Here is a 55034-nt window from a genome sequence, read left to right on the forward strand (position 1 = left end):
CCCGCCGCACGCCTTTGTATGCCGCTATTCAGGACTTTCAGTTCATTCCCCTTTTTTCCGGACCAGGGGCTCGCGTTGCGGCTCGTCGACCGCCTAATCTCCATCCGCTGGCCGACCGCCGAGGCGGCGCACGGAGAGGCACCCTGAGTTGACGTACGTCGATACCCGGACGAATGTCTGGGAGGCGCTGGCCGGACGGGCTCCCGGCGAGCCCACCGGCCCTACCGACCCTGGTCTCTGGGGTGCGGTCGTCGACCGCCTCAACCCGGCCCGGGCCCGTCCGGTGCTGCGGGCCGGCATCGAGGCCATGCAGATGACCGCCGTACGCGGTGGCGACTACATCATGCTGCGCTCGCCCGACGACGGCACCCGCGCCGGCTACCTGCGGCTCACCCCCGAGGAGTGGCAGCTCGCGCTCCTGATGGACGGCGCGAGCACGGTCACCCGGCTGGTCGCCGAGTTCGCCCGCATCGCCGGCCGGCTCGCCCCCGACGAGGTCCGCCGGGTGGTCGCCGACCTGGCCGGCCACCGCATGCTCGACGAACTGCCGATGGACGCCTTCCGGCCGCTCGACGAGATGCAGCATCCGGGCCCCGAGCGTTCCGCCCGCGGCCGCCGCACGCTGGTCTTCGACGCCGACGGCGTGGCCACCTCGCTCTACCGGGCCGGCGGCCGGTTCTTCTTCGGCCGGGTCGCCGCCGCCGTGCAGGGCCTGCTGGTCGTGGCCGGTCTGGCCCTGTTCGCGCTGACCTGGATCCGGGGCGGCCAGTCGCTCTTCCTGACCGGCGGTTCCTACGTTCTCGGCGCGGTCGTCCTCATCCTGCTCAACGTGCTGGTCGTGGCCGGGCACCAGCTCAGCCACGCGCTCGCCACCAAGCACGTCGGACGCGACGTGCCGGCCGGTGGCTTCGTCCTCTACTTCGGCATCCCGTCGTTCTTCCTGGACACCGCCGACGCCTGGATGGCCGGCCGCCGCGCCCGCATGCTGGTCTCGGCCGCCGGCCCGCTCAGCTCGCTGATGCTGGCCGGGCTGGCCCAGACGGCCGGGTTCGCGCTGCCGGTGCTCGGTGGGCTCGCGTTCAAGCTCGCCTTCCTGTGGTACCTGAACGCGTTCCTGCACCTCAGCCCGCTCCTTCCGCTCGACGGGCACTACCTGCTGAGCGACTGGCTCGAGATCCCGCAGCTGCGCGGCCGGGCGCTGTCCTGGATCGGCGGCCGACTGCGGGGCCGCCCGCCGCGCTGGTCGGTGCTCGACCGGGAGGGCCGGCTGATCGGCCTGTACGGCATGCTCGCCGTCCTCTGGCTGGCCGTCGCCGCGGTCCTGGTCGTCCGGGTCTGGTCGGACCGCGTCGCCGGGCTGGTCACCGGCCTCTGGCACGACGGTTTCGGCGGCGTCCTGCTTCTGCTGCTGATCGTGCTCGGCCTGTTCGCCCGGCCGATCTATTTCCTGCTCGGCCGCGTCACCCGGGGCTGGCGTGGCTCCCGGCAGCGCTCGGCCGAGAACGACCGCGAGGCCGACACCCCGCGCCGGCTGGGCGCGCTGCTCGCCTCCGACCTGGGTGGTCTGCCCGAGCCGGCGCTGCACGGCCTGGCCTCCCGGGCCCGCTGGGTGCACGCCCCGGCCGGTCGTCAGCTGGTGCTGGCCGGCGGTGCCCAGCCGGCGGTCTTCGTCGTCGTCGACGGCACGCTGCACGCCCGCAAGCCCGGCGACCCGGCCGGCACGATCCGCCACCAGGTCGGTCCGGGCGGCGTGGTCGGCCTGGTCAACGCGCTGGCCGGCCGCGCGACCCAGCTCGACTGGTATGCGGCCGGCACGACGCTGCTCTCGATCCCGGCCGCGACCGTCGCGAGCGTGGTCGGCCCGCTGCCCGGCCCGCCGCCCAACGACCTGCTCGAGGCCGAGGCCCTGTTCGCCGACACCCCGGCGCTGGCCGCGCTCGCCGTCGACCAGCGGCTGGCCCTGATCGCCTCGGCCCACCCGGTCGATCTGGAGGCGGGCGCGCCGGTCATCCTGCCCGGCCCGACCCACGCCCTGGTCGTCGAGTCGGGCGTGATCGCCATGGCCGACGACATCGAACTGCGGCGGGGCACCCTGATCGGCCCGGTCGGCGACGGCAGTCCGGGCATGGTCGCCCAGGCCCGCACCCCGGTGCGCCTGTGGATCGTCCCCGACGCCTCCGACCTGCCCCCGCTGGTCGGCGCCACCCACCGGCCCGGCTCGACGTTGCCGGTGGTGAGTGTCCGGGGCGCGCTGACGCCGAGCGTGGTCACCCCCGATACGTACCCTCCGCTGGCCGTACCGCCCGGGCCGCCGCCGGAGGACGGCGACGCCGAGGTCGACCGCCGTTTCGAGCGTCAGCTGTGGTGGCTGGTCGTCGGCGTCCTGGTGGTCGCGCTGGTGCTGGCCGGCCTGAGCTTCCGTCCCGGCCCGGCGTGGGCCGAGATGCCGGAGGACAAGGGTCTGCTGACCGTCGACAGCGGCGAGATGACGGCCGTGATCGCCGGCAACCCGGTCGACCTCGCGTCCGGCGACCGGCGGTACGTCGGTGTCGGCACCCAGATCAGCGTGCCGCCCGGTGCGCGTGGCCGGCTCACCTTCCCGGGTGGCGCGGCGACGCTGTTCTGTGGCGGCGTCCAGGCCCAGATCGGCAAGCTCGACGTCGTCGGCGGGCGGCAACGCACCGTGCACGCGGTGCTGGTCCTCCAGACCGGGCGCGTGCTGGCCGACACGGCGGGCACCAGCGGGGCCTTCGGGCCGCTCGGGCTGACCGTCGCCCGCGCGCACAACGACGTGAGCACCACCGCGGCGTCCTGGTTCTGGGTCGAGCCGGCCGCGGCCTCGGTCTCGACCGGCCGGGTGACCGTCGGCCCGGCCCCGGCCAAGGCCACGCACAAGACGCTGAGCTGCGGCGACGGCGTGGCGGTGACCCCGCCGGCGTCCGATCCGACGACCGAGGCGCCGCTGCCGTCCGACTCGGCCCCGGTCGTCCCGAGCCAGTCGGTGGCGCCGAGCGTGACGATGACGGTGCCGACGCCGACCGGCGAGCCGACCGAGGGCGCGACCACCACCCCGGCGACCGCGCCGCCGACCGAGGCCACGCGGACGACGAAGCCGTCTGTGACCCACACGGTCCGGCCGCCGTCGACCAGGCCGACGACGAAGCCGACCACGGCCCCGACGACCGCCCCGACGACCGCCCCGACGACTACGCCGCCGACCACCGCGCCGACGACGACCGCCCCCAGCAACCCGGAATAGAAAGGACCCGCGTGCTCTGCTGGTTCTGCTCCGAACAGGCCCGCGCGACCTGCCGTTTCTGCGGTCGCGGGATCTGCGCCGACCACGCCCGTTTCGGCCCCTACCTTCTGCAGGTCACCCGGTCGCTGGAGCGTGACCGGGCCGAGGCGCTGGTGGTCGAGGACGCCGTGCAATGCGGGACATGTCGCCCCCGCCCCCAGCCGGTCGCGATGCCGGAACTCGACTGATTCCCGTTCATCTATTTACAACTTCAGTTAACAGTCCTAATAATTGGCCATGCGCCGATCGATGATCTTCGCCGCGGCCTCCGTCCTCGCGGCGGCCGGCACCATCGTGTCCCTCGGGTCGTCCGCCAGCGCCGCCACCGCGTGCGCGCCGGCGTGGAGCGCGACCGCCACCTATGTGGGAGGCAACATCGCCTCCCAGAACGCGCACAACTACGCCGCCAAATGGTGGACCCAGAACGAGTCCCCGGCCACCCACTCCGGCCAGTGGGATGTGTGGGCCGACAACGGAGCGTGCGGCGGCGGCACCACACCGCCTCCGACTACCGCACCCCCGACCACGGCCCCTCCGACGACGGCGCCCCCGACCACCCCGCCGCCGACGACCAACCCGCCTCCCCCTAACACGGGCATCCCCAAGCACGCCCTGATCGGCTACCTGCACGAGACGTTCGCCAACGGCTCCGGCTACCTGAAGCTCGCCGACGTGCCGAGCAACTGGGACATCATCGACCTGGCGTTCGGTGAGCCGTCGAGCGTCACCTCGGGCGACATCCACTTCACCCGCTGCTCGGCGAGCGAGTGCCCGGGCGTGGAGTCCGACGCCGACTTCCAGGCCGCGATCAAGGCCAAGCAGGCGGCCGGCAAGAAGGTCCTGCTGTCGATCGGCGGCGCCAACGGCGAGGTCCAGCTGACCACCACCGCGGCCCGCGACAAGTTCGTCAGCTCGGTCGGCGCGATCATCGACAAGTGGGGCCTGAACGGCCTCGACGTCGACTTCGAAGGCCACTCGCTGTCGCTGAACACCGGCGACACCGACTTCAAGAACCCGACCACCCCGGTCATCGTCAACCTGATCAGCGCCCTGAAGTCGCTCAAGGCCCGCTACGGCGCCGGCTTCGTGCTGACCATGGCCCCGGAGACGTTCTTCGTCCAGCTGGGCTACCAGTTCTACGGCTCGGGCCCGTTCGGCGGCCAGGACCCGCGGGCCGGCTCGTTCCTGCCGGTCATCTACGCCATGCGCAACGACCTGACGATCCTGCACGTCCAGGACTACAACTCGGGCCCGATCATGGGTCTCGACAACCAGTACCACAACATGGGCGGCGCGGACTTCCACATCGCCATGACCGACATGCTCCTGGCCGGCTTCCCGGTCGCCGGCAACACGGCCAACATGTTCCCGGCCCTGCGCCCCGACCAGGTCGCCATCGGCGCCCCGGCGACGGTCAACGCCGGCAACGGCTACGTCGCCCCGGCGCTGCTCCAGCAGGCGTTCGGCTGCCTGGCCAAGGGCACGAACTGCGGCGGCTACGCCCTCCACGGCGGCGCCCACAGCGACCTCCGCGGCCTGATGACCTGGTCCATCAACTGGGACCACTTCAACGGCTACGAGTTCCAGAACCAGAACGGCGCCTACATCAAGAGCATCGGCTGACTCCGACCCGCTACGACCGGCACTTCAAAATCAAGGGCCGGTCGTAGCGGGGTGGGTGGTGACAGACCGTCGCTCACGCCGAGGGCCCGGCCGGGCCGAGCAGGGCGCTGGCGCGCCCAAACCGCTCACCCCACCCGGGCGACCTGCGTAATCGGTTGCGCCCCGATTCAATAAGACTGTGCCGCGGATGCAGGCCGTCCTGCAGGTTCCGGCCCTCAGGACCGACCACCCTGGCGGTCACATCCGGCGCCCCCTGGTCCTGCGCCCCTGGTCCTGGCGCCCGAGCCGACGACGACACGGCCCTGTTCGTAGCGTCGCCGGCCGATTCGCTGTCCCGAAGCGCGGGCGACGACGAGGCCGGCCCGTTCGTGGCGTCGCGGAACCGGAGCCCGGGTGGAAGCCCTCGCCGGCCGCGCCCGGATCTGCCCAACGGCCACGCCGGCGCCGTCGTCGACGTGCCATGGGCTGCTCGGCCAGGTGCATCGCGACCTGGCCGCCTTCGCGGGACGGCTCGCGGAGTCGGCCGGCCGATGGGTGACCGGGGCGCGGCGCTGGTCGCGAAGATCGATCACGACTTTGCGATGACAGCGCCGCGCCCCGCGCCTCAGAGGTACGGGCGGGTGATCAGCTCGATGGCGTGGCCGGCCGGGTCCTTGAAGTAGACGCCGCGGCCGCCGTGCTCGTGGTTGATCTCGCCCGGCCGCTTCATCTGGGGGTCGGCCCAGTGGGTGACGCCCTGGTCGCGCAGGCGGGCGTAGGCCCGGTCGAACAGGTCGTCGTCGATCAGGAAGGCGTAGTGCTGCATCTGGATCTCGACCGGCGGCGCCGCGAACTGAAGCAGTACGCCGTCGCTGAGCTGTACGTTGGTGAACAGGCCCCAGGACGGCGCCTCGGGGAGTTCCAGCAGGTCGCGGTAGAAGCGGGCCGACTCGTTGCGGTCCCGGGACGCGATGATGGTGTGGTTGAACGTGACTGTCATGGTGGCTGACCTCGCAGGTTGCTCGACACGGAAGGATTGGTCGGGCACCTGGTGGCGGTCCACGGGCGGTCAGCTGTCCACCGGATCGCCCGTCTGTGCGTGGCTCGACGCCGGTCCGGTGTTCACGGCCTCAACCCTAGTGCTCACCGCGTACCGGCGAAAGCCGCCGGCGAGGCGATGAGCCGAGCCCCGCCGGGGTTGCCGTGACACGATGTGTCGCATGGTCAACAGTCCGGTCGCGTTCGTGCTCGGTGGCGGCGGAGTGCTCGGCGCGGTTGAGGTCGGGATGCTGCGGGCGCTGTTCCGGGCCGGTTTCCGGCCCGATGTGGTGGTCGGCACGTCGATCGGCGCGGTGAACGGGGCGCTGCTGGCGCTCGATCCGAGCGAGGCCGTCACCGACCGGCTGGTGCGGCTCTGGACGTCGCCGGAGGCGGCGGACGTCTACGGCGACTCGATCGGGCGGCAGCTCAGGCGGTTCGCGGCCCGCACGCATCTGCATTCACCGATGCCGTTGCGGAGGCTCCTCGAAAGCGAGTTGGGGGAGCACTCGACGTTCGCCGATCTGAAGGTTCCGTTCCGCTGCTGCGCCGCCAGCATCGAGCGGGCGGCCGAGCACTGGTTCGACAGCGGGCCGCTGGTCGACGCCGTGCTCGCCTCGTCGGCCGTGCCGGGCCTGCTACCCCCGATGGAGATCGAAGGGGAGCACTATGTGGACGGTGGGATCGTCAACTCGATCCCGATCGGGGAGGCGGTACGCGTCGGCGCCAAGCTGATCTTCGTGCTGCAGGTGGGCCGGGTCGAGCGCCCGCTGACCGTGCCCCGCCGGCCGTGGGAGGTGGCCCAGGTGGCGTTCGAGATCGCCCGGCGGCATCGGTTCGCGCGCGAGATGTCGGCCCTGCCGGCCGACGTCCGCGTCCACGTGCTGCCGAGTGGGGGCGGTGAGACCCGCGACGACAGCCCGTGGGCCTACCGCGACATGGCGCGGGTGGGCCGTCGAATAAGCCGGGCCTACACCGCCTCCCGCCGCTACCTGCAGGCCAATGTGCACGGCGCGCGCTGATGCCACCTCCCCCCTCCTGGGTCCGCCGCCTGCTCCTCGCCCCCTTCATCGTCGCGCTCGCCGTGGTGCTGCTCGTCTCCCTGCCGGTCTGGCTGCTGCTGGCGTTGATCGCGTCGCCGCTGGTGCCCGGCCATCTGCGGGTGCCCCGGCTGATGTTCCTGGCGATCGCCTACCTGGTCTGGGACGCCTCGGCACTGGTCGTGCTGGCCGCCCTCTGGATCGCCTCCGGTTTCGGCTGGAAGATCCGGACGCCGGCCTTTCAGCGCGCCCACTACGTGGTGACCGGTAAGTTCCTCGGCGTCCTGTTCTGGATCGCCCGTTGGTCGCTGCACCTGGCCGTCGACGTGGTCGGCACCGACCCGGACACCGCGCGGCCGGGCCGCCCGGAGGTCGTGGTGAGCCGGCACGCCGGGCCGGGCGACTCGTTCATCCTGATCCACGCGCTGGTCAACTGGTTCGCCCGGGAGCCGCGCATCGTGCTCAAGGCCACCCTGCAGTGGGATCCGGCGGTCGATGTGCTGCTCAACCGGCTGCCCAACCGGTTCATCACGCCGGGCCGCACCGGCTCCCGCCCGTTGGAGGACGAGGTCGGCGAGCTGGCGGTCGGGCTGGACGACAACGACGCGTTCGTGATCTTCCCGGAGGGCGGCAACTTCACGCCGCGGCGGCGGATCAAGGCGATCCGGTGGCTGCGCTCGCACGGCATGTTCGTGCTGGCCCGGAAGGCGGAAGATCTGCGGAACGTGCTGCCACCGAAACCGGCCGGACTATTCGCGGCGATCGACGCCGCGCCCGACGCGGGAGTGATTTTCGTCGCGCACACCGGGCTCGACCGGATGATGACGGTCGCCGACGTCTGGCGCGAGCTGCCGATGGACAAACGCCTGGTCATGCGGTTCTGGAGCGTCGACCCGGAGGATGTGCCGACCGGCGAGGAGGAGCGGGTCGCCTGGCTCTACGACTGGTGGGCCCGCATCGACCGCTGGATCGAGGAGAACCGGCCGGCGGCCCGCCCGCTGACCACGGACTGGGCCGCCCGCCGGGCCGCATAGCGCCTGTCCTGCCGGTCACGCGGGGCTGCGGCGTGGCCCAGTCGGCGTCAGCCACCACCTGGACCTCGCCTCGCACTCGCGTGATCGGCAGGACACGCCCTAATTCGACCCGAGGGTCTTGTAGATGCTGTCCGGCGCCTCGGTCACGGCGGAGGCCGCCGGCCGCTGCACGGTCACCGGCGCGCCGTAGTCGCTGTAGAGCGCGTCGATCGGCTCGGTCTTCTGCCCGTTGACCCGCGGCAGGTCGATGGTCAGCTCCTGCAGCTGCCCCTGCGCGTCGAGGCCGGCCGTGAACGGCACCTGCGACGCGGCCTGGCCGTACCCGTCGATCGTGACCTTGCTGACGCCGGCGAGACCGGCCGCCTTGGTCAGGTCGAGCGTGCCGGCGTAGCTGTTCGAGCCGGTCGAGTGCACGTCGGTGGTCGAACTGAGCAGCTTGGCGGTGTTGACCGGGTCGATCTGGTCCGGTCGCAGCCCGATGCTCGCGTCGGCCGGCAGCCGCGACCCGTCGACGTGCGTCCAGGTGTTGTTCTTGGTGATTCCGGGGATCTGCACGTACAGGTCCTTGTCGATCAGCAGCGTCTTGATGCTGACCGAGGCGTTCGGGCCGGTCGCCGTCACGTCGGCGGTGCCGGCGCCGTGCGGGGCGTCGATCGCGCCGGTCAGCTTGAAGCCGCTCCCCGACGTTACGGTGATCTTGAAGCTGGTCTGGTCGAGCTTGGCCGTCGCCGCCGCGAGCTGAGCGGCCGCGGCCGGGTCGGCGGCCGACGCGGAGCTGGTCGCGGGCGCGGGGGCGCTGGAAGAAGCACCAGGGGTGGTGGAGGCGTTGTCGCAACCGGCTACCGCGAGAGCGACCGCGGCCGTCGTCGCGAGGCCCAGTCCGGCGAGCCGTGGTGTGCGCATGTCGGTCCCTTCTTCACGCCGTTCGTCCGGATTGACGAGCGTGCGTGGCAATGTGCCCGAACCCGCCGCACAGCAAACGGTAAGTGGACCGCACTAAGCTCAGGAGCATGGCTGAGCTGCTCGACGCCGATTCCCTGCGAGATGCCGTCGCTGTTCTCGACGGCTGGGAGGGCGGTCCCGAATCGATCGTCCGCACTGTTGGTCTTCGCAGTTTCCCGGCGGCGATCCAGGTCGTCGACCGGGTCGCCCAGGTCGCCGAGGAAATGGATCATCATCCGGACATCGACATTCGCTGGCGTACGCTGACTTTCCGCTGCGTGACCCACTCGGCCGGCGGCGTCACCACCCGTGACATCGCGCTGGCCAACCGCATCGACCGCATTCTCGCCGACGCCTCGGCCTGACCTGGAGGAAGCAACCTTGAGATTCGAGGTCAGCAAGGTCCTCGACGCCATCGAGGGCCGGCTCTCCACCGACCCGGCTCTCGCCCGAGCGGTGGTCGACCTGTCGGAGATCGTGCGCTACGCCGATCTGGACGGCGGCCGCCCGGCCAGCTCGGTGCGGCTCGGCCTGGTCGTCGACGCCCTCAGCCGGCACGTGGCCGAGGAGAACGCGCCGGTCTACGTGGTCGCCCCGCGCGGCCTGCTCTCCGACACCGACCTCACCTCCAACGAGCGGATGGTGATCCGCCGCTGGGCCGACGACGGCAAGGTCGAGGTGGTGCCCAAGCTCGACGACCGCGTCTACGAGGTGGCCGAACTGCTCGGCGTGCCGGTGCTGACCCGCGGCCGCGGCGACCAGTTCCGCGACCGGCGGCCCTGGGTCGACGAGCCGGGCCGCCTGCTGGCCGCGGTGGCCGGTGAGGGCGGCGGAGCGGTGCTGATGGCCCGGGTCGGCCGCGGTGAGTCGCCCCGCCCGGCCGAGCGTTCCCAGCTCGGCGAGCGCCTGCTGGCGCGGGTCTGGAGCTGCCCCGAGTCCAACTGCAACAGCTTCGGCTCGGGCGGCGACCCGGACAGCCCGTTCTCCGACATGCGCACCTTCACCAGCCCGGTGGCTCAGCCGCCGCCCGCTCTGCGAGCGGGCGTGCCGACCTGCCCACGGCACGGGGCCAAGCTGCGCGACGCCGGCCCTCGACCGGAGGTCGAGGTTCTTTCCGTACGCATCGACGGCGTGATCCGCCAGCGCTTCGTCGTCTCGGCCGACGCGCCGGTCGTGGTCGGCCGCGCGCCCGAGGGCGGTGGGGGCGTCATGCTCGGGCAGTGGCTGACCGAGGACGCCCGCAAATGGATCAGCCGCGGGCACGTGCAGTTCGCACTGCGCGGCAAGGGCGAGCTGACCGTGCAGGACGTCAGCACCAACGGCTCCGGCATTCGGCCGAGCGGCTCGATGGACGACGACGAGCGGATCCCGCTGAAGCGCGGCGAGACCCGCTCGCTCGGTGCGGCCGACGTCGTCGAGCTCTATGCCGGCGTCAACGTCGGCCGGTCGAAGATGTGGGCCACCGGCGGGCTCGTCCAGCCCCAGTCGGTGATGGCCGAGGCCCCGACGATGGCCCTGCGGAAATTTACGGGCTAACCAGGATCGCCGACAGCTGGGCCACCGCGTGGTCCAGCTCGTCGCCGGTCACGACCAGCGGCGGGGCCAGCCGGATCGTCGAGCCGTGGGTGTCCTTGACCAGCACGCCGCGCTCGGCGAGCCGCTCGCACGCCGTACGCCCGGTCATCAGCGCCGGGTCGATGTCGACGCCGGCCCACAGCCCGCGCCCGCGCACCGCCACCACGCCCCGGCCGATCAGCCTGGCCAGAGCGGCGTGCAGCCGCTCGCCCAGCTCGGCCGAGCGGCGCTGGAACTCGCCGGTCTCCAGCAGCTTGACCACCTCGATGCCGACCGCGCAGGCCAGCGGGTTGCCGCCGAAGGTCGAGCCGTGCTCGCCCGGCTTGAGCACGCCGAGCACCTCCCGGTCGGCCGCGACCGCCGAGACCGGCACGATGCCGCCGCCGAGCGCCTTACCGAGCACGTACATGTCGGGGGCCACGCCCTCGTGCTCGATCGCGAAGGTCTTGCCGGTGCGGCCCAGCCCGGACTGGATCTCGTCGGCGATGAACAGCACGTTGCCGGCCGTGCACAGCTCGCGGACCCCGGCGAAGAACCCGGTCGGCGGCACGAGCACGCCCGCCTCGCCCTGGATCGGTTCCAGGAGCACGGCGACGGTGTTCGGCGTGATCGCGGCGGCCAGCGCCTCGAGGTCGCCGTACGGCACGATCTTGAACCCGGGCGTGTACGGCCCGAAGTCGGCCCGCGCGTCGGGGTCGGTCGAGAAGCTGACGATCGTCGTCGTACGCCCGTGGAAGTTGTCCGCCGCCACGATGATCTCGGCCTGCTCGTCGGCGACCCCCTTGACCCGGTAGCCCCACTTGCGGGCCACCTTGATCGCGGTCTCGACGGCCTCGGCGCCGGTGTTCATCGGCAGCACGAGGTCTTTGCCGCACAGCGCGGCCAGCCCGCGGCAGAAGTCGGCGAACTGGTCGTGCACGAACGCCCGGCTGGTCAGCGTGACCCGGTCGAGCTGGGCGTGCGCGGCGGCGATCAGAGCGGGGTGCCGGTGGCCGAAGTTGAGGGCCGAATAGCCGGCCAGGAAGTCGAGGTAGCGCCGCCCGTCGACGTCGGTCACCCAGGCGCCGTCACCTTCGGAGATGACGACGGGCAGCGGGTGGTAGTTGTGGGCCGTGTAGCGCTCGGCCTCGTCGAGAGCCTCCGGCGTCCGCATGAAGACACTGGTCACGATGAGCGCACCTCCAACGTGCAGCACTTGGGTCCGCCGCCGGCCTTGCGCAGCTCGGAGACGTCGACCGGGACGGTCTCGTAGCCGGCCCGGCGCAGTTCGGCGTCGAGATGGGTGGCCTGGACCGGCAGCACCACGGTACGGCCGTCGCTGACCGCGTTGAGGCCCAACACGGCGGCGTCCTCCGCATCGGCGATCACCGCGTGCGGGAACAGCTGCTGGAGCACGGCCTGCGAGCCGGCGGAGAAGGCCGACGGAAGGTACGCCACGTTGGTCTCGTCGAGCACGCAGAGCGCCGTGTCGAGGTGGTAGTAGTTGGGGTCGACCAGCTGCAGCGAGATCACCGGCCGCCGGAGGACCTCCTGGGTCTCGGCGTGCGAGGCGTGCGAGGTGCGAAAGCCGGTGCCGGCCAGCAGCACGTCGCCGGCGAGCAGGATGTCGCCCTCACCCTCGTTGGTGTGCTTGGGCATCGTCACGGCGAAGCCCCGCTCGCGGAACCAGGACGCGTACGCCGGGGCCTCGTCGGCCCGCTCGGCGTCGCGGAACTGCACCCCCAGCACCCGGTCGTCGACCGTGGTCGCGCCGTTGGCCGCGAACACCATGTCGGGCAGGCCGGGCAGCGGGTCGATCTCGTCGACGGTGTGGCCGAGGTCGAGGTAGGTCTGCCGCAGGGACTCCCACTGGCGGACGGCGAGCGCGTTGTCGTACGGCGCCGTGGGATCCATCCACGGGTTGATCCGGTATGTGACCGCGAAATAGGTGGGCCGGCACATCAGGTAGCGGCGCGGCGAGGCGGTGACCTTCATGCCCAGAACGGTATGCGGGACCGGCCGACGAATGCCCTGGTCAAACGCTGCGCACCGCGTTCGATCATTGCGTGATCGGCGGTCGCGGCGAAGATTCGTTAAACACACGTGGAGGGCGGCTCCTCATTGAGCCACCCTCCACGACGGCGCACCGCCGGAAATGTTTCGGGGCGGGAAACCGTCAGCCGGTCCCGGTTCCGAGATCGCGGTTGGCGCATCGCCGCCCGCGAATATGTGCTACCCGTCAGAAGCGGTTGACAAACTGTGCATCAAGCCACTGGCGGAAGGTGTTTACCGGCTGCATGTCGGTGCCGAGCCAGCTCAGCGAGCCGGTCAGGGCGAGCACGCCGACCACGATCGCGGCCAGCGACAGGACCATGCCGATCAGGGCGTCGGTCTTGCCGGCCACGTGCCGCTTTCCGGTGGCGTGGATGCCGCTGAGCGACAGGATGAGGGCCACCACGGCGACCCCGATGCCGTAGCCGAGCAGCGGCCCGGAGAGCACGAGCAGGGCCGAGGCGACCGCGAGGATCAGCCCGAGGGTGGCCAGCATGCTGGACCGGGGCCGCGGGCCGGCCGGAACGACCGGCTCGGTGACCGGCGGCCGCAGATCGGCCGAGTCGCTGAGGTCCGTGGATTCACGGCGGTCGGAGAGGTCACGGCGGTCGGAGAGGTCACGGCGGTCGGCGGGGTCACGGCGGTCGGCCGACACACCGCGCGCCGGCGGCCGCAGATCCGCGGACTCGTCGACCGCGGCGGCACGTTGGGTCTCGCTGCGCCGCGGAACAACCGTCGGCGGGTTGGCCGGCGGCGGTGCCACGGTCGAGGGGAGATTGGTTTCGGTGGTCGCGTCGCTGTCGCGCCGCGGGCGTACGGGCGTGGACGCCGATCCGCTCGAGGCCGTGCGGTCGGTCTCCGGGCTATCGGCGGTATCGGTCTGGCGGGAGAACGTCGGGATCCTCACGTCCAGCACCTCCTTGACGAATTCGGGGGATGTCAAGCCCTTACCCCGAACGCCGCCAAACGACACAACGGGCACGCGGGTTTACCCGTGTGCCCGTTGTTTGTGCTGGTGGAAGGGTCAGACCTGCGACGCGTGCCGGCCGACCTGGGTCGCCTTGCTGATCACGTGGTCGACGAGGCCGTACTCCTTGGCCTCGTTGGCGGTGAACCAGCGGTCGCGGTCGGCGTCCCGCTCGATCTCCTCCGGCGTGTGGCCGGAGTGGAAGGCGATCCGCTCGTTCATGACGTTCTTGATGTGCAGCATGCTCTCGGCCTGGATGGCGATGTCGGCCGCGGTGCCGCCGATGCCGCCCGAGAGCTGGTGCATCATGATCCGCGCGTGGGGCAGGGCGTACCGCTTGCCCGCCGTGCCCGCGCAGAGCAGGAACTGGCCCATCGACGCCGCCATGCCCATCGCGAACGTGGCCACGTCGTTCTTGATGTACTGCATCGTGTCGTACACCGCCATGCCGGCGCTGATCGAGCCGCCGGGCGAGTTGATGTAGAGCGCGATGTCCCGCTCGCTGTCGGCCGACGCGAGCAGCAGCATCTGGGCGCAGATCCGGTTGGTGACCTCGTCGTTCACCTCACTGCCGAGGAAGATGATCCGCTCGCGCAGTAGGCGCTCGAAGACTTGATCGTCGAAGGACGCGCCGCCGCCCCGCATCGTCAACTCGTCAACACTCATGGGCTCACCCTCTCGCATCCGCCGCGGAAAGACACATCCGACCGGCCGTTCGATCTCCAAGCTTTCCCGACTCGTTGCGTTCCGCCCAGCGATTCCCCTGTGGGCGAATCCGCTCACGGCATAACCGGATGCCGAAAAAGACGGATACCGTTGCTCCCCGTGCCAGAGGGACACACCATCCATCGACTCGCCTCGCGGCATCGCGAGCTCTTCGCCGGGCGGCGGCTCGCGGTCGCGAGCCCTCAGGGCCGCTTCGCGGCCGGGGCATCGGCCGTCACCGGGCGCTTTCTGCGCGACACCGAGGCGTACGGGAAGCACCTGTTCCACCACTTCGAGGGCGACCGCAGTGTGCACGTGCACCTGGGGCTCTACGGCAAGTTCGCGGACGGTGAGCTGCCGCTGCCCGAGCCGGTGGGCCAGGTGCGGATGCGGATGGCCGGCGACACCCACTGGCTCGAACTGCGCGGCCCGACCGCGTGCGAGGTCCTCGACCCGGAGCAGATCGACCGGCTGCGTTCGCGGCTCGGTGCCGATCCGCTGCGGGACGACGCCGATCCGGGGCCGTCCGGTGCCAAGATCCGGTCGAGCACGAAGCCGGTTTTCGCGCTGCTGCTCGACCAGTCGGTCGTGGCCGGCTGCGGCCTCATCTTCGCCAACGAGGTGTTGTTCCGGGCCGGGCTCGCGCCGACCACACCGGGCCGGCTGATCGGCCCCGAGCAGTGGGACGAGCTCTGGGCCGACCTGCGCGCGCTGATGAAGGAGGGTGTGGCCCGCGGCCGGATCGACACCGTGCACACCGAGCACACCCCCGAGGCGATGCAGCGGGCGCCGCGCGTCGACCGGCACGGCGGCGAGGTCTACGTCTATCGCCGCCCCGGCCAGCCGTGCCTGGTCTGCGGCACGGCGGTCGCGGCCGGGTCGCTGGCCGCCCGCAACCTCTTCTGGTGCCCGGTCTGCCAGTCTTAGGAGTTCTTGGCGGCGTCGGCCGCCGCGGCCGCATCCGGGGGCGCGCCGGCGCCGGCCGGCGGCGCGGCGGGCGGGCTGGTGCTCGGCGTGGCGGTGCCCGGGGCGGACGGCGTCCGGCCGGCCGGCTGCCCGGGGATCGTGGTGGTGAAGTTCGACGTCAGCCAGGGCAGCAGCTTCGAGTACGCCTCGATGGTGTCGGGCTGGTTGAAGTCGTGGGACAGGATGATCGATCCCGGCTTCACCGACCCGAGGATCTCGGTCATCACGCGGTTGACGTGGACCGGGTCGGTCTCGCCCTTGGGGTGGTCCCAGTCGCGCGGGTCGACCTGCCAGTAGAGCGATGTCATGCCCTGCGCCTTGGCCACACCGACCAGCCGGTCGGTGAAGTTGCCGCCGGGCGCCCGGAAGAACGGGATCTGCGCGCCGGGCACCGCGGCCCGGATCGCCGCGCTGGTGCGCGCGAGGTCGGCCTGGATCTGGGCCGGCTTGTCCTTGCCGATGGTCAGGCTGTGGTTCCAGGTGTGGTTGCACAGCGTGTGGCCGTCCGCGACGATCTCACGGACGATCTCGGGGTGCTTCCGCACGTTCGAGCCGATCAGGCAGAACGTCGCCTTGACCTGGTATTTCGCGAGCAAGGCCAGGATCTTCGGGGTCTGCACCGGGTCGGGGCCGTCGTCGAAGGTCAGCGAGATCGACTTGCTTCCGGTCGTCCGCAGCGAGTGCCCCGGCCCGAGATCGCCGACCGGCCGCTTCACCTCGACGGCGGGTGCCTTGGGCGAGGCGCTGGTGCTGGGCTTGGGGGCGGGCGACGTCGTACGAGGGGCGGCCGCACCGGTGTCGTGCGCCGGCTTGCTCGCCTTGTCTTTGGTCTTGCTCTTGCCGATGTGCACCCCGACCGTGCGGGCCGCGGCCGCGTCCACCGCGTCGATGCCCTGCTGGCGCATCGGGATGCCGATCACCAGCAGCGCGGCCGCGACCAGCGAGGCGAGCAGGACCTGCTGGCGTTTCTTGCCGACCCGCAGCCACGACTCGATCGGCAGGGTGCCGGGCGCGCGGTGGCATCCGACGGCCGGCGGCCGGCGCGACCCGGACCGGGTGTCGGGCTGCCGCGAGTGCCGCGGTCCGGTGGAGTTTTCCGGCCGGCGGCGGGCGGTCGACCGCGCGCTCGCCCTCGACCGGGGCGTCAGCGTCGGGAACGGGGACGAGGGCGTGGGCTCGGAGAGGGTGCGGTAGAGCGCCGAAGGCTCGGTGAGCGCCGCCTTGGTCAGCGCGAACTCGTCGGGAGCGGCCGCGGGCACGGCGTTCGCCACGCGCGGCCGGACCACCTCGGCGAGCGTCTCGGGGCGGCGGTGCCGGCCCGAGGGAGCGGCGTCGTCGCCGGACGCCGGACTCGGATAACGGGGAGATCTCGGCGACATTGGACATGAGTACCGCGTCGCAAGATCTAGCGCGAGACCGGAAACGTGATGTCATCCTGACGGTGGGTAGTAAACCCTCATAGATGGCCATCGCGGCAGTCGGACAATTACGGGCATCACAGTGCTGCATGGACAGCGTCGGTGGCCTTCCGGGCCGCGATCAGCACCGGGTCCCACACCGGGGCGAACGGCGGGGCATAGCTGAGATCGAGACCGGTCATCTCCTCGACCGTCATCCGGTTCCACACCGCGACGGCCAGCGCGTCGATCCGCTTGGCCGCCTCGACCCGTCCGAGGATCTGCGCGCCGAGCAGGACGCCGGTGCGCCGTTCGGCGATCAGCTTGACCGTCATCGCGGCCGCGCCGGGGTAGTAGCCGGCCCGGCTGGTCGATTCCACCGAGGCCGTCACGTAGGCGTAACCCGCGTGGTCGGCCTCGCGTTCGGTCAGCCCGGTGCGCGCCACCTCGAGGTCGCACACCTTGGTCGCCGCGGTGCCGATCACGCCCGGAAAGGTCGCGTAGCCGCCGCCGATGTTGATGCCGGCCACCCGGCCCTGCTTGTTGGCGTGGGTGCCGAGCGGCACATGGACCGGCTGGCCGGTGATCAGGTGCCGGGACTCGACACAGTCGCCGGCCGCCCATACGCCGTGCCGCCCGGGGACCCGCATCCGCAGGTCGGTGACCACCCCACCGGTCTTGCCCAGGGGCAGCCCGGCCTTTTCGGCGAGCGCGGTGTTCGCGCGTACGCCCAAACCCAGGACCACGATGTCGGCCGGCAGCGAGCCGCCGGCGGTGACCACCGCCCGGACCCTGCCGTTCTCCGTTTCCAGGCCCTCGACGTGGGTCTCGGTGCGGATCTCGATGCCCTGCTCGCGGATCGCCTTGCCGACCAGCTCACCGATGTCGGGGTCGATGGTCTTGCCCATCGGGTAGCTCGACTTCTCGAGCAGCGTGACCCGCAGGCCGCGCTGGACCATCGCCTCGGCCATCTCCACGCCGACGTAACCGCTGCCGATCACGACCGCGCGCCGGGGCTGCGGCTCGCGGTCGAGCCAGGCGTGGATGGCGGCGCCGTCGTCGAGCGTCTGCACGCCGAAGACGCCCTCGCCGCGCACCCGCGCCCACTCCGGCGTGACCGGGACCGCACCGGTCGCGTAGACCAGGTGATCGAAGCTCTCACGCACCTCGCCCCCGTCGGCCAGGTCGTGTGCGACCACCTCCCGCCGGTCGAGGTCGATCCCGACGACCTCGTGGCGCATGCGCACGTCGATCGCGTTCTTGCGATGCGCCTCCGGCGATCGCGCGATCAACTCATCCTTGGCGGAGACGCTCCCGCCGATCCAGTACGGGATGCCGCAGGCCGAGTACGAGGTGAAGTTGCCGCGCTCGAACACCACGATGCCCAGGTCGTCTTCGCCCATGCGCTTGCGGGCCTGGGAGGCGGCGGACATCCCGGCCGCGTCCCCACCGATCACGACCAGTTTCACGCTCGGCCTCTCAGTCTTCGTCGCCCCGGGTCACCCGCGCCAGCCAGTCCACCACGTCGGCCACCGAGCCCCGCTGGGCCAGTATCGCTCGCTGCCGGGCGGCGCCGGTGCCCCTCGCCCGCAGGCGGTCCATCAGGACGGTCGCGCGGTCGAGGTCGCCGTGGCGTTGCAGCTCCGGGCGTACGTAGTCGAAGAGTTGCCGCAGCAGGCGCCAGGCCGGCCGCGGCTCGCGGGTGGCCATGTCGATGTTGACGCCCTCGAGGCCGTCGTGGGCGGCCCGCCAGTGGGCGGCCATCAGCAGCGGATGCGGCACGTTGGGTGCCGGCACGCCGTCTCGGACCTCGTTCAGCAGGGTCGAGACCAGGCCCCGGGCGAGCGCGGCGAGCAGGAGCACATCGTCGACGGCCGGGGTGACGTCGCCCATCCGGATCTCGATCGTGGGATAGCGCGCGGAAAGGCGGGCGTACCAGTAGAGCATCCCCTCGTCGAGCATCGCGCCGCTCGCCTGAAGGTCGCTGATCAGCGTCTCGTACTGCTCGAACGACTCCAGGTAGGGCGCCGGGCCGACGGTCGGCCAGCGCTCCCACATGACCGAGCGCCAGCTGGCGTAGCCGGTGTCGTGGCCGCCGTGCAGCGGCGAGTTCGCGGTCGCGGCCTGGAAGATCGGCAGCCACGGACGCAGGTGGTTGAGGATCTGCACGCCGGTCTCGCCGTCCGGGATGCTGACGTGCACGTGGGTGCCGCACATGCCCTGGCCGGGGGAGAGGTCGCCGAACCGCTCGCGCATCTGGTGGTAGCGCGGGTTGTCGACGACCCGGGCGTTGGGGCCGGCGGCCGGGCCCACCCCGGCCGCGACCAGGCGGGCACCGGCCCGGTGGGCGGCGTCGCTCAGCTCGCGGCGCAGCCGGCGCAGCGCGGCCGCCATCTCGGGCAGCTCCAGCTGGGGCGGGCTGGCCACCTCGATCTGGGTGCGGGCGAACTCGTGCTGTACGACGTCGCGCAGGTCGTCGGGTACTTCGGCGAAAACGTCCTCGACCGCCTCGACGCCCCGCGGCTCGACGGCGTCGACCAGGAGGTACTCCTCCTCGACGCCCAGCGTGAGCAGATCGTGCGACTCGGCCTTCTCGGCCATCTCGTCGGAGATCGTGGTCCCAGCCGAATCCATGGTCGGCGTGTTACCCGCCCGGCGGTTTCCGGAAACGGTTCCGGGTTGGCGGTCGGCGTTATCTTGGCTTCATGCTGCTGTGGGGTTTCTGGGTGCTGGCCACCTCGATCAACCCGGCCCATCCCACCTCGCTCGTTCTCGGCCTGGCCGTCGTCGCGGCGGCCCTGCTGATCGTCGCGCTTTTCGTGCCGGCCTCGGCTCCCGCGACCGCCACGAGCGCGGTCGCCTTCGCGCGCCGAGCGCGCACTTTCGCCCCGCCCCGCCTGGTCGACCCGGACGCCGCCGGCCGTCCGCGTCCTCGAGCACCCTCGGTGTGCCCCGCGGCTTGAGAGACAGCCGCTCCGCGTCCACTTCCTCTTTTCGGATCGCAGGGGTACCCCCATGTCCATTTTCCAGGTCTTCGGTGCCGTCGTCGGCGCCGCGCACTCCGCCATCGAGGGTCTCGCGTCCCTCCTGACCCCGTTCGCCGGCGGCCTCTCGGTCGCGCTGGCGATCGTCCTGTTCACGCTGCTCGTCCGCCTGGCGATCAGCCCGCTGGCCTATCTGCAGATCCGGTCCGGCCGCCGGCGGGAGGCGCTCGCCCCGGAGCTGGCCTCGCTGCGCGAGAAGCACGCCAAGGACCCGTCGGCGCTGGCCACCGAGACGCTCGCGCTGCACCGGGCGAACGGGATCAGTCCGTTCGGCGGCCTGCTGCCCGGGCTGATCCAGTGGCCGTTCTTCATGGTCATGTACCGGGTGGCCTATCACGCGCCGGCCGGGGCCCTGTTCGGCGTGCCGCTCTCCGCTCACCTCGCGGCGGGACTGCCCGTCTTCGCCGTTCTTCTTCTGATCGCCGGTGTGGTGGCGTGGGTGTCCGCGCGACGGCTCACCTCGTTCCTGCGCGTCCTGCCCTTCCTGACCGTGCTGACCGTGGCCTGGCTGCCGCTCGCGGGCGCGCTCTACCTGGTCACGTCGACCACCTGGACCGCGTTCGAGCAGGCTTTCTGGCGGCGGCCGGTATTAACGGGCAATAGCTGATCGTCGATATTGACACCGAAGTTGTAACAAGCGTGAACTGCCGTGAGAGCGCTCTCACCCCCTTCAGAAAGGGCGTTTCCCATGGCACGAACCCGCGGGCTTCTCGCGGTGGCGACCGCGGCGATCGCGGTCGCCGCCACGGCGGTCTTCGCGATGCAGGCCGACGCCGCCGTTCCCGGCGCGCCGTCCGGCATGACGACCGTCTTCAGCGACGACTTCACCGGTGCGGCGGGCTCCGGTCTCAACACCGCGAACTGGCTCTACGACATCGGAACCTCGTACCCCGGCGGCGCGGGCAACTGGGGCACCGGCGAGGTCGAGACGATGACCAACTCGACCGCCAACGTCTACCAGGACGGCGGCGGCAACCTGGTGATCAAGCCGATCCGGGACGCGTCCGGGCACTGGACGTCGGGCCGGGTCGAGACCCAGCGGACCGACTTCGCCGCCCCGGCCGGCGGGAAGCTGCGCATGGAGGCGCGCATCCAGCAGCCGAACGTCAGCGGCGCCGCGGCGGCCGGCTACTGGCCGGCGTTCTGGGCCCTCGGCGCGGCGGCCCGCCCGGCCGCGGCGACCAACTGGCCGAGCATCGGCGAGTGGGACATCATGGAAGACATCAACGGCCGCTCGTCGGTCTTCTCCACGCTGCACTGCGGCACCGCCTCCGGCGGTCCCTGCAACGAGACGACGGGGCTGGGCTCCGGGGAGCACGCCTGCTCCGGGTGCCAGACCGCCTTCCACACGTACGCGGTGGAGTACGACCGCAGCGTGTCGCCCGAGCAACTGCGGTTCTACCTCGACGGCGCCAACTACTTCACGCTCAACTCGTCCCAGCTCGACGCCACGACCTGGAACAACGCCACGCACCACGGCATGTTCATGATCCTCAACGTGGCGATGGGCGGCGGTTTCCCGGCCGCGTTCGGTGGCGGCCCGACCTCGTCGACCGCGTCCGGCGTGCCGATGCTGGTCGACTACGTGGCCGTCTACCAGTCCTCCGGGGGCTCTACGACGACGCCTCCGACCACCACCCCGCCCACCGGTGGTTCGTCGCGGGACGCCTACTCGCAGATCCAGGCCGAATCGTTCGACGCCTCGGCCGGGGTGCAGGCCGAGACCTGCTCCGAGGGCGGGCAGGACGTCGGTTTCATCGCCAACGGTGACTGGATGCAGTACAACAACGTCGACTTCGGCACCGGCGGCGTGAAGGATTTCGTGGCGCGGGTCGCCTCGGGGGCCGGATCGGGCGTCAGTGGCCTGGTCGAGGTTCGTCTCGACAGCCGGAGCAACACGCCGATCGGCAGCTTCGCCCTCGGCAGCACCGGCGGCTGGCAGACCTGGACGTCGATCCCGGGCAACGTCTCCGGGGTCTCCGGCAAGCACACCGTCTATCTGACCTTCACCAGTGGACAGCCTTCCGACTTCGTCAATGTGAACTGGATCCAGTTCCGCAAGTGATCCAGCCTCTTCTATGGGCCGGAGGTGCTGCCAGCACCTTCGGCCCAGTTTGCGATTTAAGGATGTTTAAGGTCGTCGCTATGGACTTTTACAGTTAACAGTCCTAAACATTGATACATCTCTTGCCCCAGGGAGGTACGGCGATGAAGCGCTCCAGATCCGTCATCCTCGCAACGACCGTGGCGCTCGTCGCCGGCGGCGCGGCGACCTACTTCGCCGGCAGCGCGTCGGCGGCCGCCGCGTGTGCCCCCGCGTGGACCGCCACCCAGGTTTACGTGGGTGGCAACAGCGCCTCGCAGAACGGCCACAACTACAGCGCCAAGTGGTGGACCCAGAACGAATCCCCGGCCACCCACAGTGGACAGTGGGACGTGTGGGCCGACAGCGGCGCCTGCGGCGGCGGTGGAACCACGACGCCGCCCACCACCCAGCCGACCACCGCGCCGCCGACGACCCAGCCCACCTCGGCGCCGCCGACGACCGTGCCGCCCTCCAACGGGACGCTGCCCAAGCACGTGCTGACCGGCTACTGGCAGAACTTCTACAACGGCGCGGCCGCCCTCAAACTCGCCGCCGTCCCGTCCAACTACGACCTGATCGCGGTCGCCTTCGCGGACGCCACGTCGACCCCGGGCGCGGTCTCCTTCACCCTCGACTCCGGGCTGTCGGCCCAGGTCGGCGGCTACACCGACGCCCAGTTCAAGGCCGACATCGCGACCCTGCACTCGCGGGGCAAGAAGGTCATCATCTCGGTCGGCGGCCAGAACGGCACGATCAGCGTCAGCGACTCCGGCTCGGCCACCAACTTCGCCAACTCGGTCTACTCGCTGATGCAGACGTACGGCTTCGACGGCGTCGACATCGACCTGGAGAACGGGATCAACGCGACGTACATGGGCCAGGCGCTGCACAGCCTGCGGACCAAGGCCGGCGCCAACCTGATCGTCACGCTGGCGCCGCAGACGATCGACATGCAGAGCACCGGCTCGTCGTACTTCGCGCTCGCGCTCAACATCAAGGACATCCTGACGATCGTCAACACCCAGTACTACAACTCGGGCTCGATGCTCGGGTGCGACCAGAACGCGGCGTACTCGCAGGGCAACGAGAACTTCCTGACCGCGCTCGCCTGCATCCAGCTGCAGGGCGGTCTGCGTCCCGACCAGGTCGGCCTCGGCCTGCCGGCCAGCACCAGCGCGGCCGGCAGCGGCTACGTCTCGCCGTCGGTGGTCAACTCGGCGCTCGACTGCCTCTCCGGCGGCACCAACTGCGGCTCGTTCCGGCCGCCGGCCACCTACCCGGGCATCCGGGGTGCGATGACCTGGTCGATCAACTGGGACGTCAGCAACGGCAACGGCTTCGCCAACACGGTCAAGCCGCACCTGAACAGCCTCCCCTGAATCCCCTCTAGGAGAGAACTCCCCGTGAAACTCCGTCGGAAACTGCTCGTCCTCGGATCGGTCGTGGTGGCCGGCTCGGCCGCCGCGATCGCCCCGATGGTCGCCTCGAACGCGGCCACGGCCTGTGCGCCGGCCTGGAGCTCCACCGCCGTCTACATCGGTGGCAACAGCGCCTCGCAGAACGGCCACAACTACAGCGCCAAGTGGTGGACCCAGAACGAATCCCCGGCCACCCACTCCGGCCAGTGGGACGTGTGGGCCGACAGCGGTACATGCGGCGGCGGTACCACCACGCCGCCCACCACCGGCCCGACCACGGCCCCGCCGACCACCGGCACCAAGATGGCGTCCGCGCCGTACATCTACCCGGGCTGGGGCAACCCGCCGGCGCCGGCCACCGTCGTCAACGCGACCGGTGTCAAGGCGTTCACGATGGCGTTCGTGCTCGCCGGTAACGGCTGCAACCCGGCCTGGGACGGCGAGGGTGGCCTGACCGGCGGCGTGCACGCCAGCACCATCGCGGCGATCAAGGCGGCCGGTGCCGACGTGATCCCGTCGATCGGCGGCTACAGCGGTAACAAGCTCGGACCCAACTGCACCACGGTCGACGCGCTCGCCGGGGCGTACCAGAAGGTGATCGACGCCTTCGGCCTGAAGGCGATCGACGTCGACATCGAGAACACCGACGAGTTCGAGAACTACGCGGTGCAGGACCGCATCCTCGGTGCGCTCAAGGTGGTCAAGCAGAAGAACCCGTCGGTGAAGACGATCCTCACCTTCGGCACGACCACGAGCGGCCCGAGCGGGACCGGTGTGCGGCTGGTGCAGCAGGCCAAGGCGCTCGGCGCCGGCGTCGACGTCTTCACCCAGATGCCGTTCGACTTCGGCGGGTCGGACATGTACACCAACACGGTGAACGCGTCCGAGAGCCTGAAGAACCTGCTCAAGAGCACGTTCGGATACACCGACGCCCAGGCCTACTCGCACATGGGTATCTCCGGCATGAACGGTCTCAGCGACCAGCAGGAGCTGACGTCGACCGACACGTGGACGCGGATCCGCGATTACGCGTCGGGCAAGGGTTTTGCGCGGTTCACGTTCTGGGCAGTGAACCGGGACCGGGGTTGCGCCGGTGGCGGTGTGGTCTCGGACTGTTCCGGTATCGCTCAGGCGGACTGGGCCTTCACCAAGATCTCGGCCGGCTTCTGATCTCCAAGCCGGTAGAGGTCGAGGCGCAGGACGCCTGACAGACGCGCGGTCGCCCCGTCCCGCGGCCGCGCGTCGCTCATCACCCCGGAGGCTTCGGCCTCCGGGGTGATGCTGGTTCCGGGGTGGCGGCTTATACCGATCATCGGTATATTCCTGGTCCATGAGCGACGGACCACCCATGCGGGAGCCGACCTTCCTGGTCCTCACCGCGCTGGCCGGCGAGCCCCGCCACGGCTACGCCGTGATCGAGGACGTGGCCGCCATGACCGGCGGCCGGGTGCGCCTGCGGGCCGGCACCCTCTATGCCGCGCTCGACCGGCTCCGGTCCGACGGGCTGATCGAGGTCGACCGCGAAGAGGTGGTGCAGTCCCGCCTCCGGCGCTATTACAAGCTGACCGCTCCGGGCGAGCGCAGCCTCGCCGCCGAGACCACCCGTCTGCGCACCCAGGCCGCCATCGCCGAGGAGCGCCTGCGCCTCCGCGGCATCACCCTCGGAGGGGCAACCGCATGAGCTCCAAAGAACAGCGTTACCGGCTCCTGCTGGAGCTCTACCCGGCCGACTTCCGGCGCGAATACGCCGACGAGATGATCGGCGTGCTGATGGCCGACCCGAGCCCGGTCCGCGAGCACGCGGCGAGCCTGATGGCCGGGGCGGCCGCGGCCCGGCTCCGGCCGGCCTTCGACGGCCCGGAGTGGCGGCGCGCGGCGTTGGCGGTCCAGCTGTTCGGCGCGATCCTGCTCTGCGCGGTGGCACTGCGGCGCCTCGAGATGAACGGTGCGATCGCCTTCTTCGTGGGGCGTGTCGACATGCCGTCGCTCGACGTCTTCGACGTGGTCCGGGTGGTGGCCTGGGCCGCGGTCGTGGTGGCCACGCTCACCGGCCTACGGGGGCTGAGTGCGGCCGCCGCGCTGGCCGGCCTGATCGTCGAGGTCGCCGCCGGTTCCCGGGCCTACGCCGACGCGCCGGTGACGTTCCTCAACATCTTCTGGATCGTGCTGAGCGCCGCGCTGGTGCTGCTCGCCTCGACCGTCTCGGCGCGTGGGCCGCGACCCCGCGGCTGGTTGTTCGTGGTGGCGGCCGGCCTCGCGCTGGCGGGCAACGGGTTCGTCACGACGGTCTACCCCGGCTACTTCGGCGCCCTGACCTTCTTCCAGAACGACGGACCTGGTTACGGGATCACCTTCCTGTTCCTGCTCACGGGTGGTGTTCTCGCGCTGATGGGTGTGCTGCGGCTCGAGCCTCCGATCCGGCGGCGGGTGGTCGCCGCCATGGTTCCGGTCGCGGCCGTCTTTCCACTCGTCGGTTACGGGTTCGGCGGGTTCCTCGAGTTCAACCTGCGGCACCCCGACGACATCCAACTGCTCGGCCCGGTGCAGTGGGCCGCGCTGATCCTCGTTCCGGCGTTCGCCTTCTGGGTCGCGGCCGGGCTCAACCTGCGACTCGAACGCAGCCGGGCGATGGCCGCGACCGCCGGCGGTGCGGTGGCCGCCGGCGGTGCGGTGGCTGCGCCCGGCGGTGTGGCGGCTGCGGCCGGCGGCGCGGCGGTCTCGGCCGACTCGGGGCCGGAAACGTAGGACGCCGGTTTCGGCGGGCCGGGCGCCGGACATGTAGAAGGCCCATGAGCGACCGGTGGTACAAGAAGGCCGTTGTCTACTGCCTCGACATCGACACTTTCGCCGACTCCAACGGCGATGGGATCGGCGACATCCGCGGCCTGATCGGCCGGCTCGACTACCTGGCCCGCCTGGGCGTCACCTGCCTGTGGCTCAACCCGATCCATCCGTCGCCCGACCGGGACGACGGCTACGACGTGGCCGACTTCTACAACGTCGATCCGCGGTTCGGGACGCTCGGCGACTTCGCCGAGCTGCTGCACCAGGCGGCCAACCTCGGCATCAAAGTGATCATCGACCTGGTCGTGAACCACACCTCCGACCAGCACCCCTGGTTCCAGTCGGCCCGGTCGGATCCCGACTCGCCGTTCCGCGACTGGTATGTCTGGTCCGAGGAAGCACCGCCCGACCGGCACCAGGGGATGGTCTTCCCGGGCGAGCAGGGCGAGACGTGGAGCTTCGACCGGACGGCCAAGCTCTGGTATTACCACCGGTTCTACAAGTTCCAGCCCGACCTCAACATCAAGACCGAGGCGGTCCGCGAGGAGATCAAGAAGATCTGCGCGTTCTGGCTGCAGCTCGGGGTGGCCGGGTTCCGGATGGACGCGGTGCCGTTCATCATCGAGGAGACCCAGCCCGGCAACCCCAACCCGGCCAAAAACATGGACTACCTCACCGAACTGCGCGAATTCGTGCAATGGCGCAAGGGCGACGGGGTCCTGCTGGCCGAGGCCAATGTGGAGCCCGATCAGCTGGTCGGGTTCTTCGGCGACGGCGGCGGCTCGAGCAACCGCATCCACATGCTGTTCGACTTCATGCTCAACGCCCGGATGGTGCTGGCACTGGCCCGGGAAAACCCGGAGCCGATCATCGAGGCGTTGCGCGAGACGCCGAAACTGCCCAAGGGCGGCCAGTGGGCGACGTTCCTGCGCAACCACGACGAGATCGACCTGTCCCGGCTGACCGCCGAGCAACGGGCGGACGTGTTCGCCAAGTTCGGGCCCGACCCCGACATGCAGCTCTACGGACGCGGCATCCGACGGCGGCTGGCCCCGATGCTCGGCAACGACCGGCGCCGGCTGGAACTGGCGTACGCGTTGCAGTTCAGCCTGCGCGGCACCCCGGTCCTGCGCTACGGCGAGGAGATCGGGATGGGCGACGACCTCGCGTTGGAGGGGCGTGACTCGATCCGCACCCCGATGCAGTGGTCGATTCTTCCCAACGCCGGGTTCTCGACCGCGCCCAAGGCCGAGCTCGTCCGCCCGGTGGTTGATCACGGGGACTTCGCGTACGAGAAGGTCAACGTGACCCAGCAGCGCCTGGACCGGAAGTCCTTGCTGTCGTGGTTCGAGCGCATGATTCGCACCCTGCGTGAGGCACCGGAGGTCGGCGCCGGCAGCTGTACGCACGTTGATCTGCCGGCGCCGCCCGGAGTGCTCGTGCACCGGGCCGACGACGTCACCGGCACGATGCTGTTCGTGCACAACCTCGGTCCGGAGGCCGGCTCGGTCGATCTGAGTTCCCTCTATCCCGAAGCCGAGGCGCCCAACGACGTGCTCGCCGACCGCGAGTACCCCGACCTCGGCAAGTTTCGTGAGATCGACGTCGCAGGCTACGGATATCGCTGGATCCGGCTGCGCCGTTACTCGTGAGTCGGGTTAAAGTCAGCGCGTCGTCGAGATCACACCCGGAGGCCGTAATGTCGCAGTCCGTTCCGCCCCGCGTCGCGATCGTCACGGGCGCCGCCCGGGGCATCGGCGAGGCGACCGCCCGCAAGCTCGCCGCCGACGGGCTGGCCGTCGCGGTCGTCGATCTCGACGAGGGCGCGTGCGCCAACACGGTGACCGCGATCCACGACGCCGGCGGCACGGCGCTCGCGGTCGGGGCGGACGTCTCCGACTCGGCCCAGGTGACGGCGGCGGTCGAGAAGGTCGTCGCCGAGCTGGGCTCGCCGACCGTGCTGGTCAACAACGCCGGCGTGCTCCGCGACAACCTCATCTTCAAGATGAGCGAGGACGACTGGGAGACCGTGATGGGTGTTCACCTGCGCGGCAGCTTCCTGTTCACGCGCGCGGTGCAGAAGTACATGGTCGACGCGAAGTGGGGCCGCATCGTCAGCCTCTCCAGCACGTCGGCGCTCGGCAACCGCGGCCAGGCCAACTACGCGGCGGCCAAGGCCGGGCTGCAGGGCTTCACCAAGACGATGGCGATCGAGCTGGGCCGCTTCGGCATCACGGCCAACGCGGTCGCGCCGGGCTTCATCGTCACCGACATGACGGCGGCCACCGCGGCCCGCGTCGGCATGGATTTCGCCGACTTCGAGAAGGCCGCGGTGAGCCAGATCCCGGTCGGCCGGGCCGGTCGCCCGGAGGATGTGGCCAACACGGTGTCGTTCCTGGCCAGTGAGGGCGCCGGGTTCGTGTCCGGTCAGGTGATTTATGTGGCCGGCGGGCCGCGCGACTAGGGCTGCTAGAAAGGAATCATGACTCGGCGAATGAGCTCTCGTAGCGTCTCGCTGACCAGCACCTTCCTTTTGCTGGCGGCGGGCGGGGCGGCGGCCTGCGACAGAAACCGCTATCACAACGAAGGTTTCTACTGCGCTGATGCCAACGGCGTGATCGTCGACGAGAGCTACTGCGACGCCAACCACTCCTACGGTGGCGGCGTCGTGCCTTACTACATCTGGCACTCGTCGGGCTACCGCTCGGGTTATCCGATCGGGGCGCGGCTGCCGGCCGGGGGCAGCCGCTTCGCCTACAACGATCAGGCGTCGCGGAAGTCGTTCGGCCTGCCCACCACCGGCCGGATCGGCAACGGCACGGTCAAGACCAACGTGGTCGGCAAGGGCGGCAAGAGCACCGGCAAGAGCAGCTCGTCGCACAAGTCCGGCGGCTGAGGCGTGCGGCGGATTCCGTACGGCCCGGTGCGCGAGGGCTGGAAGCTGACCAACTACAGCCTCGGGCTGACCTACAACGACACCGAACTGCCGGACGGGACGATGGTCTCGTACTGGCAGGAGGGGCCGTACTACGACTTCACCGCCGGGGAGATCGAGGAGCTGGAGACGGCGACCTCGGTCCTGCAGGAGATGTGCCTCGAGGCCGGCGACTGGATGGTCGGGCAGTGTCCGCGGCGCACCGTCGAGGGCCGCCGCGAGGGCTACTTCGCCTCGGTCTGCAACCCGTCGACATGTTTCCTGGCCAAGATCGGCATTCCCGAATTCGCGCACGAGCAGATCATCCGGACGTGGTTCGACGGCGACGCCGACACCTGGACGCACGCCGACAAGGACCCCGACGGGCGGCTGCCGATGGAGACGCCCGACTATTCGCCGAGCGTCTACGGCCGGTTCGACCTCTGGTACAACGGGGCCGGCAGCACGCCGAAACTGTTGGAATACAACGCCCAGACGCCGACCTCGCTGGTCGAGTCGGCGGTGATCCAGTGGCACTGGGCCGACCAGACCAACCTCACCCGGCACCCGTGGCGGCAGTGGAATTCGATCCACGACCGCCTGGTCGGCTGGGAGGCGGCCGACGACGAGGCGGCCGATCCCGGCACCTGGCGGCGCAACATCGGCAAGCTGCGCGAAGCTCGGCCGTGGCTGCCCGAAAAGCCCAAGATCTTTTTTGCGTACGAGACGTCCGAGACCTCGGGCGAGGACCGCATGAACGTGGCCTACCTGATGTCGACCGCCGAGGAGGCGGGCTATCCGGTCGAGCTGATCGCGATGAGCCAGATCGGCTGGGACGTGGCCGGCGACCGGGTCGTTTTCGTGCCGTCGCCCGGCGATCCGGAAAAATTCGAGCCGATCGACGTCATCTTCATGCTCTATCCGTGGGAGTGGTTCTGGAGCGAGGAGGGCGGTAAGGCCTTCTTCCGCAACATGGCCGACCCGGCCAAGCGCGGCACGGTCTGGATCGAACCGCCCTACAAGGCGGCGTTGCTCGGCAACAAGGCGATTCTGCCGGTGCTCTGGAAGCTCTTCGGCGACGACCGGGAGCGGGGAAAATATCTGCTCCCCGCCTACTTCGCCTCGTCTTCGGCCGCGGCCTCGCTGACCAGCTACGCCAAGAAACCGGTCTGGGGCCGGGAGGGCGGCTCGGTCACCCTGGTGCGCGACGGCGTCACGATCACCGAAAACCCCTCCGAGTACGGCGCGGACGGCCTCTTCGTCGTCCAGGAGCTGTGCGAGTTGCCGTCGTTCGACGGGCTCGAGGGAACGGTCCACCCGGTGATCGGGTCCTGGCTCATCGACGGTGAACCGGCGGGCATGGGCATCCGTGAAGGGCTGGGCGTCGACGGGCTGGTCACCAAGGACCACTGCTACTTCGTGCCCCACACCATCGAGGCCGACGCCTGAGTTCGCTGGTGCACCCGGCCCTGGACTGATTCATGCTCCACTTCGGACCGTCTACGCCCGGCACGTCATCGGTTCGCGGCCCGACGCGGCTTTTGCCGGCGCCGAGTCGCTCTTCTCAGAGCCAAGTGGTGCCGAGCCAGGCGGCGGCCACGGCGGCGATCAGCAGGCCGATGTTGAGGCCGATCAGCGGCATCGGCATCCGGTCGACCCGGCCCATCATCGGCGGCAGCCGCTCGCGTGACCCGGCGACTTTGCGGCCGCCGGCATAGAGGTAGAAGAACGCGAGCAGGGCGGCGACGATCCAGTGCCGGGAGCGGTCATGTCGGAGTACGAACACACCGGCCTGATCCGCCGCGACGGCGGCCGGATTCTGCGGGCCATCCTCGACCGCATCCGCAACGCGTGGACCCGGCTCATGGTGGCCCTGGCCGGCTGGGCGATCGAACACGTGCGCCGAATCGAAGTCGGCCGCGCCGGGTGCGAGAGCGGCTAGCGTGGATCGATGACGACCCGGGAATCACTGGAACGCCTGCTGGCCGACGCCGAGGCGGAGTCCGGGGCGCTGGAGCGCGACCTGGCGTCGGTGTTCGAGGCGTCCCGTTCCTCCAACGCCGACGACGAGCACGACCCCGAGGGCGCGACCATCGCTTTCGAGCGGGCTCAGCTGACGGCGACGCTGGCCGCCACCCGGCAGCGGGCGGCCGAGCTGCGGGCCGCGCTGGTCCGGCACGACGAGGGCGGCTACGGCATCTGCGAGCGCTGCGGCAGGCCGATCCCGGCCGCGCGGCTCGAGGTCCGCCCGGACGCGCGCACCTGCGTCACCTGCGCTTAGGAGGTCTGCGCCGAATCGCGAAGGGTGCGACGCGCCGGGTTCCGGGTCTGGGCGCAACCGCTCACTCAGGCCGCCCGGCCGGGGTGAGCGGTTTGGGCGCGCCAGCGCCCTGCTCGGCCCGGGCGGGCCCTCGGCGTGAGCGACGGTCCGTACGCACCACCCCGCTACGACATCGGTGTGTTTTTCGGGCGGTGGCGCCAGATCCACCACAGTCCGATGAACGGCAGAACCAGCGGAACGTAGCCGTAGCCGCTTCCGTAGTCGCTCCAGACCGTGGCGTCGGGGAAGTTGCCCTTGTCGGCCAGGCTCAGAGTGCCGACGACGAGGACGCCGAGCAGTTCAATGCTGCAGCTGGTCAGCGCTATCCGGCGGCCGCGCTCGCCGCCGATCGCGAGGCCGATCGTGGCGGCGATGTAGACCAGGCCGGCCAGCCCGGACAGCAGGTAGGCCACGGGGGCGTCGGAGAACTTGGTGATGATCTGCACGATCGCTCGGGCGCTGGCCGACAGCGCGAAAACGCCGTAGACGAAGAGCAGCACGCGGCCGAGGCCGGTGTTGAGGGCGGCGTCGGCCGGGCGGGTCTGCTGGGCGGTGGGTTCAGGCGACACCGGTCACCGACGCAATCTGCTGCAGGCGCAGCACGAGAACCGGCAGCACCAGGCAGGCGACGCCGAGGATGAGGTTGCCCCAGCGGGTGGGCTCGAGCCGGGCCAGGTAGAAGGCCACCGGGGCGAACGCGATCGTGGTGATCAGGTAGCCGATGAAGGTGGCCGTCTCGGACGGGCGGGTGCCGTCGAAGAGGCCGATGATCGCGACGACCACCAGGACCGCGACCAGCACCGAGAGGACCAAGGTGATGATCAGGTCGAAGCGGCTGGGGGCCCGGTCGAGGGCCGCGCGCAGCAGGAACCACACCGCCAGCACGAGGGCGGCGATGATCGTCACCAACGACAGGGGACCGTTCACCCGGCACAGCGTACTGATCGCCGAATTGCTGGTAGCTTGCGGCCGGGACGTGAAACACCGGGAGGGTGCATGCGCTTCGGACTATTCGGCACGGGACCGTGGGCGCACATGGCGCACGCGCCGGCGCTGGCCGCGCACGAGTCGGTCGAGTTGGTGGGGGTCTGGGGCCGCAATCCCGACAAAGCCGCCGAGCTGGCGGCGCTGCACGACGCCAAGCCCTACGCCGACGCCGACGACCTGATCGCCGACGTCGACGCGGTCGCGATCGCGTTGCCGCCGGATGTGCAGGCGCCGATCGCGTTGCGGGCGGCCACGAGCGGCAAGCACCTGCTGCTCGACAAGCCGGTCGCGTTCACCAACGCCGAAGCCGACGCGATCGTGTCGGCGGCCGAGGACAACGACGTGGCCTCGGTGGTCTTCTTCACGCGCCGGCTCATGCCGGAGATCCGGGATTTCGTCGCGTCGGCCCAGGAAGCGGGGGGCTGGCTCGAGGGCCGGGTCGACCACGTCGGCTCGATCTACACCGAGGGAAACCCGTTCGGTGCCTCGGCTTGGCGGCGCGAGAGCGGCGGCCTCTGGGACGTCGGTCCCCACGCGCTGGCCCTGCTGCTGCCGATCCTCGGCCCGGTCACCGAGGTGACCGCGATGGCCGGCGTACGCGACATGATCCACGTGCTGACCCGGCACGACGGCGGGGCGATCGGCACCATGACCCTGTCGGTCGACGCGCCGCCGGCCGCCGGGCGTGAGGAGGCCGCGATCGCCGGCGAGGCCGGTGTGCGGACGGCGCCGAACGCCCCGTGGGACCCGGTGCAGGCGCTCGGCCGGGCCATCGACGAGCTGCTGGCGGCCTCGGCGGGTGGGCCGAAGCCGGAGCTCGACGTGCGGTTCGGCGCCCGGATCACGGCGATCCTGGCCGCGGCTCAGGAAGCGATCCGGACCGGGCGCACCACCACGGTCTGACATTCAGGTCCTGTTTTTCAGGGCCGGCTTTTAGGGGACGGTCCGCTCGATCGCGGCCGGGCCGTCCTCCTCCAGTTCCTTGCGGGCCCGCTCGACGTTCTCGGGTGTCGGGTCGCGGCCCTCGGCGACCGCCAGGTCCTCCGGGTCCCACGGCTGGTCGGCGCCGGTGCGCAGATGTGGCTCCTCGCCGGGCTGCAGAAAGTCGGGGGTGTCCCGGTCGGTGCCTCCGCCCGTGATGAACGCGTCGACCGCGACGTCGTCCTCCACGGCGTCGGCGACCTCCTCGGTCTCCTCCAACGGATGAATCTCGTCGGTCATGTTTTCCTCCTCGGGCCTTGTGCGTACCCGTCTTACCCCGTCGCACGCCCGATGACCATGGTGCCGAAAGGGACGATCAAGCAGGCGGCGGTCAAACTGAGCGCTAACTGGACAGTACCTGCGCGTTACGGATGGACGCTTAGTAGTGGGCCGAATACATTTCCGACTTGGCGTGCTTGATATGTCCGCTGTGGCGGCGGCGAACCACAAGTGCGCGCGGTGAGGGGGAGACGTGACCGGGCTGTCCGACGCCGAGCGCGACGCATGTGACGTGGTCCAGGCGCTGGCGGGTCTCGCCGCGCTGCTGCGCCGGCCGATCGGCGACCGGCCCGGCCCCGACCTGCCCGGCCTCGATCCGAACGATCCGGCGCTGGCCGAGGCGCGGCGCACGCTGCTGAGCATCGCCGAGGACGGCGGGGTCGCGGCGGGCCGGGTGCTGGCCTATCTGCGCGAGCTCCGCGGGTCGGGCGACGGGGAGGCGGCGGCGGTGCCGCCCCGGCTCGGGCAGTGGCGCGAGTGGGTGCCACCGCGCGGGCAGCTCTTCGGGGCGACCGCGAGCGTGCGCCGAACCGACGAGGTGCCGCAGCCGAGGCGCAGCGACCCGGGCGAGTGACCTCAGCCGTTCTTGCGCAACGTCTCCGAGGGTGACTCGCCGAAGCGCAGGCGGTACGCCGACGCGAAACGGCCCAGGTGGGCGAAGCCCCAGCGGTGGGCGACCGCCGACACCGTGATGCGGGTCGGGTCGGCGCGGCGCAGGCCTTCATGGGCCCGGTCGAGCCGCACCGACTGCAGATAGGTCATCGGCGCGGTGCCGACGTGCCGCCGGAAGCCCTCCTGCAGCGAGCGCACGCTCATGTTGGCGATGCGGGCCAGGTCGGAAACGCTGAACGCGCGCTCCGGCTCGTCGTGGATCGCCTCGACCGCGCGCCGGATGGCCCGCGGCGGTCCGGCGGTCGGCGGCCCGATCAGCTCGTCGTGATATTTGTGCGGCACGCTCAGCAGCAGCCCGCTGAGCACGCAGCTGCGCAGTTGCTCGGCGATCAGCGGCTGATAGAGCAGGCTCTGCTCGTAGTCGAGCTCGTCGCGGAGCAGGCGCACGAGGCGGCTCCAGCTCTGGCTCGGGCCGCCGGTGAGCGCGATGGCCGGTGGCAGGTCGATCGGTCCCTCGACCGGGTGACCCAGCAGACCCGCGAGTTCCTCCTCCAGCGCGGTTCGCCCGATCTTGATCGAAAGCTCGGCCGAGCCGGCGTCGTGCAGCGTGTAGACCGGGCTGCCGGGGCCGAACACCGCGGCCGTATCGGGCGTGGCCAGCACCTCGTGACCCGCGTGCCGGGTACGCATGCGCCCGGAGGTGGGCATGCTGACGTGATAGGCGTCCAGCTCGGCCACGTCGAGCGTCACCGGGGTGGCGAAGCTCAACTGCCCCACGGTCAGCGGTCCGAGTTGGATCACTTCGGCGCCGAGCGTGAAGCCGGACGGACCCTCGGGTGTTCCGACCGCAACAGGGTAGTAGAAACGATTTAGCAAAGTGCGGGCCTGATCGATGTCCGCGCTGCTGAAGTGGACTATGTCGGGACCTTCGGGGACCATGGGCGCGGTTCGGGGGGAAACGTCAACCATGCCGAAGCGCGCTCCATCGCATACCGTGAGTATTCGGCCCGACTGCGTGGAACGTCAACGTCCCGGCCCTCCAGTGACCGTTCCAGCACATTCAGGCCATATGAACTACTCTGGCGTTCCGCGCCTACGTGGCGTAACTTGCAGACCAGCGGATTGTTGTAGGGAACGCGGTCGGAGGGTTAGCGTCGTGGCCGCGACGCCAAGCCCAGCCGAGGTCGGATGCCCGTTCGGGCATCGTGTGGCCGGCAGCCGTTCCGCGACGGAAAGGTCGGCGTCGGCACCGCCCGATGCCAGGAAGAGGGCAGCCGTGTATCTGCCGATCACCACGCGCCAACTGGCCGACGGCACCGTCGAGATCGCACCGAGTGGGGAAATCGATCTTGACAATGCCCATGTGATGCGAGATGCGGTCAACGATGTGCTGACCACCTCCACACCGGGCCGGATCTGCCTCGACCTTCAGCGGGTGATGCTGATCGACAGCATCGGCATCGGCATCCTGGTCGCCTGCTTCCACACCGCGGCGGCCAGCGGCATCAAGCTGGTCGTCAGCCACCCGAGCCCGACGGTTTACCGTCAGCTCTGGGTCTCCGGCCTGGTCGGCCTGCTGGGCTGTGCCGAGCCGCCGACCCCGCGCACCTCGGTCGGCCTGCGCCCGTCCTGAAGCACCCCCGTGGACGGCCCGGCCCCCTGAGGTCGGCTCCCTTGAATGCCGGGCAGTCCGAATCCGCGGTCAGTGCATCGGAACGCCGGTGGTGGCCGCCTCCTCATTGGCCCGTCGCTCGTCGCGCGAAAGCGTGGACAGCGGCTTCTCTTTGATGAACACCACCGCGATCACCGCGATCGGCACCGCGACCAGGAACAGGTCGGACGTCGCGGTCGCGTAGACGTCCTTGACGACCAGCAGGACCTCGGGCGGCAGGCTCTTGAGGTCGGGCACCTTGGCGGTGCCGCCGCCCGCGATCGCCGCCACGAACTCCGCCTCGACCTCGGCCCCGCGCGCGATAAGCGACGGGTTGTCCTTGATCACGCGCATCCGGAGTCGCCACAGCTCGAAGTGGTCCTGAATGTCCTGGATCGCCGGACCGAGCGCTCGCCGGATCGCCTCGACCACGGTCAGGCCGGCCGGCTGAGCGAGCAGCGCCGCCTTGAAGTCGGGGCCGTCGGTGATCGGGTCGCCGATCAGCGCCTCGTCCTTGGTCGCGAAGTAGTTGAAGAACGTGCGGGCCGAGACGTCGGCCGCCTCACTGATCTCCTCGACCCCTCACCCGGTCGAGCCCCCGTTCGTCGACGAGCCGCAGCGCGGCCGTGATCAGGGCGGCGCGCGTCTGCTGCTTCTTACGGTCGCGTCGACCGGGCACGTCAACGCCCATGCGCACCTAATCGTTGAGCTGAACGCGCGCGATCTCGTCGAGCGCGGCGGTCAACAGGGGCTCGATCGGGTGTGGGCCGGCCAGATCGGCTATCAGCAGCGCGGCGTGCCGGGCGAGGATCTCGGGCCTGGGCGGTGCCTCGGCGTCCTCCTCGGTCACGCCGAGCGCGCCGGCCAGCAGCAGGAGCACGACGTGCGGATCGACCTCGGACTGCCAGTCGAGCGCCGACCGGACGCTGCGCTCGAGGACGCCGCGCACGGACTCGGCGTCCAGCCCGTCGGGATGGGTCTGCTCGAGGAGCAGGCGCACGGTCGTGCCCAGGATCAGGCCGGTCCGCGCCGGATCGAGCCCGGCCAGGTCGCCGACCGCGTCGTCGAGCGCCTCACGGTCGCGGCCGCGCGCCGCGATGACGGCCGCGGTGGTGGCGGCCGCGACGGGGCGAGCCGGAGCGGGGAGATGACGCCAGGTCTGGTCCATGCCGGGGACCTTAGACCGGCCCTCCGACAAGATATCCACAGGTCATGATCGTTCGAGAAAATGTCGGAGGGGCCTGGCAGGGTGGTCCCATGCCTGCTGAGTTGCACGACGCCATGGCCGCGCGGATCGAGCGCGGCGAGTTCCCCGGCCTGGTCTCGCTCGTCGCCCGGGGCGACGACGTGACCGTCGACGTGCTGGGCTTCACCCGGTTCGGCGGTGACGTGCCGATGCGGCGTGACACCCCGTTCCGCATCACCTCGATGACCAAGCCGGTGATCGCGGCCCTGGCGATGATGCTCGCCGAGGACGATCTGATCGACCTCGAGCAGCCGGTGGCCACGGTGCTGCCCGAGCTGGCCGGCCAGCGGGTGCTCGCCCGGCCCGACGCGCCGCTCGACGAGACGGTCCCGCCGGCCCGTCCGGTCACCGTGGAAGACCTGCTGACCTTCACCAACGGCTTCGGCATCATCTCGGTCGGCCAGGAGCTCAACCCCGACTACCCGATCGTCCGGGCGTGGCGCGAGCAGGAGCTGGCAATGGCCGAGCCCGAGCCGCGCACGCCGCACGACCCCGACGAGTGGGTCCGGCGGTTCGGCACCCTCCCGTTGATTCACCAGCCGGGTGAAAACTGGATATACAACGGGGGCACGCTGATCCTCGGCGTGCTGCTGGCCCGGGTCGGTGGGCGGCCACTCGGCGACCTGCTGCGCGAGCGGCTGCTCGAGCCGCTCGGCATGCGCGACACCGGGTTCTGGGTGCCGGCCGACCGCGCCGGCGAGATCCCGGTTCACTACATGACCGACTTCTCGACCGGGCAGATGGCCGCGACCGACAGCGGCGGGGCCGAGCTGTGGGCCGCGCCGCCGGTCTTCCCGTCCGGCTCGGCCGGTCTGGTCTCGACCGCCGACGACTACCTGGCGTTCGCGCGGCTGCTGCTCAACCGCGGCGTGCACGGCGGCACCCGCCTGCTCTCCGAGCAGTCGGTCGCCTCGATGACGACCAACCACCTGAGCCCCGAGCAGATCGACGCCGGCGGCATGTTGCTGGCCAACCAGGGCTGGGGCTATGGCATGGCGGTGACGGTCACGGCCGACGAGGTGTCCGGCCCGGGACGATACGGATGGGCCGGCGGCTACGGCACGTCGTGGTTCAACGATCCGCGCGAGGGGCTGATCTCGATCGTGCTCGGCCAGGTCAGCGACCTGCTGTGGGGCGGCGCGCTGACCGAGTTCGACCGCTTGGCGTACGGAAAATAGCGCGAGCGATCGCGCCCGGCCTGGGGAGGCACCGGTGAGCAGTCTTGACGCGGTCACGTCGTGGGTGGAGACCTATCGACGGGCGTGGGAGTCCAACGATCCAGCCGAGATCGGCGGCCTGTTCGCCGAGGACGCGGCCTATTTCACCGAGCCCTTTGCGAAGCCGTGGCTCGGCCGGGCCGAGATCGTGGCGAAGTGGCTCGAGATCAGGGACGAGCCGGGCACCACCACCTTCGAGTGGCACCCGGTGATCATCACCGACGAGGTCGCGGTCGTCGAGGCGACCACGACCTATCCCGACAAGACCTACAGCAATCTGTGGGTGCTCCGGCTCGACCAGGTGGGCCAGGCGCAGCAGTTCACCGAGTGGTGGATGCGGCACCCGCCGATCGGTTAGGGCAGGCCCAGCGAGGGCGGTGGGGGAGCGACCGGCAACGTCAGGCGGGAGGGACGGCAGTGAACGGTGCGGTGCGACGGCGTGAGCGTGCCCGAGTCGTCGACGGCGCGGGCATAGCGCGGGAACGAGCCGCCGGTCACCAGCAGGCGCAGCCGGTGGCCCGCCCGCAGGCGGTGGAAGCACGCGTCGAGGGTCAGGTGCAGGTGGTGCACCTCGCCGGCCGGCACGTCCGGGTCGAGCCGGTGCATGAGGTCGCTGAAGTTCCGCGAGTGGCCGCGCTCGTCGACGTCGCACAGGCGCACGAAGACGTCGGCGTGCCGGGTGTCGGCCGAGATCGCGAGATCGAGCACCGGCGAGCCGATCACGTCGACCGCGGTCGGCAGCGGGTCGGTGGTGAAGGCGCGCACGTCGGGCCGGGCCTCGAGCGGCCGGTTGTCCTTGACGCCCATCGAACCGCTCAGCGTGCGGCCGCCGACGGTCGGAGTGGGATCGGAAGGGTCATAGCGAAAAATGACGCGGTCATTCTCCGCCTTATCGGCCGCGTCCTGCGAATGGGTGAACTCGGCCGATTCCTGATTCTCCGTTTCGTCGGTCGTGGGGTGAATAAGCGTCAATGTTCCGGCCCGATGAAGACGGAAGACGGCCGGCGACGAGGGCGGCGGCCAGGACGGCAGATCGTGCCAGCGGCGCTCGCCGGTGCGGAAGACGCTGACCGGCTGGCGCCGGGCCGGCGGGCCACCGGCCATGTGCTCGTCGAGCCAGGCCAGCGTCTCCCGGCTGAGCCGGCCCTCGGCGCGGCTGCCGACCTCGAGGTGGGTCCACGGGCCGACGGTCAGGCCGACGTCGAGGCCCCGGCCGGTGAGCACGGCGAACTGCTCCAGGGTCTGCTCCAGGAAAAGGTCCTGCCAGCCGCTGACCAGCAGAATCGGCGTGGTGACCCGCTCCAGGGCGGCGCCGGCGCGGCGGGCCTCCCACCACGGGTCGGAGGCGTCGGTGCGGGTGGCCCACTCGCGATACCACGGGGCGCGGCCCCGCAGGACGGTCTCGGCTGCTTCCGGGAGCGGCAGACCGGCGTACACCGGACGCAGCCGCCGCCCGGCGGCGACCGTGTCGAGCAGTCGCCGCAGCCCGCCGTTGTCCTCCTGACGGGTGATCTGAAAACTCCATCCGAGGAAGTCGCCGAGGGTGAAAGCGCCGGTTCCATAGGTCGAGGCGCGGAAGTCGTGCGGCCCGACATAGATCACCGAAGTGCGCAGTTCGGGCGGCGGGTCCTGCAGGATCGCCCACTGGGTCCAGCCCAGATAGGAGCCGCCCAGGGTGGCCAGCCGGCCGTCGAACCACTCCTGCTCGCGCAGCCAGCCGACCGTGTCCAGGCCGTCCTCGGTCTCCTGCGCCATCGGCTCGATGCGCCCGCCGGAGCCGAAGGTGCCGCGCACGCTCTGGATGAGGACGTGATAGCCGCGGGCCGCCAGGAGCCGCCCGTTCAGCGAAGACGTGGGAAAACCGCGTCCGTAGGGCGTGCGGATCAGCACCGTCCCCCGGGCCCGGCCGTCGCGCGGACCATAGTGGTCCCCCGCCAGCTCGGTGCCGTCACGCATCCGGCTGCGCACCGGCTCCACCGCATAATCGGTGCGCGCCGGCACCTGCCGCAGCAGACGGCCGACAAGCACGTCCGCGACCCGTTGCCGCCGGGAAATCGCCACTGGGACCACCACCTTGATCGAGTAGTTCGAACAATAAGTGGATCTCGCTTCAAAATGAATGTGAATGCTATTCGAGTGCCGGCGGATGTGCGAATTCGCGGTCGAACCGGCACACTTCCACGGGTGGAGGTTCAGGAGACGCTCGGCGGCCGCTACAAATTGCTGCACGAGCTCGGCACCGGCGGGATGGCCGTCGTGTGGCGGGCCCGCGACGAGGTGCTCGGCCGCCCGGTCGCAGTCAAGGTGCTCGCCGGCCGATTCGCCGGCGATCCACAGTCGCGCGCCCGCATCCGCGACGAGGCCCGCGCCGCGGCGACCCTCTCCCACCCCAACATCGCCCAGGTCTACGACTACGGCGAATCGACCGACGGCGGCACACCCCGGCCCTACGTGGTGATGGAACTCGTCAACGGCCCCACCCTCCAGCAGCGGGTGGCGAGCGCCCCGCTGCCGCCCCGCACGGTCTTCCGCATCTGCGGCGAGGTCGCGGCCGCACTGGCCGCCGCTCACGCCGACGGCCTGGTCCACCGCGACATCAAAATGGCCAACATCATGGTCACGGCGACCGGCGCCAAGGTCGTCGACTTCGGCATCGCGGCCGCGGTCGGCCCCGCCTCACCCGAGGAGATGCTGGTCGGCACCCCCGCCTACCTGGCCCCCGAGCGTCTCACCGGCGCCGCGGTGCAGGCGGCGTCCGACGTCTACGCCCTGGGCGTCCTCCTCTACCGGCTGCTCGCCCACGAGCCGCCGTGGACAGTCGAGACGACCACCCAGATGCTCAACGCGCACATCTACATCGAGCCGTCGCCGCTGCCCAGACTGCCCGGCGTGCCCCCCGAGGTCGCCGGCCTGATCGACCGCTGCCTCCGCAAGAACCCGGCCGAACGCCCCACCGCCACCGAGGTGTCGGCCACCCTGGGCGACGCGGCCGAGGCCGCCCTCCTTCCCGTACGCGGCGAGCCCACCCGCCCGGCCACCGTCCCGTCGCCGCGAGCCGTGGAGGGCGAGGAGTACGACGAACTGACCTCGGCGTCCCACCCCCGCTCGTCGCCGGTGCGCGCCGGCGGCCGGCGCCGCTCGGTGCCGGGCCGCGCTGCGACCGGGGCGACGGCTTCCGGAGGGGCGGCCGTGGGTGCGGCTGGTTCGGGGTTGCCGGGCGGTGTGGGTGGCTCGGGGCTTGGGGGTGCCCCTGGTTCGGGGCTGCCGGGCGGTGTGGGTGACGCGGCGCTTGGCGGTGCCTCTGGCTCGGGGTTGCCCGGCGGTGCTGGCGATCTGGGGGTGGACGGAGGGGCTGCTTCCCCATCTCCTGCTCCGACAACGGCTTCGGGCTCGGCTTCCAGAGGGGCGGCCTCGGGGTCGGCATTCGGCGGGGCGGACCCTGCGGCCTCGGGGTCTGGCACCGGCGCTTCGAGCGTGGCTGGTCGTCGGGCTGCCGCGGGCGCTAACTCGGGGCCTGACTTCGGTCCGACCGGTGGGGCCGACAGCGACCGGAACAAGGGGCGATCGGGGGCCGAGGCGACCAAGGGAGGCCATGCTTCCGGCGGGGGTTTCGGGCCCGGAGCCGTCGGGTCTTCGGCCCTGGATCCCGATGGAGCTTCCGCGGCCTTCGGAGCGGCCGACGGTCGTGGCTCGGCTGACCTGACCACCGGACCGGGCGCTGAGGCGGTGGCGTTCGTGCCGGGCGCCGAGATCGGAGCCATGCGGTCTCCGCTGCCTGGCGAGGTCTGGGAAACATCCGAAGACAGCACGCAGCCGGGGACCGGTTCCGCTGGGCCTGGGCCTGCTGGACCCGGTTCTGCTGGACCTGGCTCGGGTGGGGCGGGGCGGGATTCGGTCGGTCGAGGGTTGGACCCCGAGGGCCGCCCGGCCGCCGAGGCTGGGCGGGGTCGGGGTGCGTCGGCGGGTGGGCGTCGGCGGGTGGTCGAGGGTGACGACGTCGTCTTCGGGGCCGGGGTGGTCGCTGCCCGGGGCGGTGCTGGTGACGGCGGGGCCTGGGCGGCTGCGGGGCGGGCCGGGTCATGGGTGGATTCGGGGCTGGCGGGTGCGGTTGGGGAGGGGGACGCCGTACGGAAAAGGCGCCGGAATGTTCTCCTGGCCGGCGGCGGAGTTGCGGCGCTGTTGGCCGTCGTGCTGGGTTTTTGGGGGTTGGCCGATCGGCCGGGGGCGGACGAACGGGCGGCCTCCGGGGTGGTTGGTGTGGCGCCGTCGGCGGTGCCGTCCGGGGCGGTGCGTCCGTCGCCCAGCGTGAGTGGCGCCGGGTCGGTGCTGCCGGACGGGTCGGCCGGTGCGGGGCATCCGATGCTCAGCGTGACCGCGTCGAGCGTGTCGGCCGGGCCTAGCGACGGGCCCAGTTCGAGCGGGGCCGGGAGCGCGTCGCGGCCGAGCGGTGAGCCGTCGGCGCATGCCTCGAGTGGGCCCGTCGGCACCCGGCTGAGTTCGGACGGCGGGGTCGTCTACGCCGTGTGTTCCCAAGGTAAAGGGCAGTTGACCAGTTGGGAGCCGAACCCCGGCTACACCGTGCAGAAGGTCAACCAGGGGCCGGCGCTGGCTGCGGAGATCGTCTTCAAGGGGGCCACGAACCGCTACCGGATGACCGTCACCTGCGTGGCCGGCACCCCGGCGCCGCTGGTGCTGCCGCTCTGACCGGCGGCGGTGAGTAGTGCCTCGGCGACCGCGGTGCGTGAGTTGAGGACGGTCCGTCCCTGACGGTGGGTGATCACCAGGCCGGCCGCCCGGAGCGCGCTCAGATGTTGCGAGACGCCCCCGGCCGAGATGCCGGTGCGCCGGGCCAACTCGGTGGTCGACAGGGGCACGCCCAGTTCGGCCAGGAGCCGCGCCCGGCCCCGGCCGATCACCGCGCCCAAGGCGCCGGGCGCCCGCGACGATCGCTCCCAGAGGGTGGCCACGCCGCGCGCCGGATAGGCCAGTTGCGGCACCTGGCCGGCCCAGACGGTCATCACCGACGGCCACACGAACACCGACGGGACCAATACGAGGCCGGCGGCATCCGGCATATCGGGCGCCGAGCAGTGCCGCTGATCCACCTCGAGCCGGCCGCCGGCCCAGGCCGCCGGCGCGACCGGGTCGTGATAGAGCGGTGCGGCTTGCCGGTCGGTCGGCGGCGTCGGTTGTGTGGCGGTGCCGCCCCTGGCGTGCCGGTCGGTCGACGGCGTCGGCCGAGCCGTGGTGCCGCTCCCGGCTTGCCGGTTTGTCGGCGGTGTCGGCGGCGCCGCCGTGCCGCTCGGGGCCTGCCGGTCGGTCCAGGTGACGGCTGGGTGGAGGTCGTTGAGGACGGCTGCGCTGCCGGTTTCGGCCAGGCGGCGGGCGCGGCGCTGTACCTCGGCCTCGAGCAGGGAGCGCATGCGCGGCCAGTCCGGGACGATCGCTTCCTGCCAGTAGGCCGCGATCTCCTCGGCCAGCCGGTCCAGGCCGGCCAGCGGGTCGACATAGAGGTCGCGCATCGCCGCCGGCCGCTCGCCCGGCATCAGGTCGAGGTGGGACCGCACCACCTCGGGCGGCGTCGCCCGCAGGCCGGCCAGGTCGCGGTCGAGGTCGGCGGTCAGGCCGGACGGCGGTGGAGTGAGGAAGTCCGGCGTGTAGCCGCCGGTCGGGGCGACCAGGTGCCGGAGCAGCCCGGGCGCGAGCCGGACCTGCGCGGCCCACCGGCGGTGGACCTCGGGCACGCCCGGGTCGCGCAGGATGCGGGCGCTGGCCAGCACCTCCCACAGGCAGGACACGCCGATGCGGATGCGCGCCACCGCCGGCGCCGACAGGCCGATCGCGACCACGGGCCACCTCCGACGTTTTAGCTAGAGCTGAAACTTTAGGGCCGGGCGCGCCCGCGGCGAAGACTGAGCAGGTGACTGACTTTCGTTCTTTACATGTGCCCGGGTCGCCGCTGGTGCTGGTCAACGCCTGGGATGCGGCGAGCGCCCGGATCGCCGAGGAGGCCGGGTCGCGGGCGGTCGCCACGACCAGCGCCGGCGTTGCCTGGAGCTTGGGCGCTCGCGACGGCGATGTCCTCGACCGGGACGAGGCGGTGGCCGCGGTCCGGCGGGTGGTCGCCGCGGTGCGGGTGCCGGTGACGGCTGACATCGAGTCCGGGTTCGGGGCGGACCCGGAGGCGGTCGCCGAGACGATTCGCCTGGTCGTCGTGGCGGGGGCGGTCGGCGTCAACATCGAGGACGGGGTGCGGCCGGTCGAGGAGCAGGCGGCCCGGCTCGCGGCGGCACGGGGCGCCGCGGGCGACGCGCTCTTCATCAACGCCCGGATCGACGAATATCTGCTGGGTGGCCACGACTTCGGCGCGGTGCTGGCGCGGGCGCAGGCCTTCGTGGAAGCGGGCGCGGATGGCGTCTTCGTGCCGGGCGTGGTCGATCCGGCGACCATCGAGAAACTCGTGGCGAAGGTTCCGGCCCCACTGAACGTACTCGTCGGGCCCGGGGCACCGACGGTGCCGCAGCTCGCCCGCCTGGGTGTGGCCCGCGTCAGCCTGGGTTCCGGGGTGGCCTCCGCGGCCTATGCGGTGATGCGGAAGGCGGCGCGCGAGGCGCTTTCCGCCGGGACGTACGCGTCCCTGACCGAGGAAATCCCCTACGGCGAGTTGAACTCGTTGCTGTGAAACGAAAGGCGGCCCTGGTCGGGGCCGCCTTTCCGCATGTCTACTCGGCGTAGCGCGTCGGGGGGAACGGGTTGTCCGGGCTGAGCGGGGTCGTCTCGCCCTCCGCTTCCTGCCGCGCGGTGACGCGCTCGATGTCCTGCTCGTCCGAGTCGAAGTCGGGGTCGAACGGCACCGGGTCGTCGGTGGCCGGCGGCACGTCAGCCGGGTCGTAGTCGGTGACCCCGGCCTCGGCGCGCTCCGCCTCGGTGCGGCGGGCCAGCTCGTCGTCGTCGAGATGGGCCGGCGTGCCGCCATGGAACCGGCGGTCCCGCTGCCCCTCGGCCGCCTCGGTGGTGAAGTCTTCGCTCGCCATGTCGTCTTCCTTTCGGTGAGACGGTCCCTTACCCGGCCCCGACCCCTCGCAATCGCGAGCGGAGGACAGGTCGAGGACAGGTCTACCACTCATCGACCGAGGTCGGCGTAGATGTCGTAGCTGTGGATCCAGCCGACCATCTCGGGCAGGGACAGGAGCCGGGCGTTGCGCTCGTCGACCGCCGGGCCGTCGGGTAGTTGGAAGCAGGTCGCGTTGGCCCGGGAACCCAACTGGATCTGGCGGGTGCGGGCCTTGCGCAGCCGCTCATATCGCTGCAGGGCCTCGGGCGGGGCCAGGGTCGCGAGCGAGAACGCGAGGGCCGCCGCGTCCTCCAGCGCCTGGTTACTGCCCTGACCGGCGTGTGGCAGCATCGGGTGGGCCGCGTCGCCGAGGAGCGTGACCCGGGCGGTGCTCCAGTGGCGTAACGGTTCCCGGTCGTACAGGGCCCAGCGGCCGACCTCGTCGGCGTGGGTGAGCATCGTGGTCACCGTGGGGTTCCAGCCTTCGAAGGCGCCGGCCGCCTCGGCCGCCGAGCTCTTGAACGACCACGACTCGACCGACCACGACGGGTCCGGCACGTAGGCCACGAAGTTGATGAGCTCGCCGCCCCGCACCGGATAGACGACCAGGTGGCGGTTCGGGCCGAGGAAGAAGGTCAGCCCGAAGCGGGAGCCGCCGGGCACCTTGTCGACCGGGACCAGGCCGCGATAGCAGCTCATCCCCGAGAAGGCCGCCTCCTCCGCGCCGGTCACGTGGCCGCGCACCACCGAACGCAGGCCGTCCGCCCCGACGACGACGTCGGCCGACGCGGACGAGCCGTCGGCGAACGACAGCTCGACGCCGGAGGGCGATTCGTCGACCGCGACGCACCGGCGGCCCCAGATCGGGGAACCATCGTACGCATCCAGCAGCAACTGGTGGAAATCGGCGCGGTGAATGCCCAGGAACGGGCCGCCGAAGCGCTCGTCGTACCAGTCGCCCATCGGATGCTCATAGGCGATATCACCGGATTTCCAGTGGTGAAAGGTGATCCGCTAGAGATTGGCCGACATCGCTCGGGTCACCGCCCCGAGACCGAGCGCGTCGAGCACCCGCATCCCGTTGCCGCCCAGCGAGACCCGGCGCCGATCTCACTCAGCTCGCGGACCTGGTCGTACACCTCCACCTCAAAGCCCCGGGCCCGCAACGCGATCGCGGCGGTCAGGCCCCCGACACCGGCGCCGACGACGGCGACACGGAGTGGTCTGGTCCCCATGCGAGCTCCACTCAAGACAGTCGGCCAACCTCGATGCAGCTCATATATCAAATTTCCGCGCGAACTTTCCGCCCCGCCGCCCGTCTGTTCAGGCAGAGAGCAAAGGAAGAAGCGCATGACGAAGCCCGGCCTGACCGACGACCGCCTGACCACCATGAACCTGTTGAGCGAGGCCTACCACGGACTCAGCTGCCTCGTCACCGAACTCTTCGACACGCATCAGCTGACCGCGATCGAGTTCGACGTCCTGCGCCACCTCGCGGGCGAGCGGGACCATAGGTTGCGCATGAGCGACCTGGCCGCGCTGACCCGCTTCTCCCAGAGCGGCATGACCCGCGTCGTCGACCGGCTGCAGCAGCGCGGCCTGGTCCAGCGCGAGGCATGCGGCGACGACCGGCGAAGCTGGTACACCGTCGCCACGGGCCCAGGGCTGGAACGCCTGCAGGCAGCCCTGCCCGACTACCTCGACCTGATCCAGCGGTTCGTCGTCGACCAGGCCAGCTGCGACCAGATGCGGGCCACGGTGGCCACGCTGCGCGCCATCCGTACGGCCACAGTCGCCTGAGCAGCCATCGAAGGATGAGGTGATCGGGCAGCGACATTCGGCGGCGCAGTAGCCGGGGCTTCGCATGCGACTCTCCGGCTGCCCGATTGAGGCGAGATCGCGTTGGTGGCTTCCGCAGGGCAGCCGTCCCCAGGTCATGGCGTGACGGTGCTCGCCACACGTGACGGTGCTCGCCACAGAAGTCCGCGGATCTCGGGCCGAAGCGAGCACTCGGCGACGCCGTCTTGGTAGCCCGCTCGTGCAATTTCCGCGCGACGGGGCGAAGCCCCTTCCAGCGGGAGACTCACGCACGCTGTCCACCACACGTGAGGACGGGGCGAAGCCCCTTCCAGCGGAAGACTCACGCACGCTGCCCACCGCACGTGAGGACGGGGCGAAGCCCCTTCCAGCGGAAGACTCACGCACGCTGCCCACCGCATGTGAGGACGGGGCGAAGCCCCTTCGAGCGGGAGACTCATGCACGCTGTCCACCGCATGTGAGGACGGGGCGAAGCCCCTTCGAGCGGGAGACTCATGCACGCTGTCCACCGCATGTGAGGACGGGGCGAAGCCCCTTCCAGCGGGAGACTCACGCACGCTGCCCACCACACGTGGGGTCTGGGGCTCGGGCCCCAGGGAAAATGACGAGGCCACCAGGTTCGCGCTTCTCAGCGAACACATGGCGGCCATGGACTCGTGCCCCCGGCAGGATTCGAACCTGCGCTTTCGCCTCCGGAGGGCGACGCTCTATCCCCTGAGCTACGGGGGCCCAGTGATTCGAAAGCCTAGCAGGCCCGCCGGAGCCCACGCCAACCGGTTCCGGCGAGCCCTGTAACCGCTGGTCAGCTGGAGCCGAGTTGCTTGAGCATGTCGTTGATGACGGTGATTTCGCCCTGTTGGGAGGCGACCATCGTGCCGGCCAGCCAGTCGACGTCTTTGTTTTTCGAGAGGTCGATGGCTTCCTGGGCCATGTGGATGCCGCCCAGGTGGTGCTGGCGCATGAGCTGGAGGTATTGGATGTCCAGCTGTTTGCCGGTGGCCTTGCGCAGCGTGTCGAGCTGGGCCGGGGTGGCCATGCCGGGCATCAGGCCGTTGACGACCTCGCCGGGGCCGCCCGGCATCCAGGTCATCGGGGAGTCGGTGCTGGTGGGGCTGAGGTGCCAGTCGCGGAGCCAGGCCTGCATGTAGTTGATCTGGCCCTGCTGGGTCAGGGCGATGTCGCCGGCCAGGGTGACCACGGCCTGGTCGTCGGAGTTGGCGTGGGCGATCATCGACATTTCGACCGCCTGGGCGTGGTGGGTCGACATGTCGCGGAGGAAGCCGGCCTCGACCGAATTGTCCTTGGGTTCGGTGAGGGGGCGGTAGAGCAGGCCGACGACTGCGCCCAGCAGTAGGCCGATCACCAGGGCCGCGGCCGTGATGATCAGGCCGCGGCGGGAGCGGGGGGCTGGGGGGTCGTCCGACACGGCGGCCGTGGCCGCCGCGTCGGAGTCGGTGGAGACGGTCATCAGTTTCCTGCGGACGGCGGGGTCACGCCGGGCTGGGTGCCGGTTGCGGCGGCGGTCACCGGGCCGGTGGTCGTGTTGCCGCTGGAGCAGGCCGCGCCGGGTTCCATGGAGGCGTTGAGCCGGGCGTCCTTGATGAACTCGTCGATGCGCGGGTCGGTGGCGTCGTCGAGTTTGAGCTGGTAGCCCCAGACCTGCAGGGAGACGTTGTGGTCGAGGCCCGGGTAGGGCGACATCAACATGTAGTCCTTGCCCTGGACCTTCTTCTTCAGGTCGTCGATCTGGTCCTGCGCGATGCCGGGCTTGTAGGTCACCCAGACGGCGCCGTGTTCGAGGCTGTGCACGGCGTGCTCGTTGGCGATCGCGGCGTCGTAGACGTCGCCCATGCAGTTCTGCCAGAGCGGGTTGTGGTCGCCGCCGACGGGCGGGCTCGTCACGTAGGTCAGGGTGCCGTCTTTGTGGTTGCGGGAGTCGAGCGCCGCGTTCTTCTGGGCGCGGTAGTTGACTACGCCCTTGATGTCGGCGACCTTGTCTTCCCAGCTGCGGGAGCCTCGGACGACCGCGAACACCGCGTAGCCGATGATGGCGAGCACGACCACGCCGACGACGCCGCCGATGGCGATGGGGCCCCAGTTCGTACTGCTGGAGACCTTGACCGGAGTGACCGGCCGGCGGCCTTTGCCGCTGCCGGTGTTTTTCGCTCCGGGCCTGGCGGCACCGGGTTTCGCGGCGCCGGCCTTCTTGGCGCCGGCAGCGGCGCCGGGCTTGGAGCCGGCCGCGCCGGGCTTGGATCCGCCGGCGGGCGGCTTACCCTGGCCGGAGGTCTTGTCGACCTTGACCTTGGACGGGACCCGTTCGGGACCCGGCGTGCTCATACTCATCGTGCCTCGTCAATTCGTGTGCAAGCGGAAAGGCGGGGCTCGGGTGGCCGCCGAGTGCCGAAGTCTACCCCCGATAGCATGGTTGAGTGACTCCCGCCAACCTTGCCTCCACCGTTCTCTCAGCTGCTCGTGCCGTGTTCGAGACCCGCGGGCTCGATGTCGCCGCCCTCCCCGCCACCACGGCGCTCGAGCGGCCCCGCAACCCCGAGCACGGTGACTACGCCTCGACGCTGGCGTTGCAGCTGGGCAAGAAGGTGGGTATGCCGTCGCGTGAGCTCGCCGCCGCGCTGGCCGAGGAGCTGGGGCGGCAGCCCGGTGTCAAGTCGGTCGACGTCGCGGGACCGGGCTTCCTCAACATCCGGCTCGACGCGGCCGCGGCCGGCGAGCTGGCCCGCGAGATCGTGCTCGCCGGCGCCGACTACGGCCATTCGGACACGCTGTCGGGCGAGCGCATCAACCTGGAGTTCGTCTCGGCCAACCCGACCGGTCCCGTACACATCGGTGGCGTGCGCTGGGCGGCGGTCGGCGACGCCCTGGCCCGCCTCCTCCGCGCCGCCGGCGCGGAGGTCGGCACCGAATATTATTTCAACGACGCCGGGTCGCAGATCGACCGTTTCGCCCGTTCTCTGTACGCGAGTGCCAAGGGTGAGCCGGCTCCCGAGGACGGCTACGGCGGGGCCTACATCGCCGAGATCGCGACCGCCGTGCAGGCCGAGGCGCCCGACATCCTGCAGCTCGGCGAGGAGACGGCGGTCGAGAGGTTCCGTGAGGTCGGCGTGCAGCTGATGTTCGCCGAGATCAAGGAGTCGCTGGCCGAGTTCGGCGTCCGGTTCGACACCTACTTCAACGAGAAGGACCTGCACGACCGGGGTGAGCTGCAGGAGGCGCTCGACCGGCTGCGCGAGCAGGGCCACATCTACGAGTCCGACGGGGCGACCTGGCTGCGCACCACCGAGTTCGGCGACGACAAGGACCGGGTGCTCCGCAAGTCGGACGGCGACTGGACCTATTTCGCCGCCGACTGCGCCTACTACCTGGACAAGCGTAAGCGCGGCTTCGATCGCGTCGTGATCATGCTGGGCGCCGATCACCACGGCTACATCGGCCGGATGAAGGCGATGGCCGCGTGCTTCGGCGACGACCCGGAGCGCAACCTCGAGATCCTCATCGGCCAGTTGGTCAACCTGGTTCGCGACGGCGAGCCGGTGCGGATGAGCAAGAGGGCGGGCACGGTGGTCACCCTGGAGGACTTCGTCGACGCCCTCGGCGTCGATGCGACCCGGTACGCGTTGGCCCGCTACTCCTCCGACTCGCCGATCGACCTCGACGTCGAGCTGTGGACCAGTGCGAGCCGGGAGAACCCGGTCTACTACGTGCAATATGTCGCGGCCCGTACGGCGAGCGTGTCCCGGCAGGCCGCGGCGGTCGGTCTGACCCGGGGCGAGCCGGACGCCTTCAAGGCCGAGCTGCTGGTCAACGAGAAGGAAAACGAGCTGCTCAAGGCGCTGGGCGAATATCCCGAGACGATCGCCCGGTCGGCCGAGCTGCGCGAGCCGCACCACGTCGCCCGGCTGCTCGAGAAGATCGCCGGCGCCTATCACCGGTTCTACGACGAGCCGGCCTGCCGGGTGCTGCCCAAGGGCGACGAGCCGGTCGGCGACGGCAACCGTGCCCGCCTGTGGCTGAACGACGCCACCCGTACGGTGATTGCCAACGGTTTGGGCCTGCTCGGCGTCTCCGCTCCGGAAAGGATGTAGGGCATGCGAGCGCATGAGGCCGGGGCGCTGCACGGCGACCTGGGCAACCGTGGGCCGGCCTGGTTGCGTACGCCCGGAGACGTGAACGCCCTCGTGCCGCAGCTGTGGCCGCGCACCGTGACCCGCGCCGAGGCCGGGTTTTTGCGGGTCGGTGGCGTCAGCGTCGCCGACCTGGCGGCCGAGCACGGCACGCCCGCCTACTTCCTCGACGAGGATGACCTGCGTGCCCGGTGCCGTGAGTTCGCGGCCGCGTTCGGCGACGCCGACGTCTATTACGCCGGCAAGTCGTTCCTGTGCAAGGCGGTCGTCCGGATCGTCGAGGAGGAGGGCCTGTTCCTCGACGTCTGTTCGGGCGGCGAGCTGGCGGTGGCGCTGGCCGCGGGGTTCCCGGCCGAGCGCATCGGGTTCCACGGCAACAACAAGTCGGCGTCCGAGCTGTCGCGGGCTCTCGAGGCGGGTGTCGGGCGCATCGTCGTCGACTCGTTCGACGAGATCGACCGGCTGACCTATCTGGCCCGGCTGGCCGGCAAGCGGCCGAACGTGCTGGTCCGGGTCACGGTCGGGGTCGAGGCGCACACCCACGAGTTCATCGCGACCGCGCACGAGGACCAGAAGTTCGGCTTCTCGCTGGCCGGCGGGGCGGCGTTCCAGGCCGCGGTGACGATTCTCGACGAGGGTGTGCTCGAGCTGAAGGGCCTGCACTCGCACATCGGCTCGCAGATCTTCGACACGAGCGGGTTCGAGGTCGCGGCGCGCCGGGTGATCGAGCTGCAGGCCCAGATCCGGGACGCGCGGGGCGTCGAGCTGGAGGAGCTCGACCTGGGCGGGGGCTTCGGCATCGCGTACACGACCCAGGACGACCCGTCGACGCCGGGCGACCTGGCCAAACGCATCAACAAGATCGTCGAGTCGGAGTGCGAGCCGGCCTCGCTGCGCAAGCCGCGGCTGTCGATCGAGCCGGGCCGGGCGATCGTCGGGCCGGCGGTGTTCACGCTCTACGAGGTCGGCACGGTCAAGGACGTCGACGGCATCCGTACCTATGTCAGCGTCGACGGGGGCATGAGCGACAACATCCGGACGGCTCTGTACGACGCCTCGTACAGCGCGACGGTGGCCAGTCGCGCGTCGAAGGCCGAGCCGATGCTCGCCCGCGTGGTGGGAAAGCATTGTGAGTCCGGGGACATCGTCGTGAAGGATGAATTCCTGCCCGCCGACGTGCAGCCCGGAGATCTTCTTGCCGTGCCGGGCACCGGTGCCTATTGCCGGAGCATGGCGAGCAACTACAACCACGTGCCTCGGCCACCGGTCGTGGCGGTGCGTGACGGCGCCTCGCGCGTGATCGTGCGCCGCGAGACCGAGGCCGACCTGCTCGCATTGGATGTTGGATGAGTTCCTCTGGCAAACCGGTCCGCCTGGCACTCCTGGGCTGTGGGACCGTCGGCTCGGAAGTGGTCCGCCTGCTCCACGATCAGGCCGACGACCTCACCGCCCGCATCGGAGCGCCCCTCGAGCTGGCCGGCATCGCCGTGCGAAGGATCAACAAATCCCGCGGCGGGGTCGACCCGGCACTCTTCACGACCGACGCGCTCAGCCTGATCAAGCGGGACGACGTCGACATCGTGATCGAGGTCGTCGGTGGCATCGAGCCGGCGCGCACCTGGCTGGTCGAGGCACTGCGGGCCGGCAAGAGCGTGGTCACCGCCAACAAGGCGCTGCTGGCCGAGGACGGCGCGGCGCTGCACGACGCGGCGGCCGAGGGCGGGGCCGACCTCTACTACGAGGCCTCGGTCGCGGGCGCGATCCCGCTGCTCCGCCCGCTGCGCGAGTCGCTGCACGGCGACCGGGTCACCCGGGTCACCGGCATCGTGAACGGTACGACCAACTACATCCTCTCCTCGATGGACGCCACCGGTGCCGGGTTCAGCGAGGCCCTCGACGAGGCCACCGAGCTGGGGTACGCGGAGGCCGACCCGACCGCCGACGTGGAGGGCTTCGACGCCGCCGCGAAGGCCGCCATCCTCGCCTCCCTGGCCTTCCACTCGCGGGTGACCGCGGCCGACGTGTTCCGCGAGGGCATGACCGCGGTGACCGCGGGCGACATGGCCAGCGCCCAGGAGATGGGCTGCACGATCAAGCTGCTCTGCATCGCCGAGCGCGGCCCCGATTCGGCCGGCCAGGAGTCGGTCAGCGTGCGGGTGCACCCGGCGATGATCCCGCGGAGCCATCCGCTGGCCGGGGTCGGCGACGCGTTCAACGCGGTCTTCGTCGAGGCCGAGGCGGCCGGTCAGCTCATGTTCTACGGCCGCGGGGCGGGCGGCACCCCGACCGCGAGCGCGGTGCTCGGCGACATCGTGGCGGCGTCCCGCAACCGGCTCGCCGGCTTCCGGGCGCCGAGCGAGAGCAACTACGCCCACCTGCCGGTCCGTTCGATCGGCGAGGCGGTCACCCGCTATCACATCAGCCTCGACGTGGCCGACCGGCAGGGTGTGCTCGCCACTGTGGCCGGTGTCTTCGCCCAGCACGAGGTGTCGATCGCGACGGTCCGCCAGTCGGGCCGGGAAGAGGACGCCAAGCTGGTGATCGTCACCCACGGGGCGCCGGACGCCGATCTGGCCGCGACGGTCGAGGAGTTGTCCGGACTGGACATCGTGCGCTCGATCGCCAGCGTGCTCCGGGTCGAGGGAGGCAGCTGAGCTTGGGTGCTTTTGTCGGCGATCCGGGCGGAAACACCGTCGAAGCTGTGTGCCGTCGTCCCGAGTGATGGACACTCGTCCCAAGATTCGGTGCATTGCGGCACGCTGGGACGAGTCTTGACGCTCTGAGTGAGGAGAAAGGCCATGTGGCGGGGACTGATCGAGGCGTACCGGGATCGTCTGCCGGTCACCGAGGCCACCCCGGTGGTCACCCTGCATGAGGGCAACACGCCGCTCGTGCCCGCGCCGGTCCTGTCACATCGGGTCGGCGCCGACGTCTACCTCAAGGTCGAGGGGGCCAACCCGACCGGCTCGTTCAAGGACCGCGGCATGACCATGGCGGTCTCCAAGGCGGTCGAGGACGGCTCCAAGGCGATCATCTGCGCCTCCACCGGCAACACCAGCGCGTCGGCCGCGGCGTACGCCGCCCGGGCCGGACTGACCTGCGCGGTGCTGGTGCCGCAGGGCAAGATCGCGCTCGGCAAGCTGGCCCAGGCGCTGGTCCACGGGGCCCGGCTGCTGCAGGTCAGCGGCAACTTCGACGACTGCCTCGCGCTCGCCTCGAAGCTGTCCCAGGACTACCCGGTCTCGCTGGTCAACTCGGTCAACATCTTCCGGCTGCACGGGCAGAAGACCGCCTCGTTCGAGATCGTCGAGGCGCTCGGCGACGCCCCCGACATCCACTGCCTGCCGGTCGGCAACGCCGGCAACATCTCCGCCTACTGGATGGGCTACCAGGAAGATCTCGCGGCCGGGAACAGCTCGAAAACCCCCAAGATGTACGGCTTCCAGGCCGCCGGCGCCGCCCCGATCGTGAACGGGGAGGTGGTCGAGGAGCCGTCCACGATCGCCACCGCGATCCGCATCGGCAACCCGGCGAGCTGGACCAAGGCGCTCGACGCGCGGGACGCCTCGGGCGGCCTGATCGAGGCGGTCACCGACCGCGAGATCCTCACCGCCTACCGGCTGCTCGCCCGCGAGGTCGGCGTCTTCGTCGAGCTGGCCAGCGCGGCCAGCGTGGCCGGCCTGCTCCAGCAGGCGGCGGCGGGCAAGGTGCCGGCGGGTTCGACGGTGGTCTGCACGGTAACCGGGCACGGCCTCAAGGACCCGGAGTGGGCGATCTCGACCGCCCCGTCGCCGACCACGATCAAGAACGACGTGCTGATCGCGGCCCGCGAACTAGGCCTGGCCTGACTCGAGCGAGCCGGATTCCTGCTCGGCTGCCCTCACC

General features: G+C 70.7%; 57 protein-coding genes and 1 tRNA gene (1 of these 58 running past the window's edge). 33 read left to right on the forward strand and 25 right to left on the reverse strand.

From position 1 onward, the window contains the following. Nucleotides 1-148 precede the first annotated feature (148 nt). Genes AB0M88_RS07005 through AB0M88_RS07015 form a run of 3 tightly spaced genes read left to right on the forward strand, consistent with a single transcriptional unit; the run spans nucleotide 149 to nucleotide 4921 of the window. The gene (locus AB0M88_RS07005) at nucleotides 149-3259 is read left to right on the forward strand and encodes a cyclic nucleotide-binding protein (RefSeq protein WP_364096617.1); all 3111 of its coding nucleotides are present in this window, start codon (nucleotides 149-151) and stop codon (nucleotides 3257-3259) included. Between the two features lie 11 nt (nucleotides 3260-3270). Next, entirely contained in the window at nucleotides 3271-3486 is a 216-nt protein-coding gene (locus AB0M88_RS07010; protein WP_364096620.1) for a hypothetical protein, read from the forward strand. A 49-nt stretch (nucleotides 3487-3535) separates the two neighbouring features. Next, complete coding sequence (locus AB0M88_RS07015) at nucleotides 3536-4921, forward strand: glycosyl hydrolase family 18 protein (RefSeq protein WP_364096623.1); 1386 nt, start codon at nucleotides 3536-3538, stop codon at nucleotides 4919-4921. Between the two features lie 604 nt (nucleotides 4922-5525). Here AB0M88_RS07015 and AB0M88_RS07020 read toward each other — a convergent pair. Beyond that, complete coding sequence (locus AB0M88_RS07020) at nucleotides 5526-5900, reverse strand: VOC family protein (RefSeq protein ID WP_364096626.1); 375 nt, start codon at nucleotides 5898-5900, stop codon at nucleotides 5526-5528. 220 nt (nucleotides 5901-6120) lie between these two features. Between AB0M88_RS07020 and AB0M88_RS07025 the strand changes: the two genes are divergently transcribed. Both AB0M88_RS07025 and AB0M88_RS07030 read left to right on the forward strand, forming a co-directional pair. After that, complete coding sequence (locus tag AB0M88_RS07025; RefSeq protein ID WP_364096629.1) at nucleotides 6121-6960, forward strand: patatin-like phospholipase family protein; 840 nt, start codon at nucleotides 6121-6123, stop codon at nucleotides 6958-6960. After that, nucleotides 6960-8012 carry a 1-acyl-sn-glycerol-3-phosphate acyltransferase gene (locus AB0M88_RS07030; protein ID WP_364096632.1) on the forward strand — a complete coding sequence of 351 codons (1053 nt, stop codon included), beginning with the start codon at nucleotides 6960-6962 and terminating at the stop codon, nucleotides 8010-8012. The genes AB0M88_RS07025 and AB0M88_RS07030 overlap by 1 nt, the downstream gene beginning before the upstream one ends. Before the next feature lie 99 nt (nucleotides 8013-8111). Here AB0M88_RS07030 and AB0M88_RS07035 read toward each other — a convergent pair whose 3' ends face one another. Next, a complete protein-coding gene (locus AB0M88_RS07035) occupies nucleotides 8112-8915 on the reverse strand; it encodes an LppX_LprAFG lipoprotein (RefSeq protein ID WP_364096635.1) in 804 nt (267 codons plus the stop codon). Between the two features lie 107 nt (nucleotides 8916-9022). Between AB0M88_RS07035 and AB0M88_RS07040 the strand changes: the two genes are divergently transcribed. Together AB0M88_RS07040 and AB0M88_RS07045 are read left to right on the forward strand one after the other, a co-directional pair. Then, entirely contained in the window at nucleotides 9023-9319 is a 297-nt protein-coding gene (locus AB0M88_RS07040) for a 4a-hydroxytetrahydrobiopterin dehydratase (RefSeq protein WP_364096638.1), read from the forward strand. Between the two features lie 16 nt (nucleotides 9320-9335). Continuing rightward, nucleotides 9336-10490 carry an FHA domain-containing protein gene (locus AB0M88_RS07045; protein ID WP_364096640.1) on the forward strand — a complete coding sequence of 385 codons (1155 nt, stop codon included), beginning with the start codon at nucleotides 9336-9338 and terminating at the stop codon, nucleotides 10488-10490. On the opposite strand, the gene rocD is transcribed toward AB0M88_RS07045, so the two are convergent. The 4 genes from rocD to AB0M88_RS07065 all read right to left on the reverse strand — a co-directional run bounded on the left by rocD (nucleotide 10480) and on the right by AB0M88_RS07065 (nucleotide 14193). Beyond that, on the reverse strand, nucleotides 10480-11682 hold the full coding sequence (gene rocD / locus AB0M88_RS07050; RefSeq protein ID WP_364097018.1) for an ornithine--oxo-acid transaminase: 1203 nt from the start codon (nucleotides 11680-11682) through the stop codon (nucleotides 10480-10482). The genes AB0M88_RS07045 and rocD overlap by 11 nt on opposite strands. Nucleotides 11683-11693: 11 nt before the next feature. Further along, entirely contained in the window at nucleotides 11694-12503 is an 810-nt protein-coding gene (ddaH, locus tag AB0M88_RS07055) for a dimethylargininase (protein WP_364096643.1), read from the reverse strand. 244 nt (nucleotides 12504-12747) lie between these two features. After that, nucleotides 12748-13503: a Yip1 family protein gene (locus AB0M88_RS07060; protein WP_364096646.1), complete on the reverse strand. Its 756-nt coding sequence runs from the start codon at nucleotides 13501-13503 to the stop codon at nucleotides 12748-12750. 81 nt (nucleotides 13504-13584) lie between these two features. Beyond that, nucleotides 13585-14193: an ATP-dependent Clp protease proteolytic subunit gene (locus tag AB0M88_RS07065; protein WP_364096649.1), complete on the reverse strand. Its 609-nt coding sequence runs from the start codon at nucleotides 14191-14193 to the stop codon at nucleotides 13585-13587. Nucleotides 14194-14352: 159 nt separating this feature from the next. Here AB0M88_RS07065 and AB0M88_RS07070 point away from each other — a divergent pair, with 159 nt between their 5' ends. Next, entirely contained in the window at nucleotides 14353-15159 is an 807-nt protein-coding gene (locus tag AB0M88_RS07070; protein ID WP_364096652.1) for a DNA-formamidopyrimidine glycosylase family protein, read from the forward strand. Here AB0M88_RS07070 and AB0M88_RS07075 read toward each other — a convergent pair. The 3 genes from AB0M88_RS07075 to AB0M88_RS07085 all read right to left on the reverse strand — a co-directional run bounded on the left by AB0M88_RS07075 (nucleotide 15156) and on the right by AB0M88_RS07085 (nucleotide 19229). Next, the gene (locus AB0M88_RS07075; RefSeq protein WP_364096655.1) at nucleotides 15156-16577 is read right to left on the reverse strand and encodes a polysaccharide deacetylase family protein; all 1422 of its coding nucleotides are present in this window, start codon (nucleotides 16575-16577) and stop codon (nucleotides 15156-15158) included. The two genes, AB0M88_RS07070 and AB0M88_RS07075, sit on opposite strands and share 4 nt — an antisense overlap. A gap of 116 nt (nucleotides 16578-16693) precedes the next feature. Then, nucleotides 16694-18064, reverse strand: coding sequence for an FAD-dependent oxidoreductase (locus AB0M88_RS07080; RefSeq protein ID WP_364096657.1), 1371 nt, complete (start codon nucleotides 18062-18064; stop codon nucleotides 16694-16696). Between the two features lie 10 nt (nucleotides 18065-18074). Continuing rightward, entirely contained in the window at nucleotides 18075-19229 is a 1155-nt protein-coding gene (locus tag AB0M88_RS07085; RefSeq protein ID WP_364096659.1) for a glutamate--cysteine ligase, read from the reverse strand. A gap of 71 nt (nucleotides 19230-19300) precedes the next feature. On the opposite strand from AB0M88_RS07085, the gene AB0M88_RS07090 reads away from it, so the two are divergent. From AB0M88_RS07090 to AB0M88_RS07140, 11 genes are all read left to right on the forward strand, one after another. After that, the gene (locus tag AB0M88_RS07090) at nucleotides 19301-19558 is read left to right on the forward strand and encodes a DUF6412 domain-containing protein (protein ID WP_364096662.1); all 258 of its coding nucleotides are present in this window, start codon (nucleotides 19301-19303) and stop codon (nucleotides 19556-19558) included. A 52-nt stretch (nucleotides 19559-19610) separates the two neighbouring features. Beyond that, entirely contained in the window at nucleotides 19611-20246 is a 636-nt protein-coding gene (gene yidC, locus AB0M88_RS07095; RefSeq protein ID WP_364096665.1) for a membrane protein insertase YidC, read from the forward strand. An 81-nt stretch (nucleotides 20247-20327) separates the two neighbouring features. Next, the gene (locus AB0M88_RS07100) at nucleotides 20328-21704 is read left to right on the forward strand and encodes a carbohydrate-binding protein (RefSeq protein ID WP_364096668.1); all 1377 of its coding nucleotides are present in this window, start codon (nucleotides 20328-20330) and stop codon (nucleotides 21702-21704) included. 143 nt (nucleotides 21705-21847) lie between these two features. Continuing rightward, on the forward strand, nucleotides 21848-23104 hold the full coding sequence (locus AB0M88_RS07105; protein ID WP_364096671.1) for a glycosyl hydrolase family 18 protein: 1257 nt from the start codon (nucleotides 21848-21850) through the stop codon (nucleotides 23102-23104). Between the two features lie 24 nt (nucleotides 23105-23128). After that, nucleotides 23129-24313 (forward strand): chitinase, encoded by a 1185-nt coding sequence (locus AB0M88_RS07110; RefSeq protein ID WP_364096674.1) that lies wholly within the window; start codon nucleotides 23129-23131, stop codon nucleotides 24311-24313. 160 nt (nucleotides 24314-24473) lie between these two features. Next, nucleotides 24474-24824 carry a PadR family transcriptional regulator gene (locus tag AB0M88_RS07115; RefSeq protein ID WP_364096676.1) on the forward strand — a complete coding sequence of 117 codons (351 nt, stop codon included), beginning with the start codon at nucleotides 24474-24476 and terminating at the stop codon, nucleotides 24822-24824. Further along, nucleotides 24821-25888 carry a hypothetical protein gene (locus AB0M88_RS07120; protein WP_364096679.1) on the forward strand — a complete coding sequence of 356 codons (1068 nt, stop codon included), beginning with the start codon at nucleotides 24821-24823 and terminating at the stop codon, nucleotides 25886-25888. Before AB0M88_RS07115 ends, AB0M88_RS07120 begins: the two co-directional genes overlap by 4 nt. 44 nt (nucleotides 25889-25932) lie before the next feature. Next, nucleotides 25933-27579 (forward strand): alpha-amylase family protein, encoded by a 1647-nt coding sequence (locus tag AB0M88_RS07125; RefSeq protein ID WP_364096682.1) that lies wholly within the window; start codon nucleotides 25933-25935, stop codon nucleotides 27577-27579. Nucleotides 27580-27626: 47 nt separating this feature from the next. Then, nucleotides 27627-28391, forward strand: a complete 765-nt coding sequence (gene fabG / locus AB0M88_RS07130; RefSeq protein ID WP_364096685.1) for a 3-oxoacyl-ACP reductase FabG — start codon at nucleotides 27627-27629, stop codon at nucleotides 28389-28391. A 30-nt stretch (nucleotides 28392-28421) separates the two neighbouring features. Further along, nucleotides 28422-28823 carry a hypothetical protein gene (locus AB0M88_RS07135; protein ID WP_364096687.1) on the forward strand — a complete coding sequence of 134 codons (402 nt, stop codon included), beginning with the start codon at nucleotides 28422-28424 and terminating at the stop codon, nucleotides 28821-28823. Between the two features lie 3 nt (nucleotides 28824-28826). Then, nucleotides 28827-30290: a glutathionylspermidine synthase family protein gene (locus AB0M88_RS07140; protein ID WP_364096690.1), complete on the forward strand. Its 1464-nt coding sequence runs from the start codon at nucleotides 28827-28829 to the stop codon at nucleotides 30288-30290. A gap of 115 nt (nucleotides 30291-30405) precedes the next feature. Here the strand turns inward: AB0M88_RS07140 and AB0M88_RS07145 are convergent, their stop codons facing one another. Then, nucleotides 30406-30627, reverse strand: coding sequence for a hypothetical protein (locus tag AB0M88_RS07145; protein WP_364096693.1), 222 nt, complete (start codon nucleotides 30625-30627; stop codon nucleotides 30406-30408). On the opposite strand from AB0M88_RS07145, the gene AB0M88_RS07150 reads away from it, so the two are divergent. Continuing rightward, complete coding sequence (locus AB0M88_RS07150) at nucleotides 30610-30783, forward strand: hypothetical protein (RefSeq protein ID WP_364096696.1); 174 nt, start codon at nucleotides 30610-30612, stop codon at nucleotides 30781-30783. The two genes, AB0M88_RS07145 and AB0M88_RS07150, sit on opposite strands and share 18 nt — an antisense overlap. A gap of 9 nt (nucleotides 30784-30792) precedes the next feature. Continuing rightward, complete coding sequence (locus AB0M88_RS07155) at nucleotides 30793-31122, forward strand: TraR/DksA C4-type zinc finger protein (RefSeq protein ID WP_364096699.1); 330 nt, start codon at nucleotides 30793-30795, stop codon at nucleotides 31120-31122. 164 nt (nucleotides 31123-31286) lie between these two features. Here the strand turns inward: AB0M88_RS07155 and AB0M88_RS07160 are convergent, their stop codons facing one another. Further along, nucleotides 31287-31730, reverse strand: coding sequence for a hypothetical protein (locus tag AB0M88_RS07160; protein WP_364096701.1), 444 nt, complete (start codon nucleotides 31728-31730; stop codon nucleotides 31287-31289). Beyond that, complete coding sequence (locus tag AB0M88_RS07165) at nucleotides 31720-32088, reverse strand: hypothetical protein (protein WP_364096704.1); 369 nt, start codon at nucleotides 32086-32088, stop codon at nucleotides 31720-31722. The genes AB0M88_RS07160 and AB0M88_RS07165 overlap by 11 nt, the downstream gene beginning before the upstream one ends. Before the next feature lie 69 nt (nucleotides 32089-32157). Here AB0M88_RS07165 and AB0M88_RS07170 point away from each other — a divergent pair, with 69 nt between their 5' ends. Next, nucleotides 32158-33051, forward strand: coding sequence for a Gfo/Idh/MocA family oxidoreductase (locus AB0M88_RS07170; RefSeq protein WP_364096707.1), 894 nt, complete (start codon nucleotides 32158-32160; stop codon nucleotides 33049-33051). Nucleotides 33052-33081: 30 nt separating this feature from the next. Here AB0M88_RS07170 and AB0M88_RS07175 read toward each other — a convergent pair whose 3' ends face one another. Then, a complete protein-coding gene (locus tag AB0M88_RS07175; RefSeq protein ID WP_364096710.1) occupies nucleotides 33082-33369 on the reverse strand; it encodes a hypothetical protein in 288 nt (95 codons plus the stop codon). Nucleotides 33370-33601: 232 nt separating this feature from the next. Here AB0M88_RS07175 and AB0M88_RS07180 point away from each other — a divergent pair, with 232 nt between their 5' ends. Beyond that, nucleotides 33602-33982: a hypothetical protein gene (locus AB0M88_RS07180; protein WP_364096713.1), complete on the forward strand. Its 381-nt coding sequence runs from the start codon at nucleotides 33602-33604 to the stop codon at nucleotides 33980-33982. A gap of 2 nt (nucleotides 33983-33984) precedes the next feature. Here the strand turns inward: AB0M88_RS07180 and AB0M88_RS07185 are convergent, their stop codons facing one another. Beyond that, nucleotides 33985-34989, reverse strand: a complete 1005-nt coding sequence (locus AB0M88_RS07185; protein ID WP_364096716.1) for an AraC family transcriptional regulator — start codon at nucleotides 34987-34989, stop codon at nucleotides 33985-33987. 307 nt (nucleotides 34990-35296) lie between these two features. Between AB0M88_RS07185 and AB0M88_RS07190 the strand changes: the two genes are divergently transcribed. After that, nucleotides 35297-35653: an STAS domain-containing protein gene (locus AB0M88_RS07190; protein ID WP_364096719.1), complete on the forward strand. Its 357-nt coding sequence runs from the start codon at nucleotides 35297-35299 to the stop codon at nucleotides 35651-35653. A gap of 69 nt (nucleotides 35654-35722) precedes the next feature. Here AB0M88_RS07190 and AB0M88_RS07195 read toward each other — a convergent pair whose 3' ends face one another. Together AB0M88_RS07195 and AB0M88_RS07200 are read right to left on the reverse strand one after the other, a co-directional pair. Next, nucleotides 35723-36103, reverse strand: a complete 381-nt coding sequence (locus tag AB0M88_RS07195) for a hypothetical protein (protein WP_364096722.1) — start codon at nucleotides 36101-36103, stop codon at nucleotides 35723-35725. A 265-nt stretch (nucleotides 36104-36368) separates the two neighbouring features. Further along, nucleotides 36369-36839, reverse strand: a complete 471-nt coding sequence (locus tag AB0M88_RS07200; RefSeq protein ID WP_364096725.1) for a hypothetical protein — start codon at nucleotides 36837-36839, stop codon at nucleotides 36369-36371. A gap of 89 nt (nucleotides 36840-36928) precedes the next feature. Between AB0M88_RS07200 and AB0M88_RS07205 the strand changes: the two genes are divergently transcribed. Together AB0M88_RS07205 and AB0M88_RS07210 are read left to right on the forward strand one after the other, a co-directional pair. Then, nucleotides 36929-38095, forward strand: coding sequence for a serine hydrolase domain-containing protein (locus AB0M88_RS07205; protein ID WP_364096728.1), 1167 nt, complete (start codon nucleotides 36929-36931; stop codon nucleotides 38093-38095). 34 nt (nucleotides 38096-38129) lie between these two features. After that, on the forward strand, nucleotides 38130-38492 hold the full coding sequence (locus tag AB0M88_RS07210; RefSeq protein WP_364096731.1) for a nuclear transport factor 2 family protein: 363 nt from the start codon (nucleotides 38130-38132) through the stop codon (nucleotides 38490-38492). Here AB0M88_RS07210 and AB0M88_RS07215 read toward each other — a convergent pair. Beyond that, nucleotides 38489-40195: a CocE/NonD family hydrolase gene (locus AB0M88_RS07215; RefSeq protein ID WP_364096733.1), complete on the reverse strand. Its 1707-nt coding sequence runs from the start codon at nucleotides 40193-40195 to the stop codon at nucleotides 38489-38491. The genes AB0M88_RS07210 and AB0M88_RS07215 overlap by 4 nt on opposite strands. 123 nt (nucleotides 40196-40318) lie before the next feature. Here AB0M88_RS07215 and AB0M88_RS07220 point away from each other — a divergent pair, with 123 nt between their 5' ends. Further along, nucleotides 40319-42838, forward strand: a complete 2520-nt coding sequence (locus AB0M88_RS07220; protein ID WP_364096735.1) for a protein kinase — start codon at nucleotides 40319-40321, stop codon at nucleotides 42836-42838. Here AB0M88_RS07220 and AB0M88_RS07225 read toward each other — a convergent pair. Beyond that, on the reverse strand, nucleotides 42778-43983 hold the full coding sequence (locus AB0M88_RS07225) for a helix-turn-helix domain-containing protein (protein WP_364096738.1): 1206 nt from the start codon (nucleotides 43981-43983) through the stop codon (nucleotides 42778-42780). The genes AB0M88_RS07220 and AB0M88_RS07225 overlap by 61 nt on opposite strands. 71 nt (nucleotides 43984-44054) lie before the next feature. Between AB0M88_RS07225 and AB0M88_RS07230 the strand changes: the two genes are divergently transcribed. After that, nucleotides 44055-44816, forward strand: coding sequence for an isocitrate lyase/phosphoenolpyruvate mutase family protein (locus AB0M88_RS07230; protein WP_364096741.1), 762 nt, complete (start codon nucleotides 44055-44057; stop codon nucleotides 44814-44816). Between the two features lie 40 nt (nucleotides 44817-44856). On the opposite strand, the gene AB0M88_RS07235 is transcribed toward AB0M88_RS07230, so the two are convergent. The 3 genes from AB0M88_RS07235 to AB0M88_RS07245 form a co-directional block, all read right to left on the reverse strand. Next, complete coding sequence (locus AB0M88_RS07235) at nucleotides 44857-45168, reverse strand: hypothetical protein (protein ID WP_364096744.1); 312 nt, start codon at nucleotides 45166-45168, stop codon at nucleotides 44857-44859. 89 nt (nucleotides 45169-45257) lie between these two features. Continuing rightward, complete coding sequence (locus tag AB0M88_RS07240) at nucleotides 45258-46151, reverse strand: FAD-dependent monooxygenase (protein WP_364096746.1); 894 nt, start codon at nucleotides 46149-46151, stop codon at nucleotides 45258-45260. Nucleotides 46152-46228: 77 nt separating this feature from the next. After that, complete coding sequence (locus AB0M88_RS07245; protein ID WP_364096749.1) at nucleotides 46229-46579, reverse strand: NAD(P)-binding protein; 351 nt, start codon at nucleotides 46577-46579, stop codon at nucleotides 46229-46231. On the opposite strand from AB0M88_RS07245, the gene AB0M88_RS07250 reads away from it, so the two are divergent. Further along, entirely contained in the window at nucleotides 46539-46988 is a 450-nt protein-coding gene (locus AB0M88_RS07250; RefSeq protein ID WP_364096752.1) for a MarR family transcriptional regulator, read from the forward strand. The two genes, AB0M88_RS07245 and AB0M88_RS07250, sit on opposite strands and share 41 nt — an antisense overlap. A 676-nt stretch (nucleotides 46989-47664) precedes the next feature. Here the strand turns inward: AB0M88_RS07250 and AB0M88_RS07255 are convergent. From AB0M88_RS07255 to AB0M88_RS07265, 3 genes are all read right to left on the reverse strand, one after another. Then, nucleotides 47665-47736 (reverse strand) — tRNA-Arg (locus tag AB0M88_RS07255). A 73-nt stretch (nucleotides 47737-47809) separates the two neighbouring features. Continuing rightward, nucleotides 47810-48475 (reverse strand): DUF305 domain-containing protein, encoded by a 666-nt coding sequence (locus AB0M88_RS07260; protein WP_364096755.1) that lies wholly within the window; start codon nucleotides 48473-48475, stop codon nucleotides 47810-47812. Next, the gene (locus AB0M88_RS07265) at nucleotides 48475-49353 is read right to left on the reverse strand and encodes a DUF3105 domain-containing protein (protein WP_364096758.1); all 879 of its coding nucleotides are present in this window, start codon (nucleotides 49351-49353) and stop codon (nucleotides 48475-48477) included. The genes AB0M88_RS07260 and AB0M88_RS07265 overlap by 1 nt, the downstream gene beginning before the upstream one ends. An 86-nt stretch (nucleotides 49354-49439) precedes the next feature. On the opposite strand from AB0M88_RS07265, the gene argS reads away from it, so the two are divergent. From argS to thrC, 4 genes are all read left to right on the forward strand, one after another. After that, entirely contained in the window at nucleotides 49440-51110 is a 1671-nt protein-coding gene (argS, locus tag AB0M88_RS07270) for an arginine--tRNA ligase (RefSeq protein ID WP_364096761.1), read from the forward strand. A gap of 3 nt (nucleotides 51111-51113) precedes the next feature. Next, a complete protein-coding gene (gene lysA / locus AB0M88_RS07275) occupies nucleotides 51114-52499 on the forward strand; it encodes a diaminopimelate decarboxylase (RefSeq protein WP_364096764.1) in 1386 nt (461 codons plus the stop codon). Then, the gene (locus AB0M88_RS07280; RefSeq protein ID WP_364096766.1) at nucleotides 52496-53803 is read left to right on the forward strand and encodes a homoserine dehydrogenase; all 1308 of its coding nucleotides are present in this window, start codon (nucleotides 52496-52498) and stop codon (nucleotides 53801-53803) included. The genes lysA and AB0M88_RS07280 overlap by 4 nt, the downstream gene beginning before the upstream one ends. A 144-nt stretch (nucleotides 53804-53947) precedes the next feature. Beyond that, nucleotides 53948-54997: a threonine synthase gene (thrC, locus tag AB0M88_RS07285; RefSeq protein WP_364096769.1), complete on the forward strand. Its 1050-nt coding sequence runs from the start codon at nucleotides 53948-53950 to the stop codon at nucleotides 54995-54997. On the opposite strand, the gene AB0M88_RS07290 is transcribed toward thrC, so the two are convergent. Next, nucleotides 54983-55034, reverse strand: the 3' portion of a protein-coding gene (locus AB0M88_RS07290) for a MarR family transcriptional regulator (protein ID WP_364096772.1). The gene runs 413 nt beyond the window's last position; 52 of the gene's 465 nt are visible here — the last part of the coding sequence; its start codon lies beyond the right edge, outside the window; it ends in the stop codon at nucleotides 54983-54985. The genes thrC and AB0M88_RS07290 overlap by 15 nt on opposite strands.

Source organism: Actinoplanes sp. NPDC051411 (assembly GCF_040682075.1).
Taxonomy (GTDB): domain Bacteria; phylum Actinomycetota; class Actinomycetes; order Mycobacteriales; family Micromonosporaceae; genus Actinoplanes.

Bases quoted from the DNA above. Each gene is read 5' to 3' on its own strand.
- AB0M88_RS07200 (WP_364096725.1), bottom strand. From the start codon at position 36,839: ATGGACCAGACCTGGCGTCATCTCCCCGCTCCGGCTCGCCCCGTCGCG.
- AB0M88_RS07120 (WP_364096679.1), top strand. From the start codon at position 24,821: ATGAGCTCCAAAGAACAGCGTTACCGGCTCCTGCTGGAGCTCTACCCG.
- AB0M88_RS07155 (WP_364096699.1), top strand. From the start codon at position 30,793: ATGACGACCCGGGAATCACTGGAACGCCTGCTGGCCGACGCCGAGGCG.
- yidC (WP_364096665.1), top strand. From the start codon at position 19,611: ATGTCCATTTTCCAGGTCTTCGGTGCCGTCGTCGGCGCCGCGCACTCC.
- AB0M88_RS07065 (WP_364096649.1), bottom strand. From the start codon at position 14,193: ATGAGTGTTGACGAGTTGACGATGCGGGGCGGCGGCGCGTCCTTCGAC.
- AB0M88_RS07125 (WP_364096682.1), top strand. From the start codon at position 25,933: ATGAGCGACCGGTGGTACAAGAAGGCCGTTGTCTACTGCCTCGACATC.
- AB0M88_RS07175 (WP_364096710.1), bottom strand. From the start codon at position 33,369: ATGACCGACGAGATTCATCCGTTGGAGGAGACCGAGGAGGTCGCCGAC.
- AB0M88_RS07040 (WP_364096638.1), top strand. From the start codon at position 9,023: ATGGCTGAGCTGCTCGACGCCGATTCCCTGCGAGATGCCGTCGCTGTT.
- AB0M88_RS07250 (WP_364096752.1), top strand. From the start codon at position 46,539: ATGACGAAGCCCGGCCTGACCGACGACCGCCTGACCACCATGAACCTG.
- AB0M88_RS07025 (WP_364096629.1), top strand. From the start codon at position 6,121: ATGGTCAACAGTCCGGTCGCGTTCGTGCTCGGTGGCGGCGGAGTGCTC.
- AB0M88_RS07150 (WP_364096696.1), top strand. From the start codon at position 30,610: ATGTCGGAGTACGAACACACCGGCCTGATCCGCCGCGACGGCGGCCGG.
- AB0M88_RS07015 (WP_364096623.1), top strand. From the start codon at position 3,536: ATGCGCCGATCGATGATCTTCGCCGCGGCCTCCGTCCTCGCGGCGGCC.
- AB0M88_RS07135 (WP_364096687.1), top strand. From the start codon at position 28,422: ATGAGCTCTCGTAGCGTCTCGCTGACCAGCACCTTCCTTTTGCTGGCG.
- AB0M88_RS07105 (WP_364096671.1), top strand. From the start codon at position 21,848: ATGAAGCGCTCCAGATCCGTCATCCTCGCAACGACCGTGGCGCTCGTC.
- AB0M88_RS07170 (WP_364096707.1), top strand. From the start codon at position 32,158: ATGCGCTTCGGACTATTCGGCACGGGACCGTGGGCGCACATGGCGCAC.
- ddaH (WP_364096643.1), bottom strand. From the start codon at position 12,503: ATGAAGGTCACCGCCTCGCCGCGCCGCTACCTGATGTGCCGGCCCACC.
- AB0M88_RS07235 (WP_364096744.1), bottom strand. From the start codon at position 45,168: ATGGCGAGCGAAGACTTCACCACCGAGGCGGCCGAGGGGCAGCGGGAC.
- AB0M88_RS07280 (WP_364096766.1), top strand. From the start codon at position 52,496: ATGAGTTCCTCTGGCAAACCGGTCCGCCTGGCACTCCTGGGCTGTGGG.
- AB0M88_RS07245 (WP_364096749.1), bottom strand. From the start codon at position 46,579: ATGGTGGTCAGGCGGTCGTCGGTCAGGCCGGGCTTCGTCATGCGCTTC.
- AB0M88_RS07265 (WP_364096758.1), bottom strand. From the start codon at position 49,353: ATGAGTATGAGCACGCCGGGTCCCGAACGGGTCCCGTCCAAGGTCAAG.
- AB0M88_RS07100 (WP_364096668.1), top strand. From the start codon at position 20,328: ATGGCACGAACCCGCGGGCTTCTCGCGGTGGCGACCGCGGCGATCGCG.
- AB0M88_RS07205 (WP_364096728.1), top strand. From the start codon at position 36,929: ATGCCTGCTGAGTTGCACGACGCCATGGCCGCGCGGATCGAGCGCGGC.
- AB0M88_RS07115 (WP_364096676.1), top strand. From the start codon at position 24,474: ATGAGCGACGGACCACCCATGCGGGAGCCGACCTTCCTGGTCCTCACC.
- AB0M88_RS07240 (WP_364096746.1), bottom strand. From the start codon at position 46,151: ATGGGCGACTGGTACGACGAGCGCTTCGGCGGCCCGTTCCTGGGCATT.
- AB0M88_RS07035 (WP_364096635.1), bottom strand. From the start codon at position 8,915: ATGCGCACACCACGGCTCGCCGGACTGGGCCTCGCGACGACGGCCGCG.
- AB0M88_RS07260 (WP_364096755.1), bottom strand. From the start codon at position 48,475: ATGACCGTCTCCACCGACTCCGACGCGGCGGCCACGGCCGCCGTGTCG.
- AB0M88_RS07020 (WP_364096626.1), bottom strand. From the start codon at position 5,900: ATGACAGTCACGTTCAACCACACCATCATCGCGTCCCGGGACCGCAAC.
- lysA (WP_364096764.1), top strand. From the start codon at position 51,114: ATGCGAGCGCATGAGGCCGGGGCGCTGCACGGCGACCTGGGCAACCGT.
- AB0M88_RS07185 (WP_364096716.1), bottom strand. From the start codon at position 34,989: ATGGTTGACGTTTCCCCCCGAACCGCGCCCATGGTCCCCGAAGGTCCC.
- AB0M88_RS07085 (WP_364096659.1), bottom strand. From the start codon at position 19,229: ATGGATTCGGCTGGGACCACGATCTCCGACGAGATGGCCGAGAAGGCC.
- fabG (WP_364096685.1), top strand. From the start codon at position 27,627: ATGTCGCAGTCCGTTCCGCCCCGCGTCGCGATCGTCACGGGCGCCGCC.
- AB0M88_RS07090 (WP_364096662.1), top strand. From the start codon at position 19,301: ATGCTGCTGTGGGGTTTCTGGGTGCTGGCCACCTCGATCAACCCGGCC.
- thrC (WP_364096769.1), top strand. From the start codon at position 53,948: ATGTGGCGGGGACTGATCGAGGCGTACCGGGATCGTCTGCCGGTCACC.
- AB0M88_RS07075 (WP_364096655.1), bottom strand. From the start codon at position 16,577: ATGTCGCCGAGATCTCCCCGTTATCCGAGTCCGGCGTCCGGCGACGAC.
- AB0M88_RS07030 (WP_364096632.1), top strand. From the start codon at position 6,960: ATGCCACCTCCCCCCTCCTGGGTCCGCCGCCTGCTCCTCGCCCCCTTC.
- rocD (WP_364097018.1), bottom strand. From the start codon at position 11,682: ATGCGGACGCCGGAGGCTCTCGACGAGGCCGAGCGCTACACGGCCCAC.